Source organism: Sphingomonas abietis, from assembly GCF_027625475.1.
GTDB lineage: Bacteria > Pseudomonadota > Alphaproteobacteria > Sphingomonadales > Sphingomonadaceae > Solisphingomonas > Solisphingomonas abietis.
Map to the genome: position 1 here is coordinate 310,001 of NZ_CP115174.1, position 56,325 is coordinate 366,325.

Genomic DNA, 56,325 nt, shown 5'->3' on the forward strand with positions numbered 1-56,325 from the left:
CCGTAACTATAACGGTCCTAAGGTAGCGAAATTCCTTGTCGGGTAAGTTCCGACCTGCACGAATGGCGTAACGACTTCCCCACTGTCTCCAGCACATGCTCAGCGAAATTGAATTCTCCGTGAAGATGCGGAGTACCCGCGGTTAGACGGAAAGACCCCGTGCACCTTTACTGCAGCTTCAGAGTGGCATTAGGAAAGAACTGTGTAGCATAGGTGGGAGGCTTTGAAGCATCGGCGCCAGCCGGTGTGGAGCCATAGGTGAAATACCACCCTGTTGTTTTCTGATGTCTAACCTGCGCCCATGAAACTGGGCGAGGGACCCTCTGTGGCGGGTAGTTTGACTGGGGCGGTCGCCTCCTAAAGAGTAACGGAGGCGCGCGATGGTTGGCTCAGGCCGGTTGGAAACCGGCTGTTAGAGTGCAATGGCATAAGCCAGCCTGACTGCGAGACTGACAAGTCGAGCAGAGACGAAAGTCGGTCATAGTGATCCGGTGGTCCCTCGTGGAAGGGCCATCGCTCAACGGATAAAAGGTACGCCGGGGATAACAGGCTGATAACCCCCAAGAGCTCATATCGACGGGGTTGTTTGGCACCTCGATGTCGGCTCATCACATCCTGGGGCTGGAGCAGGTCCCAAGGGTTTGGCTGTTCGCCAATTAAAGTGGTACGTGAGCTGGGTTCAGAACGTCGCGAGACAGTTTGGTCCCTATCTGCCGTGGGCGTCGAAATTTGAGAGGAGTTGACCCTAGTACGAGAGGACCGGGTTGAACGTACCTCTGGTGGACCTGTCGTGGCGCCAGCCGCGCAGCAGGGTAGCTATGTACGGACGGGATAACCGCTGAAAGCATCTAAGCGGGAAGCCTCCCTCGAGATAAGATTTCATAGAGCCGTGAAAGACCATCACGTTGATAGATCGGATGTGGAAGTGGGGTAACCCATGGAGCTAACCGATACTAATTGCTCTATTCGCGCTTGAGAGTTCCACACCGCCAACCTCAAGGTTGAACGGAACAGGATATCCTCAGCATCGTAACCGTTACAAAACCAACATCGATTTCTACCCAATAGGTTACGCGGATCAGGTAGCTTGGTGGCCATAGCGTCTGTGACCCACCCGATCCCATCCCGAACTCGGCCGTGAAACCGGAGTGCGCCAATGGTACTATCGCTCAAGCGATGGAAGAGTAGGGCGCCGCCAGGCTTCCCCATCCGCGTAACTCACAAAAACCCATTCACATACCCTGCATATAAGCAGGACCATTTGGCGCGGGGTGGAGCAGCCCGGTAGCTCGTCAGGCTCATAACCTGAAGGTCACAGGTTCAAATCCTGTCCCCGCAACCACCGAAACCGACACTCCCGAGGCGAAAGCCCCGGGAGTGTTGTCGTTTTCAGACCGTTCGCGCCGCTCGACCCACTCGAGAATGGCGCCGAACTCGCCGTGCAGCGTCGCGTTGACGGCACCCCGCTTCGGTCCCGGTGTCAGCGTCACTTTCTCGATGAGGCTACGGATGGCGTCTGCCGCTTCGTCGCGTTCGGCCGGATGGTTCAGCGCTTCCGCCAGCCGCTCGACCTTCCGCCGGTAGATCTCGGCGATGTTGGGGTGGATGTCGGGTGTGTCGACCGGCGCTGCGTCCATTCTCGCGCGGATCGCATCCTCCTGCGCCTCGAGCGCGAGCAGCTTGTCGACCAGCGCACGCGAGCCGAGGCCCTGTTCTGCCATCGATACCAGGCCCTCGATAGCTTTGACGACCTGGGCGAGCTCGGCCTTGTTGGTCGCGCTGGCCGCCCGTCGCGCGTGATTGAGCCGGTTGGTCTCCTCGACATAGGCGCGTACCGCTTCCGCCGCGATCTCGGGCGCCATCAGTTTGTCGCGCAGGCCGTCGAGCACACGTGCTTCGATGACCTCGCGCGCGATGGTGCGGTTGTTGTCGCAGGAGCGCGTGTCGATGTGGTTGGAGCAGGCAAAGCGGCCCTGGCCACGTAGCGAGAAGGAGCCGCCGCAGCAGCCACACACCAGCAGGCCGGATAGCAGCGATCGCGGGCGATGCGTGCCGTTGAGACGGTTGGCAGCACGGGTCGCTTCGATGGTGGTCGAGTATTTGACGGCGATACTGTCCTGGCGTGCCTTGGCGGCTTGCCAAAGCGCGTCGTCGACGATGCGCAGTTCAGGGACCTCGGTCGTGACCCAGGCGGTTTGCGGATTGATCCGCGACACGCGTTTACCGGTACGCGGGTCCTTCACATAGCGCTGCCGATTCCAGACCAGCCGGCCGATGTAGAGTTCGTTGTTGAGGAAGCCGGTGCCGCGTGTCGCATGGCCGCGGATCGTCGTCCCCGTCCAGAGCTTGCCGCCAGGGCCAGGGATGCCATCCGCATTGAGACGCTGAGCGATGATGCGGGGGCTGAGCCCATTGGCGAAGTCGCGGAAGACGCGGCGGACGATGGTGGCTTCGATCTCGTTGATCGAGCGCTCGCCGCGCACCGGCTCGCCGTCGCTACCGAGGCGTTTGACTACGTCATAGCCATAGCAGAGCCCGCCGCCGGCCTTGCCCTTCTCGACGCGGCCGCGCAGCCCGCGGTGTGTCTTCTTGGCGAGATCTTTCAGGAACAGCGCGTTCATCGTCCCCTTGAGCCCGACGTGCAGTTCGCTGATCTCGCCCTCGGCGAGGGTGACGATCTGGACGCCGGCAAACTGGAGATGCTTATACAGGGTCGCGACATCAGCCTGGTCGCGGGAGACGCGATCGAGCGCTTCGGCGATCACCACATCAAACTTCCTGGCTTGCGCGTCCTGCAGAAGGCTCTGGATGCCGGGGCGGAGCGTCACGCTCGATCCTGAGACTGCCGCGTCCTTATACATGCCGACCACCTGCAAGTCATCTCGCGCCGCCTGCTCTCGACAGATCCGGAGCTGGTCCTCGATGGACGAGGCGCTCTGCTGGTCGGAAGAATAGCGGGCATACAAGGCAACGCGCGTCATGGCCTGTCTCCTCTTGTTCAATCAAATAGGCGATACCGAGCCCCAAATAGCGTAGGGTTCACGTATCCCCGGATCGTCGGTCGGAAAATCCTTCGTGTTACGTGTTACCAGGATCCGTCCCGCGACCTGAGCTGTCGCCCAGATTATCGCATCCGGAAGCTTGATGCGATGAGAGCGACGAAGCGAAACAGCGCGCTCGGCAATGTCATTGTCCAGCTCGACGACCGCAAACCCATCGAGAAAGCGACGAGTGGGCTCAACCAATTCGGCGCCGGCCCCGACCATCACCTCCATCCAGGTGACGATACTGATTGCCGGGTCGCCGTAGCGCGCGATCTCCTTCCGAGCCTGCGGGATCGCGTTCAGGTGGTCGATCAGGATATTAGTGTCGAACAGCGCCCCTACCATTCGCCACGCACCTGTTCCTGATATGCCAATCCGTCCAACTCGCGCTCACCCCACAAACCAAAGCCATCCTCGACCTGCTGGTGGCGATGGCGCGCGAGATAATCATCGATCGCCGCACGAATGAGGGAAGCGCGGGAGCGGCGTTTACGCCGCGCCAGGACATCGAGGGCTTCGACCTGGCTGTCACTCATATCGACAAGGGCGCGCATATTCCTCTCCGCATGATATGCGGTATGCATATCATGACGCCGCGTGCCTTGGAAGCGGATCGCAGCTCGCGATGCATTATCTGGACTGGCTATCATTATCGTTGGCCGCGATCCGTTCTTCGAACGCGTCGCGCGCCATCTGGCGTCCGAGCAGGCGGGCGATGCGCTTGAGCGCCGCATCGACCTTGGCCGACACAATGGGCGGCGCGAGGTTGTCGTTAGCAGCGGCCAGCGAAGCGGGGTAGGGCGCCTTATCTTTCTCCATGGCCATCCGCCTCGTGCTGATCGTCGGTGTCGTTGCTGGCCCGATAGGCAGGAGGATTAGCAATCCATCGATTGACAGCAGACTCGTGCCAGCCGGCACCATGAATGCTGATCTGCATGTTCGAAGGAAATGTGCCCTCTCGCATCTTGCGATAGATCGTCGTTCGCGACAGCCCGGTGCGAGCGATCACGGTGGTCATGCGGATGATGCGGTCTACCTGGCCCGACATGGCTATTCCTACCAAGAGCGAGTGAACAGCCCAATAGGATGGCGATGTCGAGCGAACGCGCAAGAGCGCCAAAAATGGCGCCATGCGCCAGAGTCGGCAGAAAGGTACTTGCTGACGGCTGGAGAGGGTCAAAACGTAGGCTATCGTAGGCAAAATAAATTTCTGCAGATTGCCTATGGCGCCATGAATGGCGCCATAGGGTTTGTGTCTTCAGAACGAATCGGTGATTGACGATTGCGCTACTCGCCAATCACGCGGGCCGGCGGTCAATGGTGGATAATGTTCGGTCCGCTTTTGGGAATTGAAAACCCGAAGCCGCCCATCCGCTTTTCGAGGTGAGTGTCCTCGCGAAGAGGCTCGACGCCAGCTTTCACCATTACTCTATAGCTCAGCTACGCCACCCACCTTATCCCAGTCGCAGTATGCGACGAGAAATGCTCGCGCTATTATGTCTGCCTTACACAGATCAATCACCGTGGGTCCGTGATGAAGCCACCTATGCAATTCTTTGGGATTGGTCCTACCGGGATGGCTCAAGCTACTTGATCTGAACTTATACAACGCTTTTGCCTCCTCCCTTGTGTCGTTTGATATCCCGATCACAGCCGCCACCATGTCAATTGACGGCAGCGTATTCTGCAAACCGATCATTCGCAGACTTGTTGATGCTTCTCGGACAGCCTTGGGTTTATTTGCACGGTTTGGAAGCTCGGCAAGAAACTCCTCGATGAATTTATTTTCGGCCTGCTTGATCTGATCCGCCTTGTAGGATTTCACCTTAATCATCACTCCCGTCACGATCGCTTCCATGCAGAGAGCATAATGCTGCAGGACCGATCGCTGGAGTGGCTTGGAGCCCGGCGTGTCTTGAAGCTGCCACGCGGTCAGTAGATGTAGATAGGCGTTGTCTGCAGTCTCATCGCTTTCGACGCGATCGTAGAGTGTCAGTGCCCGCGCTCTATCACCATCGCCAAGTGGTTCGGGATCGGAAAGAGATGTGATGCCGATCGTTTGCGACCACGCCGATTTTTCTTGATTTTCTCCGACGTGCCGGATTTTCCGAAACTCGGCGTGATAGCGCCCCCCCGGCACGGCGAGCGATAGGCTCGCCAGCAACCGGTTCGCTATCTCGCGCGCATGTTCGCCGGCTTCTTCCTCACCAACGTCGGGAACGTCTATTTGAAGTCGATACCGGCTCTGCACAACGTCTCGCGGAGGGTAGCGCACGACGTAGCTATCAGATGTCATTTTTGCGCTTGGCGCGGGCGTAGCTTCACCCTTGCTCCGGTTGAAATCATCTTCAGACATGGGTGCAATAAAAATGCCCTGTCTTAGCATTAGCTCCGCTGTTGGCAGCTTCGGACCAGCGATAGTCCACCAGGTCTGCCACTTCGGCTTCACGCTTTTCATTAATCCACGCAATCCTGTTGGGCATCCGCGAGCATAGCTCCCGGCTGTGGCTCAGGGCTAGCGTGTATGTCGCTTCCTTTCATGTCTGCAATCGAGATCAGCGCTGGATGACCGGAATGGCAAGGTCTGGGGCGGAAGCCGACCGGCAGCTCTGTCGCGCCGAATATGCATGGGCCGGGCATGCGGTGGCGATGGGCCTGTGTACCGCGCCTCCCTTATTGTCAAAGCGCTTGATGACGTTGAGCGCGGCAAAACAGCTCGCCTTCATGACGCAGTAGGAACGGCGCGTAGGCGCGCGTAGACCCCAGTTCTATGCGCCCAATCTGGGAAGCGCCTCATTATGTTTCCGAGCCGCCTGGATGCGAATGTCCGCCCCGCGGAATGCGACGGCAATACCCGGTGGATGAGTGTGAGGTGGGTGAGCTCTTTCCAGGGAGCTGCGCCTCTGATAAACTAGCTAAGCGCTGCGCAAAAGGCGGCGCCGGGACTGCTAATCCTGCCCAGAGAACCAACTCGGAAAACAAGTTTTCCGGGATGCCGTCGTGTATGTCCAAGCCCTTCGGGGCCAAAGGCGGCGGCGCATGTCTCTGGCATGTTAGCAGTTCCGGCGGCTCCCGCGCCCAGTGCGCGGGAGTTCGGGACCGTGCCGCATCTGCCTGACACTTCCGCTTCATCCGCCGATGCGGACCGGAGGTGCATATGGTTACGCACGCTTCCATGCCTACACGCCGGGCTCTGCTCGGCGCGCTCACTGCAACGCCTGTCGCCACCCTCGCAGTCACACCGATCCGATCACCGTGGCTCGATACCCTGGCGCCGCTCTACGAAGCTTACGATGACGTGCCGGTATCTCTCGTCCGCACGAGAGCGGGACGTCGCCTGAGCCTCGCTCGATATCGAACGGCCCGGGTGTTCTTCCCTCGCGACCCGTTCCCGACTTCGGGTGGCTGGCATGACTTCCTCTATTACGCCGGCATCACCGCCCAGCTCGGCCTCTCGGCTCATCTGCTTGACGTCGGTTTCCCCGACGCGTGGTGCGCGCGCCACATCGGCCTGCGCGTCGCGAAGTCGCTCGCCTATGCCAACGCGACGGGCTTTGGACACGATTGTCCTGACATGAGCCGACTGGCGTCGGTGCTCACCCCCTACTGGATATGGAACCGGCCCGTTCTACTCGGTGACCCGTCGCCTGACGATGGCGGCTTTGCGCACGAGCGGGTCGCCGCGTTGCTGCACGCCCTGCTCAATCATGTCGGCGCGGTTACCGGTCACCAGGACTGCTCCCGCCGACAAAGGAAGGAGCCGCGCGATGCCTGATGCAGCGAAACAACTGCGTCTGCCCGAAGCTCCTGAACCGCGACCGCTAGCAACGCTCGAAATCGTCTTCCGCGATCAGCGACGCGGACTCCACCGCTATTTCAGACGGAAGCTTGGTGACGACGGTGCAGCCGACCTCGTGCAGGATGCGTTTGCGCGGGCCATGGCTGCACCCCAATTTGCGTCGGTCGACAATCCAGCCGCCTATATCTGGCGCATCGCGCATAATCTGATGGCGGATCATGGCCGGCGAAGGAAGACGGGGCTGCTTGATTGCCTCAATCTCGACGATCAACCCGATCCCGTCGCGCCACCCGAACAGGCGTGGCGGATCGAAGCCGAGGAGTTGCTCGGGCACATTGTCAGCGGGCTGCCGAAACGAGCCCGTGAAGCGTTTCTCATGCGCTGCGGTCAGGGTCTGAGTTATCGTCAGATCAGCGAACGACTTGGCATCAGCGTGAAGGGCGTCGAATATCATTTAGCGCATGCCCGACGGCGGTGTCGTCGTGTTCTCGCTTTGCTGGAATCAGACACGCCACTCAAGCGCCTCGCGGATCGGCAAAAACGTTAACGCGGCTGCGGATCCGTAGCGAAGCATGGCGGCAATTCCGGACCTTCGTTCGATCGTGCCGGGCGACGATCGTTAGTCCCGGTCGCCCGGGAGAACGACGGACGCACCGCTGCCATGCCGCTCGCCTTCGCTTTCGAACGCACGCCTGCCGCGTCGCCGCCATAGCTGAAGCGCGACATCGCTATCGTCTCCGCGTAACCGCGCAGCGACATCGAGCAACGCTCCGTAGAGTATTGCGCGGTCGTCACCGGTGAGATCGAGCAGCCCCGCCTTCACGACGAGGCCGCCAAGCTCGATCAGGTGGCGCGTGCGATCACGTCGTCTCGCCATCCAGTCGCGCACGTCACTGCGTGCCTTGACCGCCTGAAGCCGGTTGCGCGCCGCCAACAGCTTCCGGGCTGCTGCCTGCACCCGGATCAGTTCCAGCCGCGGCGCCTGTTGACCGCCCTCGAAAGAAGGCGGTCCCGCGTCGCGCCCATGCCTCCCGCTTTGCGATCTCTTTCGTTTCGGTGACGGCGACGAGCGCACCGGCCAGTTCATCGGGACTGAGGGCGTCGGCTCCCGTCAGTATGACAAGCTCACCCAGCTGTTGAACCTTCCGCGCCTTGAGGCTGCGTGCCTTGTCTTTGAGCGCTTTCAGTTCTCTGTCGAAGTCTCGGGGTTTGCGCATCGAGCGTCTCCATTGAATGTCGAAGCATCTATGGTAGAAGAGCGGCGCAGCGGATGCAGCAGAGCTGTCGATACAATATGGTACGGCCTGGTCCCTTCGGAGAATTTTTCGAGAAGGGCGCGCTTATACGTCGTGCCGACGTCGCTTTGGAAGTGTAGATGGATGGTCGCTATGGCGATCTACCACTTCTCGGCGAAGATGATCTCGCGGGCCAATGGCTCCAGCGCCTTGGCGGCGGCCGCCTATCGCTCGGCCGCACGGCTGCACGACCAGCGGCTCGATCGCCATCACGACTTCTCGAACAAGGCTGGCGTCGTTCATTCCGAGGTAATGCTGCCGGACGGCGTGCCGGCGGAGTTGGCCGACCGCGAGAAGCTGTGGAATGCGATCGAGGCAGTCGAGGTTCGCAAGGACGCACAGCTCGCCCGAGAGATCGAGTTCGCCATTCCGCGCGAGCTCGATCAGGCGGAAGGCATCCGTCTCGCCCGCGAGTTCGCGCAGGCCGAGTTTGTTGACAAGGGGATGATCGCCGATCTCAATGTCCATTGGGATATCGGCGCCGACGGCCTGGCGAAGCCGCACGCCCATGTGATGCTGACTACGCGATCGGTAGACGAGGACGGGTTCGGCCCCAAGGTCCGCGACTGGAATGCGACCGCGCTGCTCGAGCAATGGCGCGAGCGCTGGGCCGGACACGTCAATGCGCGCCTTGCCGAACTCGATATCGACGCGCGCGTCGATCATCGCTCGCTCGAAGCACAAGGAATCGACCTCGAGCCGCAGCACAAGATCGGGCCCGCGGCGTCGCGGATGGCCGGGCAGGGGCTGGAATCCGAGCGCCTCGCCGAGCATGTCGAGATCGCGCGGAGCAATGGCGAGAAGATCATCGCCAATCCCGGTATCGCGCTCGATGCGATCACGAGGCAACAGGCGACCTTCACCACTCGCGATCTGGCGATGTTCGTGCATCGCCACAGCGAGGGAAAGGAGCAGTACGACCGGCTGATCGCGGCGGTGCGCGCGTCGCCAGATCTCGTCGGGCTCGGCAACGACGGGCGCGGCGAAGAGCGTTTCACCAGCAGGGATATGATCGAGACCGAGCAGCGTCTGGAGCGTGCGACGACGGCGATGGCAGAGCGGTCGCGGCACGGCGTCGGCGAGTTGGAGCGAAGCGCCGCGCTGGCCCGTGCCGCACAGCGCGGCATGATCCTGTCGGCCGAGCAGCGCGATGCTTTCGAACATGTCACCGAGGCCAAAGGTCTCGGTGTCGTGATCGGCTATGCCGGCACCGGCAAGTCGGCGATGCTGGGTGTTGCCCGCGACGCCTGGGAGACAGCCGGCTACCGTGTCACCGGCCTCGCGCTGTCGGGCATCGCCGCCGAGAATCTGGAGAGTGGATCCGGCATCGCATCGCGCACGGTCGCGAGCATGGAGCATCAGTGGGGGCAGGGCAGGGAGTTGCTCACGCGCCAGGACGTGCTCGTCGTCGACGAGGCGGGTATGATCGGCTCGCGCCAGATGGAGCGCATCGTCCGCGAAGCCGAGAAGCGCGGCGCCAAGCTGGTGCTGGTCGGGGATCCTGAACAGCTCCAGGCGATCGAAGCGGGGGCCGCGTTCCGCTCCGTCGCAGAAAGGCATGGCGGCGTTGAGATCATGGAAGTCCGCCGGCAGCGCGAGGACTGGCAGCGTGATGCCACGCGCCATCTTGCCACCGGTCGGACGGCGCAAGCGATCCAAGCCTATGACGAGGCTGGTCACGTCCATGCTGCCGAGACGCGCGAGGCGGCACGCGCCGCGCTGATCGATCGTTGGGATGCAGCCCGCAAGGCCGAGCCGGAGCAAAGCCGGATGATCCTGACCCACACCCGCGACGAGGTCGCCGAGCTCAACACGCTCGCCCGCGACCGTCTGCGCCAGGGACATGAGCTGGGCATCGAATATCGGCACGCGACCGAGCGCGGTGATCGCCTTTTCGCCAGCGGCGACCGGATCATGTTCTTGGCGAACGAGCGCAGCCTCGGCGTGAAGAACGGATCGCTCGGTACGATCGAGAGCGTCAGCCCGACCCGCATGGCGGTGCTGATGGACGACGGACGTTCGGTCGCCTTCGACGTCAAGGACTATGCCGATATCGATCACGGATACGCCGCCACCATCCACAAGTCCCAGGGCGTCACCGTCGATCGCACGCACGTGCTGGCAACACCGGGCCTCGACCGGCACGCGACCTACGTCGCGTTGTCACGGCATCGCGACAGCGTCGAGCTTCACTATGGCCGCGACGACTTTGCCAACGAGCAGAGGCTCGTCCGCACGCTGTCGCGCGAGCGAGCCAAGGACATGGTCTCCGACCACCAGATGCCGGCACCGACGCCCGATCAGCCATGCAATCCCGTTGCGGGCATCAAGCCGCGCGATCGGACGCCCGTGCCTACGCCGGAGACAAGCGCTCCTCGCCACCCGTTCGCCGGTCTGCAGATACGGCCGGAGATGTTGGACCCGAAGCCGGAGCGCGCACGCCCGCGGGGCATCTTCGATGGCATCAGGATCGATCCCAGGATCGTCGAGGACCGGTCCCCGCTCGACCGCGCCGTGGAGCGCTATGCGCAGGCGCGCCAGGAAAGCGTGCGACATATGGCCCGCGGGTCGGTCGAACCGGAACCGCAGAAGAAGGTGAGGATGGCGGCAGCCAGGCTGCTGAAGGAGATCCAGCCCGACGCCGCCCGCGATCTCGAAGCGGCGCTTGCGGCGCAGCCTGCTCTCGCCGCGGAGGCAGCAGCCGGCCGCACGGCGGCGGCGCTGCGCGCCATGCAGGCGGAGACGGAGCTGCGAACCAATCCCGAGCTCCGGGCCGATCGCTTCGTCCAGACATGGCAGCAGCTTCGTGCCAGGCGGGAGAAGCTCGGAGGGTGGCAGCATGCCGAGGAGAGGGATGCCACCGACCGGCGGCTCAGCGGCATGGCCAAAGCCGTCGAAAAGGATCCGGCGATGGGAAGCGCTCTCGTCAAGCGCGCCGGACAATTGGGCCTCGGCCGCCAGTGGTCGCCCGAATGGTCGGCGCACAGCATCGACGGCGGGATGGGCCGCGAACTGTCCGAGCAAATCCGCGCTCGCACGGTCGGTGTGGCGCTTGCCGGAATGCTTGGGCGGGAACGAGGGATCGGTTTGTGAGGCGAGCTGGAATGACCGACATTGTGAAGGATATCGTACGTCTGCCGACGCCCGATATCCTTCACACTCTCGGTCGTTTAGTCCGTCCGCCCGTTATCCTGAAACCGGTCATTGACGCGCAGCGCAGCGATCCATCATGTGAGCGGATGAAAGTCTGCCTTCCGATGCTGGCCTTGCTCGTATGCTCGGGATGCTCGGATGCCTGCCAGAACACGGTCTCATCGAGGAGCCTTGCACCCGATGGTGCGTTGGCGGCCGTCTTATTTCAGCGAGACTGCGGTGCGACTACCGGTTTTTCGACGCAAATTTCGATATTGCGGCCTGACGACCAACCAACAGGCAGTGGCAACACGTTCATCGCCGATGACGATCATGGTGCCGCCCGCGTCGGAAGCTGGGAAGGATCGTGGGCGGAAGCAAAGTGGCTAGCCCCCGGTCATTTGCTCATTCGCTACGCCGCCAAATCGAGGCTCTTCAAGCGGAACGACAGCGTTTCCGGCGTAAAGATCACCTATCAAATGGTCCGCAGTTAACGCCCAGCCGCGGACGTCGCGTGAAGCCCTCTCCCGCTTTCGCGGGAGAGGGTTGGGTGAGGGTCTTCTTCTGTTAAACTGAGGCGATGGGGCCGGTTCGTCGTCAGATCAGCGGTCATGCCGCGCGTCTCAGACGCGATGCGACCGATTGCGAACAGCGTCTCTGGCGGGTGCTGCGCAATCGCGGATTGTCCGGCATGAAGTTCCGCCGACAGGCGACACTTGGCCACTATATCGTTGATTTTCTTTGCATAGAAGCAAGGCTCGTTGTCGAATTGGATGGTGGTCAACACCGTCCGGAAGCCGATGCGCGACGGACGCGATGGATCGAAGCCGAGGGCTATCGGGTGCTGCGTTTCTGGAATGGGGATGTCGTCGAAAATCTCGACGGCGTGGTCGATGCCATCCTGAACGACATCGAGAAGAAGAAGACCCTCACCCAACCCTCTCCCGCAAAGGCGGGAGAGGGCTCAAGCCAATGACCGCTGTCCACCAATCCTTGCCCTTCCCGAGTCGGAAACCCAATCTCCGTCAATGGAGGTGCGCCTACATTATACCGCGCTGAATGTTGCTGATCATAGGCCCCCGAACGCCAAACATCGCGCCTATCTCATCGGCGGAGATTAATCGACGTCGACCTCAAGGGCCTCGTCTACAATGAGGTTCATATGTGACGACCAGACGAGATAAGGTCGTGCCCGATCAAGGGTCTAAGGGGAGCCGCCGGACGTCGGCAAGACGACGCTCGCCATTCATGGTTGACGCCGATTCGATTTTCATGGCTACATCCCGTTAGGGATCGCAGAATCCCCACAGACGTCCCCGCCAAGGAGCATGAAGCTTTTATCGGCCGGAGTATGTCTGTGAGTATCGCGATCATTGCCAGCATCATCGGAGCGACCCTTCGCCCTCTATGGCCGCACCTTGCCGACATCATTCGGGCGGTGAAGGGCAAGTGAGGCGCATGAGACATCCGCCCTGAACGTCATGGATCGTCTGAGCGACGGTTCAACTCACGCCGCTTGATGCTTGATGTCCCATTCGGAAACCGCACGAATGATCGCGGGAAGGCGAATGATGACAATCGATACCCAACCCCCTGAAGCGGCCAACGCTGATATGATACTGGCGTGCGCCATTGACGAACCCTTTCGGTGTTCCACACCTTTCGGTGTCGCACGTCGGGCGCACCGCCGTTGAGCCCCGGATGTAAGAGATCGGGCGCGCTTTCAAGTCAGACGGGCATCATAGCTTCCGGCAACGAGACATAGGTTACTGCCGGACGGTTCCGGTTTTGAAACGCTTGACCCCACACGGATGTTGGCCTTTTGTTCACGATAGGAGCGGCACGTAGGAAACGGACAATGAAGCACGATTTTGAACTGCGAGAGGCGGCGCAGCGGATCTATTGCAACCGTAATCTGGAACCCGATTCGAGCTTTGAGCGGGCAGAGAGAAAGCGCGACCCGGACTATCTCGGGGCGATCGACGCCGCGCTGGAGATGCGTCGGGCGTTCTGGGATTTTGATATCAAGTCGCGCCAGCTTCCCCTGCTTTAGGTGGGCAACCGCAACTTCCGTCTGATCTTCGATTTCGCACGGGGCAGGGCAATGACCCGGATCGATTGCCAAGGCTGTAAGCGCAGCGTGACGATCTCAGGCTTGGATGCCGCAAAGCTCTTTGGGCCGGTCGCTGTGAAAGATGCGGAACAGCGGTGCCGATGTAGCGTCTGTAAACACAGGGGAGCACGCATCTTCCCGGTGCCGGAGTGACCACCATGGATGATCCAAAGCCGATCGCTGAGATGACGGATGATGAGATCAGGCGTGAGTTTCAGACAATCGATCTCGATCCGTCCGTGCCCGACGAGCGAGGGGATACACTATGTCAAGCGATGACTGACCGTAAGATCGACATGTAAACATAGATCATAGGTTGCGACGAACCGAGTGGAACGCCTGTCTCACGTCATCGCCGCTGATGCCTCGCTGCGGATCGCAAGGTATGCTGGTGCTCTTGACGGTACGTAGGCACCAAGAGACAAGCGAATACTGATAAGTGCCTAGGGGCTTCCGATGCCAAAGATGACACCGCGATTTGGTATCGCGACCGTAGCGGCGTTGATCGTCACATGGACCGCACCCGCGAACTCCGAAACAGCCGTTCCGCTGGCCGCAGACCCCCTTACGGCCATAATACATACTGCCGATGTTGAGCGTTTTGCGAAGGTCTTCGCCGCGAGTAACGGGCGGCCGACCGCAGATCAGCTACAAAAGGGATACTTAGATCCTGGTTCATATGGCGTTCGTGTCTTTACGCCGGACCGCATCATCGACGCCCGTCACCTGGCGGCTACAATCGCCTTGGATCCGTCCAAGTACCAACGGGCTATAAGCGAGTGCCTTCCACGCCTTGGTCAGGCTGAAGCGGATTTGGTTGTGTAACGCGAGGTCTGGAAATTCGATCGGGTCGTAATCGGTAAGCTGGTGCCGGGGCATGCCCCGGCACCGGCTGCCCATCTTCTACATTCCATGGAGTTGCGAAACACCCGTGGAGAGAGCGAATGGACAGCAGGCATGATAAGGCGATCGAGGCGGTTCTGGAACAGCTGATCGAACACGGCCCCGAGGGCATCGCGACCGTGTTCGCACGCACCTTCGAGATGGCGATGCGGATCGAGCGCGAGCGCTTCCTCGGTGCAGGGCACTACGAACGCACGACCGACCGACGGGGCTATGCCAACGGCTACAAGTCGAAGCGGATCGATACCCCGGCGGGCACAGTAGAGGTGGCAGTTCCCAAGACCGCCGGCCACGGCGCTGAGCCCTTCTTTCCTCAATCGCTGGAGCGCGGCTGCCGCTCGGTGCGCGCAGTCATGCTGGCGGTGGCCGAGATGTACGTGAAGGGCGTCTCTACCCGTCAGGCCGAGGCGGTGCTGCGCGAGTTCGGGATCGAAGGTCTTTCCTCCTCGCAGGTCAGTCGCGCCGCGGCCCTGCTCGACGACGAACTGGAAGCGTGGCGCACTCGTCCGCTCGGCGAGATCCGCTACCTGATCCTTGACGCCCGGTACGAGAAGACGCGCGCAGGCGGCGTCGTTCGCGACGCAGCCGTCCTCTCGGCGATCGGCATCGGCCCAGACGAGCGGCGCCGGGTGCTCGGCGTCAGCGTCGCGCTGTCGGAAGCCGAGGTCCACTGGCGTGCCTTCCTCGACGGCTTGGTCGCGCGCGGCATGCGCGGCGTTGAATTCATTGTCTCCGACGATCACGCCGGCCTGCGCGCCGCTCGCCGAGCCGTACTCGGCGCCGCCACCTGGCAGCGATGCCAGTTTCACCTGGCCGCCAACGCCATCCATCACGCACCCAATACCGCCATCCGCGGGCGCATCGGAACCGAGCTGCGCGGCGTCTGGAACGCCAACTCGCTTCCAAAGGCCCAGGCCGCGCTCGACGAGCTCGTCGCCAACTACCGCGACACCGCGCCCGCCTTGGCCACATGGCTGGAAAACAGCGTTCCCGAGGGGCTCGCCGTCTTCAACCTGCCAGAGCATCACCGTCGGCGCCTGCGCACATCCAACCCCATCGAGCGCGCTGTGCAGCAGGAACTCAAACGCCGGACCGTCAAGGTTCGCGTCTTCCCCAACGACCAGGCACTCCTACGCCTCGTCTCTGCCGTTCTCGTCGAGATCGACGAAACATGGGCCTCCGACAATAAGGGCTACATCAAGTGGGAATGCCGAGATGCGTGATCACGCACCCGTCAATTTCCAGACGTCAGGTTGCGCAATCGCGGATTTACATGCGATCTATTTGGCACTCCACGGATTGCTCCCTGACGAACCGCTTCCGCAAATCTATGTTGTTATGGGTGCCGGCAATTCCGGCGGCACGGCGGGGCCGGGCGCTCAAGTTCTGGGCTTGGAAGTGCTCTGCTCGGTAGACCCGGACGCCGCAGGTTTCGAGCGCTCGCTCCGCCGTTTTTTCGGCCATGAAACCGTCCACACCTTTCAGCACGATCCGAAAAATGCAGACCGGTCGCCGCTTCTGGCGGAAGCCCTCACTGAGGGCTCGGCCGATTTCATTGCAGCGTTGGTGACAGGCCAGACACCAGAGCCTGCTCGTGCCGCCTGGGCCCAACCTCGCGAGGCTGAACTTTGGAGGATGTTCCGTGCGGATATCTTGGTCGCCGGCCCCGATGCAGCTAAGCGCTCGCCGTCGGCCGCAAGCGCCGCTACTCACAGATGGGTAGAGAACTACGGTTCAGCGCCGCCCGGTTGGCCATATGAGGTTGGCTACTGGATCGGGATGCGCGTGTGGCAGAGCTACTATGACGCAGCTGTCGATAAACATGCTGCTATACGGGACATGCTGACGTGGGACGATCCTGAACTCGTGCTCAAGAAAAGCCGTTACGCGGGCGGCAGCCCAGCCCCTTAGGATGTTGCGCAAGGGTTCGCTTTTGCACCGACGGCCGACCGGCTCTCAGATCAAAGGCTTGGTTGATGCAAAAGCCGTTGTGCAATGTCGGCTTCCCAAGGGGCGTCCCCGAAACCTGCCTGTCTCGAATCCACCAATGTCGGTCGTAGACCGGCTCCGCGGGCGTTCCTAATCGGAGACGGTCAGCTTTTCTCTTCATTGAGGGTTCGGAGATGCTCCGCGCGCAGAAAAACGCTTGGCGGGATTGGAAACCTCAGCGAACACCCATTGCGCAAAAAGCGTGCGTAGGTCCCTGCTGCTGGCGGTCTCCATCGCGCGCTCGAGATCGATGCTGGTTACCGTGCCGCCGGCGTGCGTGCGCGTGTAGCGGCGCAGGCCTGCCCAGAAGGCCTGTTCGCCTAGAGTGCGGCGCAGCTCGTCCATGAACAGCGCGCCCTTGCTGTATTGTACGGCGCGGCGAAGGCCGAGGCTGGGATATTGCCCATCCCAGATCAGCGGCTTGTCGAACCCTTTTGCCCGAGCCTTATCTAACCGCGCCCGGGCGACATCGAGTTCGGCGTCATAGGCTGCTCGGCCGTAGCGATGCTCTTTCCAGGCGGCGGTCATGAAGGTCGTGATGCCCTCGTTGAGCCAGAAATCGCGCAGCGTCGCGCAGGTGACGAGATTGCCCCACCATTGGTGAGTGAGTTCATGTATGATCGCCCAGTCGTCCGCGGGACCGCCGGGCGTTGTGGGGAGCGCGTCCTTGCCGAGCACCGAATAGGTCGCGGCTTCCTGTGCTTCGTCGCCCTTGACGAGCAACTGGGTGTAGCGGGTGACGGGGAGCGCTACGCCCGTCTTGGCCTCAAGGAAACGGACCATCTCGCCCGTTTCGGCGAAACGCCGCTGCAGTTCGGCTGCATCAGCCACGTCGCTGAGGGCGGATAGCCGGGCCGATCCGGCGTGATCTTCTGCATGCGCGAAATGGCCCACCGCGAAGCCATAGAGATAGGACGAATAGGGGCGGGGGGCTCGCCAGTCCTGGATCTCGCTTCCATCGGGGCCTGCGCGTCGGGATATCCGTTTGCCAACCGACAGCGCATCCATCCCGGCGTTAATGCGCAACGCGAGGGCGAAGACGGCCTTGTCGCCGAACGCATTTTGGACGCAGACCATCCAGTCGCAGGCAAAATAGCTTGTGTAGAGCGCGGAGCCCGAACGGGCGAAACCGCGCGCTGGCTTGCCATGATAGCTGAGGTCCAATCGGACTTTGTGGCCAGCTCGGAGTGGCGCTGGAAGATCGAAGCTCAAACCATCGCCTTGTGCCGTCACGGTGACGGAATTGCCGTTCAGACGAGCGGCGTCGATGCTCAACGCGTTGGCAGAAAAGCGAAGCTGGCGCACACCGTCTCGGGTCGCGCGCAGCGTGATGATCTCACGCCCGGCAACAGTCGCGTTCTGGATGTCCGGCGTGAGCGCGAGGCGGTAGCGGGTTACATCAAAGCCGTCGCCGGGTGCGATCCCGGCCCATGCGGGGACTGCCGCCAGAACCGCGGCGAGTCCGGTCGCAATCAGGAATGAGCGCATGAAGGCTCCTCTCGGGTTCGGCCGATCTGCGGCCGGCCGCCGGCGCGGCGGATGCCGGCTTCTCGTCCGCCATCCGCCACTCTGTCCAGCCTGTCGGACCAGCCCGACACCGTTACCCGTTATCGATCCGCCGCCATCATGCCGATGCCGTGCAGCCATTGCTCCACGAGCTGCGGCCAGTGCCCGATCGGCAGCGTCGGCTTGCGAAGTCCGAAGGCGTGACCGCCCTGCGCGTACAGATGCATCTCAGTGGGCACGCCTGCCTTCTGCAGCGCGACGTAATAGGCGAGCGATTGCTCGACGCCATCGACATGATCGTCCTCGGCTTGCAGCAGGAAAGTCGGCGGAGTGTCGTGCGTCACATGGATGTCAGGGCGCAGCCCAAGGTCCGTCTCGTTGCGGGTGGTCCGGTCCTCATCCTCGTGAACCCACAGGTGGCCGGGATAGACGGCGATTGCGAAATCCGGGCGGCAGCTGATGCGGTCGGCGGCATCCACGGGGCGATAGGTTCGACGCGTGAAATGGGTGCTGACCGCGGCGACCAAATGCCCGCCTGCCGAGAAACCGATGACGCCGATCCGATGCGGATCGACGTGGTAGCGGGCCGCACGCTCGCGGACGAGGCCGATCGTTCGCTGGGCATCCTGCAATGCGGTCTGCACCCTCGGATAATAGCGATGCCCGTCGACCAGCGTCGGCCCCGAATTGGGCACGCGATATTTGAGCAGCACGCAGGTGGTGCCGGCCGAAGTGAGCCAGGAACAGATCTCGGTGCCTTCCAGATCCATGGCGAGCACCTGATAGCCGCCCCCGGGAAAGACGATGACTGCCGCGCCGCTATCATGCCCCCTGGGCTTATAGACCGTCATGGTCGGCCGGCTGACATGCGCGACCTTGGCCCACCATGTTTCCCCCGGCACGGGGCCGAGCGTCTCCTGTCGGGGATGCGAGAGGGCGTCAGGGGCGGCACCGGGCCAGATCGGTTCCTGCACGGCTCCATCGGACGGTTGCCAGGTTGAGGGATGAGGGACGGGGCTAGGCATGGCATGTACCGGGCCCGCCAAGCCAGCGCATGCTATGGTCGTCATGCAGATCAGCCGCATGATAATCGAGGCGATACGGCTTACCCGCGGGATCGGCGGCCGACGGGGCGGGGCCGCGCGCCCTGAGCCGACGATCTCGTCGGGCTGTGGTCGAAGATGCCGGAGAAGCGCGCCCATCATGATTTCGCCGCTTTCGACGCGTGCGCGAGAGCATGCTCGAAGGCCGCTTGAGACGTGGCAACCAACCGGCGCAGCGCGTCGGGATCCAGGAAAGCATCGGCATCGCCCGCCTCGTGGCGCACCTCTCGTTCGAGCACACCCGCCATCTCGGGATGGCTGGTCAGCAGGATGTCGGGGTGCATCCGGGCCAGTTTCGCAAAGGTCGTGCGATAATCGCGAACCACGGCAGGGTAAGCGTGATTGCCGACTAGGATATTCCCCGCGACGGTGATGCTGCCCAGGAACAGGATCTGGTGCGGCACGCCATGCTCCCGGATCGTCATGCTCCAGCTCGTGCACCCCGGCGTATGCCCGGGCGTGAGATGCGCGGTCAGCGCGACGTTGCCCCAATGGATCGTCTGTCCGTCTGCGACGACGCCAACGACCCTGACCGGGCCGAACCGTCGCACCCCATAATCGGTGTCGCCGCGCGGCGTGCCATGCTCGAGCGCCCAGCGGTCCCCGGCGCTGGCCAGCAGGCGCGCACCGCTATCCCGCTGGATCCGGGCAAACGCGCCGACATGGTCGTCATGGGCATGGTCGCTGATGAGCAGCCGGACCGAATGGAGCGGCACGCCGAGGCTTTCGATATTCCGTTCGATCAGCGGCGCATTGCTGGCGAGCGTTCCGTCCAGCAGGATCGCGCCGCTGCGTGTTCGGATGAGATAGGCGGCGAGCCCCTTGGTGCCGACATAATAGACGGGACCCGCGATATGGAAGGGCTTGACCGGGCTCCACCATTCGGGTGGATCGGTCGCACGCGCAGGCGATGGAGCAATCGCTGCCGCCGCAGCGAGAGTCGCCACTATTCCCATATGAAACTTATGGTGGATCCTCATGCCGATCGCCTCCAGAATCGCTACGCAAGGCAAGTTGACGGCCAAATCGATGCGGCGCAAAAGATCAAAATTGGGCTGAAGCATGAGAAAAACTGGGGATAGATGGCGCGTGCTCCTCTGCCTTTGAATGCGCTACGCGCCTTTGAGGCGGCGGCGCGCCATTTGTCCTTCACCCGGGCAGCGGATGAGCTGTGCGTGACGCAGGCCGCGGTCAGCCACCAGATCAAGGCGCTCGAAGTTCGGCTTGGTTTCGCGCTGTTCCGCCGGTCCAACCGCGGCCTGAAGCTGACCGACGAAGGGGTCGGGCTTGCTCCCACGCTGTTCGAGGCGTTCGGCGCCATCGATCATCTCTTTGAGCGCTTCGAATCCGGCGGGGTCCAGGAGGTGCTAACTGTTAGCGCGGTGGGGACCTTCGTGGTGGGAGCGCTGCTCGAGCGGTTGCCGGCATTCCGCCGGGCTCATCCCGGGATCGACCTGCGGTTGCTGACGAACAACAACAAGGTCGACCTGATCGGCGAAGGATTGGATTGCGCGATCCGGTTCGGCGACGGTGCGTGGCATGGGATGGAAGCGGAGATGATCTGCACCGCCCCGCTCACCCCTTTATGCGCGCCGGCACTCGCCCGCATGCTACGCGATCCGGGCGATCTGGTGCGGGCGCCGCTGCTGCGCTCCTACCGGCCGCAGGATTGGCCCGCCTGGTTTCGAGCTGCCGGGCTGGAGCAGTGGGCAGTGCGTGGTCCGCTGTTCGATTCCTCGCTCATCATGGTCCAGGCCGCGATGCTGGGGGAGGGCGTCGCGCTCGCGCCGCATGGGCTGTTCCGGCGTGAGATCCAAGGCGGCCAGATTGTCCGGCCATTCTCGATCGAGGCCGACGTCGATGGCTATTGGCTAACGCGTCTGAAGTCGCGCCCTCAGAGCAGCGCGATGCGGGTGTTCGGCCAGTGGCTTGCGGAGGAGTTCGCCGGCGGGCTGGTCGGCCAAACGGATGTCGCCCATCCCGGCTGAGCGGTGCGTGCCCCATCTGCGATAAGCACGGCTTGACATTCTTCGTGATGCACTGTGCTATATCACCAACTCAGTTGGAGATGCTGGTGCCCGGTGCGATGCTTGCCTTGGCGATGGGAGCCGCGATCGCCGAACGGCGGCTTGAAGTCGACGCGTTCCATGCGATCGAGATCAGGACACGGGCGACGGCGGAGATCCGCCAGGCACCTGTGTCCAGCGTGGTAGTTTCAGGAGACCCGCGTCTGGTGCAATGCGTCGGCGCCCGGATAATGAATGGCCGGCTCGTGATCGGCTTGCCGGGGCCAGGGTTCGGCGACCGGTCGTCGACACCAGCGGGCGGCTATATCGTCGTCACGGGACGCCGCGCATGTCCTCGCGTGGGCGATGTGCAGCGTCTGCGCATCCAGATAGCGGCCCCGCTGGTGGACGATGTCGTCATTCGGGAACACGACATCGTGAAGGTCTCGCCGATGGTCGTGCCGGCGTTCGCGGCGCGCATCACCGGGCTCGGAGAAGTCGCGATCGACGGTCTGCGCGCAAGCAGCACGAGCCTGTCCGTACCTGGCATGGGGCGGATCGTCGTCTCCGGCACGTTGGGGCAACTCAAGATCGCCATTTCCGGCGAGGGAAGCGTAGACGCCCGTGGCGCCGAGGCACGCGCGCTGGAACTGTCGATCGGCGGGCGTGGCGATGTTGTAGCGATCGTCAACGGCCCCGCCATCGGCAGCGTGGCCGGGCGCGGCACGGTCGCCATAGGGGGCCGTCCGACCTGCGCCATTCGCAAACTCGGGACGGGACGGATCACCTGCCCGGCAGCCATGTGAAAAGGAGACGGCGTATGAAGACATGCCTAGCTATGGTGGCGCTGGCTCTGGGCGTGCCGGCCTGGGCGACAGCGCCCAAGCCTGCGTTGATGATCGTCGGCATGCCGCATCTGGCCAATCCCGGACGCGATATCGCCAACACCAAGGTGGAGAATATCCTCACGCCGCAGCGCCAGCGCGAAATCGAGCAGCTTGTCGATCGGCTTGCCACCTTTCGCCCGACACATGTCGCGGTGGAATGGCCGGCTGGAGAGCAGGCGAAACTCGATCAGCGCTATGACGACTATCGCGCTGGCCGGCGTACCCTCGATAGCAACGAGACGGACCAGATCGGTCTGCGCCTCGCCGCCAAGCTGGGTTTGCCGCGAGTCGATGCGGTCGATTGGAACGACGACGCACCCGGGAAAGACGCGGATTATGACTTTCCGGCTTGGCTAAAGGCACATGGTCGGGGCGAGGAGTGGACGACCTATCAAGCAACGGCGCAACGGCAAGCCGACGCGGAAGGGGCTTTTCAACGCTGCCATCCGCTCGCGGACTGGGTGCGCAAGTTCAACGACAAGGCGGGATTGGACGAGATGGCTCGCCCCTATTTCGAGATTGCGACTTTTGGGGACGATGCGAACAATCCCGGCGCTGCCTGGGTAGGGGCATGGTATGCGCGGAACCTGCGCATCTATGACCATCTTCTGCGCATCGGCGGTGCACCGGGGCAGCGCACGGTCGCGATCTTCGGAGCAGGGCATGGGCCGATGCTGCGAAGCGATGCCGTCGAGTCCGGCCGTTTTACTCTTGCCGATGTTGTCAGCTACCTTCCGCCTCTGAGCGAAGCGGCCTGCTGAGGAAAATCCCCCGATCGCCCATGATTCAGCCCTTCAGCAACGCGCCATTCCCGGTCATAAACGTGCGTCGCGGCCGGTCCTAATTACCGCCAGTCCGCTTCGCGCGGGTTGGAGTATCGTCCGCCGCGACGGAATGGCCGCGCCTGGTGGTTTTCTTCCCGTCGGCTCTTGGCAAACAAGACGGCTATAGCTGCCAGACCGCTTTATCCGTCTACGTTGGTATTAGTCGTGGAGATGCTGACTCCAATGCTAGGAGCACTCGCACAGCCGCCTGTCCGTCGCGTGCACTAATCCCCTTCAAGAGCTCGCTGCGAAGTGCGTCGAGCGCCCGTTCCAATTTTATGGCAAGCTCATGGCCTGCTGCAGTCAGATGCAGCGTTTTGGCGCGCGCATCATTTGCATCAGCTCGTCGAAGCAGCAAACCGTCATTCTCAAGCTGCAATACCGACCGTGCAATGGCCGCCGGATCGATCGCAGCTTCTTCGGCCACGTCCCGTTGTCGTACACCGTCGCCCAACCGTGCAATCACAAGCAGCGGGGCGGCGGCAGAGAGCGATAGGCCCAATCGCGAGAGCGCCACGCCCGCCGCTTGCTGCCATGCCCGGCCCGCCGGCAGCACCATCCACGTGAGGGCCAGCGCCCAATTATCTGTGCCTTTGATCGACATGCTATTGTTGACTCGTCATCTAATACCTACCTGCGGCCGTGCTTGGAACGGGCGAATTGCCACGACCCGATCCCCGGAAGAAGGAGAATGATACGGTGAGCAGACTCGACGGCAAGGTGGCCATCATTACCGGTGCGGCGCAAGGAATGGGCGCATCGCATGCGAGACGCTTCGTTGCGGAAGGCGCGAAGGTCGTGCTGACAGATATCAATGCCGACGGCGGTAACGCGCTCGCTAAGGAACTGGGCGAAAGCGCGCTGTTCATTCGTCACGATGTCACTAGTTTCGATGGCTGGACCGATGTCGTCGCGCAGGCGGAAGCAAAGTTCGGGCCGGTCACGATCTTGGTCAACAACGCCGGTGTGCTGGGGCCGATCGCCAAGACCGCCGATATCTCCGAAGCCGATTACTTGAAGGTCTGCGCGATCAACCAGACCGCAGTGTTCCTGGGCATGAAGGCGGTGATCCCCTCGATGCTGAAGGCGAAGATCGGCTCGATTGTTAACATTTCGTCCATTGCCGGCATGGCCGCGAATTACGGTTTCCCCAGCGTGGCCTATGTTGGCAGCAAGTTCGCGGTGCGCGGTATGAGCAAGGCCACGGCCATCGAATACGGCCCCAACAATATTCGCACCAACTCCGTCCACCCCGGCTTCATCAACACCCCGATGATGGTCGAAGGCACGGATGAGAACGGCGGCGAGGCCCTCAAGCAGATTCCCCTCGGCCGCCTTGCAGAGGCTAGCGAGGTCACGAACCTCGTGTTGTTCTTGGCATCAGACGAGGCCTCCTACATTACCGGCACCGAGCATCTGGTCGATGCTGGGATGCTCGCACAATAAGCTGCAAAAGCTGTCCGCCGCGAAACACCAGCCTGGCCGGGCTTCGCGGCGGAATGTTCCATCAATACCGCCGACCCCAGCTACATGGCGGAGCGGCACGTTCAGACGCGAACGTCGTAATCTGGGGTCTGGTGGACAACGGTTTGGCAGGTTCCGGCAGGCAGACGGCGATAGATGCCGTCCCGAAAGGATGGTTGATCGGGAAAGGCGACGGAAGGTGGTCCTACCTTGTCGTAAGCGGTTTCGCCTTGGCTAGGTTCGCGACCAGCTCGGCGCGGGTCTGATGTTCGTGAGCATGCCATGCCGGTTGACCGGGGCCGCTACGCCAGGACGCGCTTAGCGGGCTGTTGTCGGCCGTATCGAAGCCGAACTGGTCATATAGCCGCGTCACCAGCTCGACCGCCTCGGGATAGTCGCTCGACACCGATAATGCGTGCCTGTCCGGCGTACCGGACGGCTTCGCAGAGAGGAACAGGCGCGGCGCCTGTATATGCGTGAACGCCTTTGCGACCTTCGAAGTGGGGAGCTGTTCCTGCCGCAGCTCGTGCTCGGTCTTTTCACCGGCATCGATCACGGCGTAACGTCCGTCGCGCCAAGGCATGTAGTTGTTGGTGTCGAGCACGATCTTCCCCGCCAGTTGCTCGACGGGCATGTCGCTGACGAGCTTTAGGGGGACCGCCACCACGACGAAATCCCCCGCCTCGGCTGCTTCGGCAGGGCGCGCGGCGCGGGCCAATGGCCCGAGTTCCGCGACCAGCCCGGCCAAGGTCTCCGGGCCGCGCGAGTTGGCGATGACCACCCGGTAGCCGTTCGCGACGGCGGCGCGCGCGCGATCTGACCGCCGACCTCGCCCGCGCCGATGATGCCGATGGTGGTCATTGCCGTCCGCTCCACAAAGTCAGGCGCCGAACGCGCCATCGATGGTGTGCATCGCGCCGGTGACGAAGCCCGCCTCGGGGCCGGCGAGCCACGCCACCATGCCGGCGACCTCCTCGGGCCGGCCATGACGCTTGATCGCCATGAAGCCGTGCAGCAAATCCTTCATCGGGCCGTTGGCAGGGTTCGCGTCGGTGTCGATGGGTCCAGGCTGGACGACGTTGACCGTAATCCCGCGCTGACCGAAGTCGCGGGCGAGGCCGCGCGCGAGGCCCTGAAGCGCCGACTTGCTGAGCGCGTAGGACGCCATGCCTGGCACGGGCATCCGATCGCCGTTGACCGAGCCGATGACAATAATGCGGCCGCCCTCGGGCATTTGGCGGGCTGCCTCGACGGCAGCATGATAGGGCGCGTGGACGTTGATCCGAAACAGCCGGTCAACCGCGTCTGGGTCCTGCTCCAGCGCGTCGCCGAACAGCGCGACGCCGGCGTTGACCACCAGCACGTCGAGCGGGCCACTATCCCTCACGCGGGCGATTACCGCGTCGCGGTCCGCGCTGTCCGTCTCGACGGCGCTGCTGCCCATCTCGGCTGCCAGCGCCTCGGCCGCGTCGCGCGAGCCGGAATAGGTGAAGGTTACGGTTGCACCATCCGCCGCGAAGCGACGCACGATTGCCGCCCCGATCCCCCGGCTACCGCCAAGTACCAGAACGGACTTGCCATCGAACGCACCCATCGGACACTCCTTGATCCATAACTTACGACGCGCTACATAAATAGGAAGAGCGGCTCGTCAAGGTATTTGTAGTGGAATATACAGAAAAGCGCCGGGCGCGCGGCCGTCCCCGCCAATTCGACCCGGACGCGGCTGTCGCAACCGCCCAGCGCCTGTTCCACGCCCACGGCTACGATGCCGTCAGCGTTGCCGAATTGACCCAGGCAATCGGGATCAACCCGCCGAGCTTCTACACCGCATTCGGCAGCAAAGCCGGCCTCTACAGTCGCATCCTCGATCGCTATGCCGGCGAGGGCGCGATCCCGTTGCACGGTCTGCTCGACCCCGATCGCCCAGTTGCCGACTGTCTCGCGGCGGTGCTGGAGGAGGCGGCCCGGCGCTATGCGGCCGATCCGGGAGCGGCGGGCTGCCTCGTGATCGAGGGCGCGCGCTGCACCGATGCTGAAGCAAAGGACGCTGCCGGCGTCTTCCTTGCGGCTGCGGAAGGAGCGATCCGGGCCTTCGTCGCCGCTCGTCATCCCGACCAGGCCGAACGTCTGACCGACTACATGAGCACGGTCATGGCCGGCCTATCCGCCAGCGCCCGTAACGGACACGATCTTGATCGCCTGCTTGGAACGGCCCGGCTCGCCGGGTTCGCTCTTGCACCGGTGATTGCGCCTGATCGAGCAAGCTCGGGCACCCTCCCGTAAACGAACCTACAACGGGACAGCCGGACAAGACAGGGATCGCGCGGCGTGTCGCGATCTGCTGAAGGGCCGCAATTGGGCGCTTCCTTCCGCTCCGGCCTTCTCGCCAACGATGCTTGGGTGACAACGCGAACGGCTTCTCAAAACTCGTCACTGCACGGGAAACGGGAAGCGATCGGCGCCGATCGCGAACGACCGCAGTTGGTGGCGAGCGGTCAGGCGGCTATTGATCTCCGCGAGGGAATAGCGGACGTTCAGATGATGCTCCTCGCTGTCGCGACCACCGCCAGGACATTCTTGCTGCCTCATTGGTCGCGCTGGCATCATTTATGGGGGCCACCCCCACCAGCCATGCCGTCCCAATGGACCTGTGTTCGATCGAGCATGTTTCTTGTGAGGGCGCTTCATCGATGCGGGATCGAGGCAAGGCTACAAAGCGGTCAGCCTCCGAAGAAAGCACCGGGCATTGCGGGCGAGGATTGCGGGCTGTTCACCGCCGAGGGATGGGTGGGTCATGCTTGGGTCGAGGCGAATGGGTTCGTGGTCGACATAACCGCTGACCAGTTCGGACATGCGCCTGTAGTGGTGCTACCTGCCGCCGACACCACATACCGGCCAGCCCGAGATGAAGCGTACACGCTCACTGCAACCAAGAACGGCATGGCGGCGATTGACGAAATTTGGCCGTCGTGGTGCAGCTACGTCGATCAACGATGTCCGCTTATGGGCGGCGAGCCAGGGCTGCCCTAGGGCCGACCTTGGGCGGCAACGGTCGGGCCGCTCTCTCGCCCAGGAGCAGTCGGTCGGCTATCAGGCCAAATCTCGCGTATCAGGCGGGCGGCAACGGGGAAGAATGGTGGTTTTGAGACCGACAGCTTCTGGCGAGCATTCGTTGATTTCAGCCGTTCGTCACCCGATCTTACGCATACTGTTGATTGAACACGATTTTTTGAAATGATCGCCCCAAGAAAAATATCCGGCACCTCCATTCTTAAAAAGGCCGAACCAACTCTCGTATGGCCACCGGACGACATATTCTGACAACTGAGGATCCATATCCGAACCAAGCTGATCCTTGCTCGGCATCCCCTTGCGACTGAGAATGGCATGAGCGTGAAGAGCCGGGACGTCGGAGGTAATTTTATACGGCAACGGCCCTTCAATCTTAAGTTCTACGGAAAGATCGCTGCCTCCGTCGCAATCTGCTTTGCCTTTCCAATCCCCGACTAGAGTCGGTTTCTCTTAGATGGAAGCGTATCCGGAGTTTCGGATGTAGGCGGCGCACTCGTCTGGCGGGAAACGATCGAGTAGCGAGCCGATGCGGCGCCAGGTGTCCTCGGTGGAGCGCTCCGCGGCTCGCCTGAGCATGAGTTTCAGCTTGGCGAAGACCTGTTCGATGGGGTTCAGGTCGGGCGAGTAAGGCGGCAGGAAGAGCAGCTTTGCGCCGGCTGTTCGTATCGCTTTGCGGACCCTGGGCCCTTTGTGGCTGCCCAGATTGTCCATGATAACAACGTCGCCCGGCGCGAGCGTCGGCACCAGGAACTGCTCGACCCAAGCTGTGAAGCTCTGGCCATTGATCGGCCCGTCAAGCACGCAGGGGGCGTCGATCCGGTCGGCGCGAAGCGCGGCCACGAACGTCAGCGTCGACCATTTACCAAAAGGTGCCCGGCCGATGAGCTTGCGCCCGCGTTCGCTCCAGCCTCTGATCGGCGTCATGTTCGTCTTGGCCCAGGTCTCGTCGATGAAGACGAGACGCGCTGGATCAAGCCGGCCCTGATATTTCCGCCACTGCGCTCGCCTTCGCGCGATCGCTGGCCGCTCTTGCTCGACGGCGAACAGAGTTTTTTTTGAACGTCTTTCCGGCCGACGGGACCAGGCGCCATACCGACACCGTGCTCGTAACGACGCCATGGTCAGCCAGATCGGCCACGAGCATAGCCATCGTCATGTCGGGTGACGCATCCAGCAGGGCCAGAACCAGCTCCCGATGCGGCTCGAGCAGCACCTTGCGATGGCCGCCCATCTTGCCTGCTGCGGCCGTCCCCGTCGCTCGTAGACGCTGCGACCATTTTACCGCACTCGAGACGCTCACGTCGAAGGTTTGAGCGACCTCCCGGCAGGACCGTCCCGACACCACTGCTGCGGCAACCCGGTAACGAAGATCATTGGAATAGGGTCTCGCCATCGCTCCCTCCTCAACCCAACAACGAGGTTGAATCAGACCAAGAGCAAAAAGGGAATCCCCGTCGATTCCATCAATCAGAAAACGACTCTAGCGCCCCCGGACTGGAGTTGTCGGCCGTTGAGACTGGCTTTACACCGTGCAAAAGGCTAGCCAAAAGTGCAGATAAGAGAAGCATCTGGAGCCTCACCAGTAATTCGATCATCGCTTCAAATCGTAGCATCCTAGAGCAACGCTGCAATCAGCCGGGCGGAAGATACCGGCCAAGCCGAGTTTGCAGCAGCCTCACAAGCGCCGGGTTCATAAATTCGGGTAGTGCCCCGGGACGTGGTGTAGGAAGCGCGCCCGGATAGGGTAGCCATCGCCGATCTTCGGTAGGGTTCGGATGCGAACTCGAACTTGGAGAAGACGACGATGACCGATGCCAAGATGGCCCTGCTGGAGCTGGTTGAGCAAGACGCAGATACTGATCTGGTGCGCGAGATGCTGGCGTTTGCCGCAGAGCGCATGATGGATATGGAGATCGAAGCCAAGACGGGCGCGGCGGCAGGGTGCCGCTCGGCTGATCGCCTGAACCACCGCAACGGCTATCGTGACGGCAACTGGGACACGCGTGCCGGGCGGATCGAGCTGGCGATCCCCAAGCTGAGGAAGGGCAGCTATTTCCCGAGCTTCCTGGAGCCGCGCCGAACGGCGGAGAAGGCGTTGGTGGCGGTAATCCAGGAGGCCTACATCCAGGGGATCTCGACGCGATCGGTCGACGATCTGGTGAAGGCGATGGGCGGCACTGGCGTCTCGAAGAGCCAGGTGAGCCGGCTGATCACCGAGATCGACGAGCGGGTGAACGCCTTCCTCAACCGCCCGATCGAAGGCGAGTGGCCGTACCTATGGATCGACGGTGCGCCGTGCGGCGCGGGAGGTGGCATGATGTAACGATCACCTCTCAAGCTTGCTGATTTCCGACCGGCGGCTGGAATGCCGCCTTGTTCGCAGGAGTAGCGAACGAAAGGGGGCCGAGAAGCTCGACCGGGCGTCGCCGGTGGAGTGGGATAAGCAGATCGGCCTGAATTGTACCGGATGCGGGCCATTGACCGCAGGCCGGGCTACCGCAGTGCCTATGGCGAGACAACGAAGTGAGCGTGTGAAGCCTCGGAGGGAACACATATCGCTTTCATCACGCGCAATGGCGTGAAGGCACCGAGAACGATCAGGCGCGAGAGGCTCGTCGATCCTCCTGCGTGGGCGTGAGAAACACGTTCGAGATGGGGAAACTCCCGCAGCCCATCTCCCGCATTGTACGGGGCAGAGCTCACCGCCTACGGGCATGAAGGTTGGAAATCGGAACACGGGAACTTGGATCGTCTGCCGGGCACGGAGCCCGGCTCGCCGCGACGGCAGGAGACGGACGACACCAAGGGCGGAGCTTTCGTAGTAGTCCGAGCGCGGGAAAGCCGCGCACATGGCGAAGGGAAGCAGGAAGACGATAGGTTTGCGAGGCGGAGGAGAGATCTGTGGACATGGATCACCAAGCCGATTCGGCATGGGTACTCGGCGTTCAACGCAAGCTTTATCAGTGGAGCAAGGCAAATCCCGAAGACCAATGGCGGGACATGTGGGGTTGGTTAACTGACCTCCGCACCCTCCGTCATGCCTGGCAGCGGGTCGCCACCAATAAGGGCGGCCGTACTGCCGGGGTCGACGGGATGACTGTGGGGCGCATCCGGAATAGGAGTGAGGACCGCTTTCTGGCCGAGCTGCAAGTCGAATTGCGCACTGGCGCGGGACTGTCAGGAATTCCGTGCGCGAGGCCGTTACCGTCATCAGATGACGAACCGTTCGCCGAAGATCACGGCGAACTGGGTCTTTGCCTCGGCCCACTCCCGCGGCGGCCTTTTCCACTCTTGGGCCGCTGTGTTGAGCACGAGGTATAGCAGTTTCATCGCAGCATCGTCACCGGGGAAGTGACCTCTGGTTCGGACCGCGCGGCGTAGCTTTGAGTTGAGCGCCTCAATCGCGTTCGTCGTATAGATGATCCGGCGTACGCCTTCGGGAAACGCGAAGAATGGGATCACCTGGGCCCAATGTCGGCGCCAGCCTTGGGCGATCGCCGGATACTGTTTCCCCCAATGGCCCTGCTCGAACACCTCCAGGGCGGCCAAGCCAGCTTCGGGGGTCTCGGCGCGATAAACGGCGCGAAGCGCTTGCGCGATCGGCTTGCGGTCCTTCCACGACGCAAAGCTCATCGAGTTGCGGAGCAGGTGGACGATGCAGGTCTGAACGATCGTCTCGGGGAACGCGGCGTTGATCGCTTCTGGGAAGCCCTTCAGGCCGTCGACGACAGCAATCAGGATGTCGGCAACGCCGCGGTTTTTGAGTTCGTTCATCACGCGCAGCCAGAATTTGGCGCCCTCGGTCTGCTCGATCCAGATGCCAAGAATTTCTTTCGTGCCGTCGGGAAGGATGCCGAGCGCAATGTACACCGCCTTGTTTCGCACGAACCCTTCGTCCCGGATCGCGTCGAAAAAGACCAGCGGATAACAAGCGTCGAGCGGCCGCCCCTGCCATTCCGCGACGGTTTCCAGCACGGCGTCGGTGATGGTCGATATGAGGTCCGGCGAGACATCGATCCCGTAGAGCTCCTCGAGATGCCCACGGATTTCGCGCACCGTCATGCCGCGTGCGTACATCGAGATGATCTTGCTATCGAAATCGGGAAACCGCCGCTGATACTTCGCGATGAGCTTCGGATCGAACGTCCCTGCCCGGTCACGAGGGATGTCCAACGTTAGCTTCGAAGTGCCTGTCAGCACCGTCTTCTTCGATGAGCCGTTCCGCCGATTGATGGCGCCTGCGGCGCCTTCAGTCTCCAAATGATCATCCAGCTCTGCTGACAACATGCGCTCGGAGAGCGCCTTCTTCAGTTCGTCCAGTAAGCCGTCCTTGGCGAACAGCTCCTGTGGGTCACGACCAGCCAGAAGCTGATCCAGCACGTCTTTCTCGATTGCCATATCGATGGTCCTTTCCATTCCATCTTATGGCCTCGCGCACAAAATTCCCGACAGTCCCCACTGGCGCATATCGGCCAAGCCCGGCTCGATGCAAACTCATACCCAAAGCCGGTAAACCGGGGGAATTCCGACCCCTGGGCATCCCCACGATCAAGGACCGCGTCGTTCAAGGCGCGGCCAAGTTGATCTTGGAGCCGATATTCGAAGCTCAGTTCTGGCACGTCTCCTATGGGTTCCGGCCCGGCCGGAGCGCGCATGGAGCTTTGGAATATATGCGACGAGCGTCGTTGCCCCAGAAACGGGACAGCGACACGCGCCGAAGCCGGATGCCTTACCCTTGGGTGATCGAAGGGGACATCAAGGGCTGCTTCGACAACATCAATCACCATCTACTTCTCGACCGGATACGCAAACGCGTTGCCGATCGCCGGGTAGTGCGGTTGGTAGGACAGTTCTTGAAAGCTGGGGTTCTGGCGGAAGACCAGTTCTTTCGTACGGACGCCGGCACACCCCAAGGTGGGATAATCTCCCCAATGCTCGCCAACATCGCGCTCAGCACGATCGAGGAGAGATATGAGAGGTGGACGTTCCATCGCACGAAAACTCAGGCCCGTCGCAAGAGCGATGGGCTTAAGGCAGCGAAAAGCGCCCGGGACAGCGACCGAATTGCTGGCCGCTGCATCTTTCTCCCGGTGCGCTACGCCGATGATTTCGTAGTTTTGGTCTCGGGGACACAGGAAGACGCGCTCGCGGAGAAATCCGCGCTCGCCGATCACCTACACCGGACGACAGGACTCGAATTATCGCCGGAAAAGACGAGGGTCACGGCAATGACCGACGGATTCGAATTCCTCGGATTCCGCTTCGGTATGCACTGGGACAAACGCTATGGTTACGGCCCGCGCGTGGAAATCCCAGACGCAAAACCCGCCAACCTGCGTCGCAAAGTCAAGCAGCTGACCCGCCCAAATAGTATCAGCGGCAGCCTTGGCGAGAAGCTTCTGGAACTCAACCCCATCCTGCGCGGATGGGCGAATTACTATCGCTACTGTGTAGGGGCAGGCCACGTGTTTGTCGATCTCGACTGGTATGTTGGCCTCCGCCTTTATTGCTGGCTGCGAAGGAAACGCCCAAAAGCGATGGCCAGCGAACTCTGGCGTTCAAAACTCCATAGTCTGCTACGGCCCACGAGGCGCGTGTGGCGGGACGCTCTTGTCGAACAACATCTCCTCGGCTGGACTCCCGTGTGCCGCTATCGTCTCAGTTGGATGAGACAGCCTGATTTCGCCATGTCTTCTGGAGAGCCGGACTTCCTATCCTTTTGCAAACGAGAAGTATCGTAGGAACTGCTCTCGCGGCGTGTGCCGAGAGCTGAGATTGGGGCTGCTGCGCTTCGCTATTTGGGTTTACTGCGCTCCGCATCCCCAATCTCAGATCTTACGGGCGAGCGGCGGCATGCCGCCGAGCAGATGGCAGATCTGTCAGTATTGTAATTAATGCATCGACTTACGCAATGCTGGCGGAAGGGGCTTGCCCGGACGCCGAGCGCAACACCGTGTTGGGATCGAACGTGGTTTGTCGCTCGAGCATAGTGCAGGCAACGCGTAGCAAACGATCAGCAACCCCCCGAAGGGCACGGCTGTAGTTATGGCCATTAGCGCGCAGCGCCTCGTATCGGGCTCGGCTGCGTGGGTCGAGCCTCACTGCTATTCTTGACCAATAATAGATGGCGTTTCGCAAGCGGACCAAGACCGCGCGTCGCATGAGCACTTGGCGGCTTTTACCAGAACGCTTGGTGACCGGTGCCACCCCTGACAGACAGCGCAGAGCGTGATAATCTCTGCGGCGCAGGGCGTCTGAAGCTTCTGCGAGCAGCGTGGCGAGGACGATCTTTCCGACGCCTGGCAGGGACCGCAAGATTGTCACGTCACGCTGCTCCACCTGTTGCCCCTCGGCCGTCTCCTCCTTCGACAAGAAGTGTTCCAGCCGCGCTTCGAGCTGGGCATTGGCCTGTTTGATTTGCCGACGGATCGGCTCGATCTGGCCGATCAGGATTTTAATATGGGCAACAGCAGACTCGACGGCACCGGGCGCCATCGGAATAGCCGGCGCACGGAGTGCCTGGATTATGTCCGCCGCTGAGACCCGGCGGATCCGATGATTTTTAAGCAGCCGCGCGATCGTACTTTCACGCAAGCGCGCTGCTTTTCCCGGAATCGGCGCCAGCTGCCACAAGGCCAGCAGCCACGGTTCTATCGTCCCGTCACTCAATTCTAGAAGCTGTGGAAAATAGCGCCACAGTTGGTTCTGGATCCGGTTGGCGAGACGGAGCTGGTCCTGTCCTAGCTCCTCGGCGATCCGCGACCATTCGCGCAGTTCAACGACAAGTGGATCGACCGCTCGCAGAGCGCGAAAGCTGCGCCGATCGGTTCTGAGCGAGTCGGCTAAAACGAGCGCATCGCGGCTATCATCCTTGGATCCGGAAGGCGAAAAGCGGTCTCGGAATCGATCGAGCTGCTTGGGATTGATGGAGTAAAGCTGGAATCCCCGCTCCATCAGACTTTCAACGACCGGACCGTGCGGCACTTCAATAGCAATGTGAACGGCATCGGGAGAAGCTCCCGTTTTTTGAAGGATCCACGCCGCGAGCTCGGCAAGCCCTTCACCGCCATGGGCGAAGCCACGGTCGCCGAGTGATCGACCACACCGATCGCTAACACGCACCTGGTGAAGTTGAGATCCCCAATCGACACCGGCAAACCATATTTCCTCGGGTTCCTCGGCGTCTGAATCTAATCTTTTTCTCATGGATTATACTCCGATTTGTCTATCCTTCGATAATCGAGTCCACCGCGATCCTGACCTGTTCCTGTACTGGTGGTCGAAGGCACTGACTTCCTATTGGGCGTCATCACGGCCGCCTGCCGGGACACATGTCCGGCTCAGGTGCTCATGGCACGTGGATGCAAATGGTTGCTCCCGGCAGGCTGACCCGTAGTCGCCTTATACTCCAAGGCGACCCGGGCTGAAATGGCGGGTACAGGATGCGTAACGAAAGACGCACGTCCGGTTCGGCGAGAGGCGATGCGAGACCTGCCGTCGCAAGGCGGCAAGGCGCGCATCGCCTACTCCACCCACCTACCTGAAGGAGCGCGAGGGCGGCCGGATCGTCTCGACCGCGGTGATAGTGGCGGTGGGCGCCAACACGCTCGGCAGGCGCGAAGTACTTGGCGTCGCAAGCGGTCCGTCCGAGGCCGAAACCTTCTGGAAGGGCTTCCTGCGTTCGCTCGCCGATCGTGGCCTGCGCGGCGTGAAGCTCGTCATCTCCGACGATCACAAAGGCTTGCGCAGCGCGGCCGGCAAGGTGTTCAATGCGACCCAACAACGGTGCCGCGTGCAGTGGATGCGCAATGCGCTGGCGCATGTCGGCCCCAAGCAGCGTCCCGCCGTTGTCGCCATGCTCAAGACCATCTTCGCCCAGGAGAGCGCCAATGCGGCTCACGAGCAGTGGCGTTACGTCGCCGACGCGTTACGCGAGCGATACGAGAAGCTCGCCATCATGATGGATGGCTCGCGCGAAGAGGTGCTCGCCTACATGGGGTTCCCGAAGGAGCATTGGGCGCAGATTTCGTCGACCAATCCACTCGAGCGCGTCAACAACGAGATCAAGCGCCGGGCCGATGTCATCGGTATCTTCCCCAACACCGCCGCAGTCATCCGCCTCGTCGGCGCGCTCATGCTCGAGCAAAATGACGAGTGGTCGGTATCGCGCCGCCATATGACGCTGGAAACGATCGGCGCGTTGAGCGATAACCCACGCATCAGCCTGCCAGCGCTGGCAGCCTGATCATCCTTGGCCCTGCCGAGGATCGGTGTTCCTACACCACGCCATGGGGCACTACCCGTGATTTCGAAACGGACGGCGCCACAATGGCATCGACCCGATCGGACGGTCGCGTCTTCCGGCAAAGTTTAGGCTCCTCAATCGGTGGGTCTCATCGATGGCTTGAGTGCCGCAACGAAGGGGATGATCGCAGCTGCCGTCAATCCGGCCGACACGATGCCGATCGCCTGGCTGCTATGGTCGGCGATGGCGCCGTAGAGGATCGGAGCAAGACCGCCCGATCCGATGACGCTGGTGTAGAAGATCGCAAAGGCCCGGCTCGTATCGCCGCCCGGTGCCAGCTCGGGAACGGTACCGTAAAGCACCGACGACGTCCCATTCAGCACGATGCCTAGCACGGGCAGCACCAGCAGCGTCGGCGCGAGCGGCGTGAAAAGGGTGAGAATGATGAGCAGCGTGGTTGCGGCCTCGGTCGCCATGACGCTTCCGATCACGCCCAGACGCTCGCTCAGCCAGTTGCAACTCGCCTTTCCGAAGGCGCCGCCGATAAACAGAAGGGCAAGCGCGACGCCGACCGTGGCGGAACTACCGCCACGACCGTGAATAAGGAACGGCAGGAACAGCAGATAGCCCATGCGGGTTGCGGTATCGAGGCCCCCGATCAGGGTGAGGAGCCCGAAGCCCCGTTGCACAGAACGTGCCCGAGCCGGCGCCTCCTCAGCATTACCATGAGCGGCGACGGACGGCGCCAGTCCGATCAGGACGCCGGTGACGGCCAAACCCAGCAGCGCCATGAGGCCGAGGACCGGCCGCCACGCAAGGAGGGGCAGCAGCAAGGCAGCCAGCGCCGGCAGCGTCGCTTTGCCAAGATCGCCGGAGAAATTGTAGATGCCGAGCGGGCGGCGCGATGCCACGCCATAGGTCTCGGTCACCAGCATCGAACCGCGTGGGTGCTGGATGCTCGATCCGATCCCGGCCACGAACAGGCCGATGCAGAGGCCCGCAAAGTCGAGCGGCAGCGCCATGACGGCAAAACCGGCGGCAGCGATCAGCGTCGCAAGCACCAGCGCAGTGCGGGGTGCGACCCCTTGCAGGAGCCGATCGGCGGGGAGCTGAAGGCCGCCCATCGTGCCGTAATAGAGCGCCCGGACCACGGCGAGCCCGGCATAAGAGAGGCGAAACTGGCTCTGCCAGATCGGCAGGAACGCGTAGAGTCCATCAGTATAGCCATCATGAAGCGCATGGACGATACACGCCGCCAGCAGATTGCGGGGCTTGGCCGAACCCGACTCATGCCGGTCGGCCGCGATAGTGATTGATGTTCGCGCAACGGCCACGATGTCCTCCGGCCGCGACCATAGACATACGAGATTTCTGAAAAAAGCGGGTGGTTGCTCACGATACCCGTCAGCTTTACTCAACGGTCATGCGCCGACTGCCGCCCCTCAATGCGTTACGCGTCTTCGAGGTCGCCGCCCGTACAGGCAGCTACGCAGCGGCCGCGGCCGAACTCGGCCTGACCCACGGTGCGGTCAGCCGCCATGTCGCCACACTCGAAGTTTGGCTCGGGCAGCCGCTCTTCCGTCGCGACGGGCGGCGCATGGTCGCAACTCCGATCGCGGCGATGTTCGCCGACGAGGTCGGCCATGCCTTCGACCGTGTGGCCCGGGCGGCAGACGCCTGCAGCAGGCCGACGACACGGCGCATCCTTCGGGTCAGCGCGCCGACCAGCTTCGCGATGCGATGGCTGATCCCCAGGCTTGATCGCTTCCATGCCGACCATCCGCATGTGGAGGTCGTGGTCGGTACGGTCTCGACCTTGCTTGAGGATCTGCGGGGTGGCTTCGATATCGCAATTCGGCGCGGCAACGCGACCGAGGCGGCGTGGCCGGGTCACCGCGCGGTCCGGGTGATCGAGGACATCGACACGCTGATCGCGAGCCCCGCGCTGCTCGAACGGCGTCCGATCAGAACACCAGCTGACATCGAAGGTCATGTGCTGCTCGCGAGCGAGACGCGGGCGGGTGACTGGACCGACTGGCTCGACACGGCCGGCCTGCCGCACCTAGTCGGCCTTCCCCGCCAGACATTCGATCATTTCTTCGTGACCCGTCAGGCAGTCGAGGACGGGCTGGGTATCGGCATCGGCCCCTTGCCGATGCTCGCGATCGACATCGCGGCCGGCAAGCTCACGACCCCGCTTCCCGAGATCCAGGTGCGACGGACGGGCTATGTCGCGGTCGTTCCGGATCACGCGGGCCGGATGCCAGTTATTGGTGTCTTCATCGACTGGCTTGCAGATGAGGGCCAGCGCGGAAGTCCGGCAGCTCCGGCCGGACAGAAGGTTCTAAAGCCTGACCCGCGAGACCGAATGACGTAATCTGATCGACACTCACTACCAGCGGCCGGGCGTCATGACCCATAACCGGCCGCTTAAGACACGCCATCCGCTTCCCGACATCGGACGTTTGTTCATCCGAAGCTAGCAGGGTCTTCATCGAGTGTGGCGACGCCCATCAATGGATGCTTTACGAAGGTCCAATCGTCGATCCCGACGATCATGAGCCGAGATGGTGCTATTCGATAATCGGGGTGCGACAGCACCCGGGGCGCTTTGTCCGGGGGCGGACGTCATTTGTCCCGGTTCGGACGCAGACGGCGCCAGACGCGGACCTCGGGTAGAGGTTTCAGCGGTATCACAGGCCCTTGCGGCGCCGGCATATATCCTGCTCTGCCTGCGCGATGCTGCCGGACGAACCTCGGAATATTCCACCAGCGCTCGGCGATACGTTAATCGAGGACGAAAGGGTGTTTCGATGCCAAGATTGTCGCTGATCCCGCTCCTCCTTGCGATCTCAGTCTCTCTGCCCGCGGCCGCGCGGGCCGTATCGATCCCTCCGCAGTTCGACAGCGTCGGCACGGATCGTAAAGCCATCGAGGCGCTGCTTGCTACCTACACGAATGCCGTGTCCACGAAGGACGAGGCGCTTTTCGAGACGCTGCTGCTCAACGCGAGCATCCCCTTCTCCGGCGTCGGGTCTAGCGGCGTGGCGAGCAGAGACCCCGGCGTGACAAATCAATACCAGGCGTTCCGCGAGGGGGTGTTCGGCGGCAGCCCGTTCACCCAACGTTTTCAGGATATCCACATCCAGCAGGACGGTCCGCTCGCGAGCGTGTCGCTGGTCTTCGTCAATACCTCGCTGCAGGGATCGAGCTGGGGTTGAAAGACGATGCAGCTGCTCAAGGTTGCCGGGCAGTGGAAGATTGCAAGCGAGTTCTATACCGGACATGCCGGCTGAAGGCGCACGTCGGCCGATGATGTCCGCTGCCGTCGATACGAACTGGAAGAGGTAAACTGTGAGTCTATTGGTGCGCGTGCTTTCGGCCGCAGTGGTATTGGTCGCTGCGGCGCCGGTCATCGCCCAGGTCGGCGTCGGTCCCCGTCCATCGAGCTCTCCATCGGTCGTGCCGATCTCAAAAGATCAGCCCTTTGCGGGCGCGATCACGCTTGCGGTCGATGCCGCCGATACGGCGCGCGGAATCGTATCGGTGAACGAGACGATCCCGGTCCAGGCCGCAGGCGATCTGGTCCTTCTCTACCCGCAATGGGAGACCGCGAGCCATGCGCCGACGGTCCCGCTCGCATCGCTGACGGGGCTCGAAATCAGCATCGATGGTCGCCGGGTCGAATGGCGGCGCGATCCGGTCGACGTCTATGCGTTCCATGTCACGGTACCTGCCGGCGCCCGGTCGGTGACGCTCGGCTTCAAGATCATCGCGGATCGCGACACGCTCCACCACGACCGCATCGACCTGCAATGGCAACGGATGCTGCTTTATCCCGCCGGCTGGTTCACGCGCGATTTGCCCGTCTCCGCAAGCCTGCACGTCCCTGCCGGGATGACAGCGTTCACCGCGCTCGATCGCATCGGTCCGGACGCCGCCGATCTGCATTTCGCGACCACACCGCTCGATCGGCTGGTCGACGCGCCAGTCTATGCGGCATCGATCTCGCGGCAGATCGAGCTGGTGTCGGGCGGTCCGCAACCGGTTCGCCTGGATCTCATTGCCGGGGACAGCACGAAGCTCGCGATGGGCGAGAGCGAGACCGCCAGATTACGCGCTCTGATCGCGCAGACGGGCCGCGTCTTCGGACCGGCTCCGTTCCGCCATTATGATGCGATCGTCGTGCTCGACGACAAGGTGGGTGCCGGCGGCATCGAGCATCTCGAGGAAGGCGAGAACGATCTTCCCGCCGACTATCTGCTGCAACCGGGCAAGCAGCTTAACAACCAGGACCTGATCGCGCACGAGCTGGTGCACGCCTGGAACGGCCGTTTCCGCCAGCCCGCGGACTTGTGGACTCCGACCTTCAACGATCCAGTCGGCGGCAGCCTGCTCTGGGTCTATGAAGGGCAGACCGAATATTGGGGACGCGTGCTGGCGGCGCGCTCGGGCATGCGGTCGCGCCAGGAGACGCTGGACAAGCTAGCGCTCGATGCCGCCACCGTCGCCAATCGCCCCGGCCGCGCGTGGAAGTCCCTCACCGACAGCACCAACGACGCGATCTACATGGCCGGCCACCATGTCGGCTGGCGCGACTGGCAACGCCGAGAGGACTATTATCCCGAAGGCGTGCTGCTCTGGCTCGACGTCGATGCCCGGCTGCGCGAGCTCAGCGGCAACCAGCGGAGCCTCGACGATTTCGCGAAGCGCTTCTTTCACGCCGCCCGGCCCGACGGGGTCGTCTCGACCTACACGTTCGACGACGTCTGCCGCACGCTCGACACGATCGCGCATGACGACTGGCATGCCCTCCTGACGCGCCACCTCGACACCCACGACGACTCCGAGGCGACCGCCGGTCTTGCTCGCGCGGGATGGCGTCTTGTCTACACGGCGGTGCCGAGCGACACCTTCCTGCAGAACGAAGCCGAAGCGGGCGGGCTCGATCTCGACTATTCGATCGGTGCCATCGTCGACGACGAGGGCGTCGTAGACAGTGTCGCCTGGGACAGTCCCGCGTTCCGCGCGGGCCTGTCACCGGGAACGCGCATCCTGACGGTGGATGGCACGCCCTATTCCCGCGAGGCTCTGCGCCTCGCCACGGCGCGATCGACGGCGATGATCCGGCTGGAGATATCGACGGATGGCGAACGGCGTTCGCTCGGGATCAACTATGCAGGCGGTCTTCGCTACCCGCATCTGGAACGGATCGCGGGATCACCCGACCGCCTCAGCGCATTGCTGATGAGCCGATGACGGTTCCGCCGGATCATGCCAGCGACGCGATCGGCGCCGGTGGGATGACGACCTAGCCGCACATTCTCCGATCGCAGCTCGGAAGACCCAAAAACCGACATCCGAGGCGCTTAACCGTCTTCCCAGCTTCCGACATTCATTCATCGGTTTGCGATCACTCTCAAGACTCGCTGGAATGGCGAAAAGTGGGACATGTACGGAACCCGCTGCGCGGGAGGGGCGTGTGCGGCAAGGTTAAAGCGATACGGCGGATGTTGCGTCGGTTGAGCAGACTCAACAGGAGGCAGAACATCGAAGCTCCTTAGCAAGAGGAGCCATGCGATGACCGTTCCACAATTACCCGATCAAGTAAGCCCGCTTCGTCGACGGCTGATCGAAGATATGCAGATGCGTCATTTGTCGCCTGAAACGCAGCGCAACTATTTGCGTGATGTTGCGCGGTTTGCGGCGTTCCTTGGGCATTCCCCCGACAGAGCGACGCCTGAAGATGTGCGTCGCTTTCAAGTCGAACAGAACGACGCCGGGGTTCCGGTGCCAAGCATGAATAGTGTCGTGTCGGCGCTTCGCTTTTTCTTCACGCATACGCTCGACCGGCCGGACCTCGCGCGCAAGGCCGTTCATGTCGCGCATCATCGAAAGATCCCGATTGTACTGAGCATGGAGGAGATCGCGCAGGTGCTTCGCGCAACACGCTCTCCAAAGCATTATGCCGCGCTTTCGGTCGCCTATGGCGCAGGGCTTCGGGTTTCCGAGGTTTCTGCCCTCAAGGTGAGTGACATCGACAGCAAACGGATGCTGATCCGCGTCGAATGCGGAAAAGGCGGACGCAGTCGCAACGCCATGCTGCCCGCGGGCTTACTCGACCTTCTGCGGGAATGGTGGAAGATCGGGAGGCGTGAGGGTGTCATGCCCGCCGACGGTTGGCTTTTCCCGGGTCAGCATCCACTGCGACCTCTCAGCGCTCGACAACTGCACCGCATCGTCGTGGAGGCAGCCCGAGCAGCTGACATCGGAAAACGCGTTGGCATGCACACCCTCCGACACAGTTTTGCGACCCACTTGTTGGAGGATGGCGTCGACGTCCGCGTCATCCAGGTGCTGCTTGGCCACGTGAAATTAGGCCGTGTGGACGGATTCACCCGAGCAGAAAGTTCCCTATTCCCAAGCTGAATCTGTTCTGATTCATAGGATTCCGACTGGATGGAAGGTCGGGATCGATGTCGACAAGCATGACGGAGAAGGACTGGGACCACACGCTGCTGGTGTTTCGTGCCTGTCTGCCGCGACGCGGGCGCAAGGCTGCGGATGACCGGTTGTTCCTGGAGGCGATGCACTTCTTCACGGTGGAGAATGTGCGCTGGCGTGCATTGCCGGAGCGCTTCGGCCACTGGAATACGGTCTGGAAACGTTTCGATCGGCTAAGCAAGGCCGGGGTTTTCGAAGCCTTCTTCGACACGCTCGCGGCAATGAGCCCGTCGGCCCACCTCATCCAGATGTTCGATTCCACGATCGTTCGCGCTCACGTCTCGGCAGCAGGCGCAAAGGGGGGCAGTAAGGCGAGGCGCTCGGACGCTCGCGTGGTGGATTCACAACCAAAATCCACGCAAAAGCGGACAATTCCGGCGATATAATCGCATTCGACCTCACCGGTGGCCAGGCCTCGGACTCGACGCATTTCCAGACCCTTCTAGACATCGGACCTGACATCACCCCGCGTGCTGCCCTCGGGGATAAGGGATATTCCTATCGCGCGGCGATCCGTATGAGACAGTAGCGGCGATCAGGATAAGACTCTGCGGGCGTGACGGGAGCGAGATTGTCGCGGCGCGACAGGCAATGCAAGCCGCGTTTGGTGTTGATCGCCGCTCCGCGACAAATGGTGTCTCAAGTTGATTGTCGCTGGAGAGCAGCACGGCGTCGGTAGCTCTCGACGTTCATCTCGAAGATGGTGGAGTGGTGCACAAGGCGGTCGACCGCGGCGAGCGTCATGGCGGGATCCGGGAAGACCCGAGACCAGTCGCCGAACGGCTGGTTGGCGGTGATGAGGGTTGATCGGCGTTCGTATCGAGCGCTGATCAGTTCGAAGAGGACTGAGGTTCGCGGCCGGTGTGCTCCATTCAAAGCTGTCCGGCGGCGACGAGGGTGCCTATTGGTTCGGCCGCTCGCGCGCCCGGGGCAAGCTCTCGAAAGAAGTGGCCGTCTCGGAGATTGGCTGCCCGCGATGCTGACGCAGCAGTTTCCTGCGGACTGATCTCAGCCGAAACCGGCGGCTTGGGCGTAGATAGCCAGCTTAAGCGCCGGATCGTCGTTCGCCTGGAACGTCGCGAAGTCGAAGCGCAGCTCGCCCCGTACCGGATGGTGCAGGGTTTTCGTGCCCGACACCGGCGCGCCGATGTCATGGGAGGTCCACCAGACGCCGAACTCGGGACATCGCGCGCCTAGCGTTTCGACCAGAGTGGCGAACGCTGGATCACCGGCCCACAGATCGTGGGCGACGCGAAACAGCGACACCATGCGCCGTGCCTCCTGCGCCCAGCTTGCGCCGAACAGCCGGCGGCCGGCGGGGTCGGCCAGCACGTAGAGCAGGATGTTGCGATCCTCGGCCGGTATCCGCTCGAAGTCGGTAAAAAGCTCGGCCGCGGCATCGTTCCAGGCGAGAATATCCCACCGCTGGCCGGTCACATAGGCAGGCTGGGGGAGGCTGGCGACGACGTGGATGATGGTTTCGGGCACGACTTCGATCGCGAAAGGTTTGCGCCCCGCGCTTTCGGCCAGCGCGAGTAGATGCGTTTGTTCGATCTTGTCGAGCCTGAGCGCCTCGCCTAGCGCTGCGATCGTCGCCGCGGAAGGTGAGACCGCGCGGCCCTGCTCGAGCTTGACGTACCACTCCACGCTGATGCCCGCCAGTTGCGCGACCTCCTCGCGCCGCAGCCCCGGCGTCCGCCGCCGGCGCTGGGACAGCAGCCCGATATCCTCTGGACGCAGCCTGGCGCGACGCGATCGCAGGAACTCGCCGAGCTGGCGGTTGCCGTCCATTCAGGATCTCCGAAGGTAGGATCGATTTATCCTGGTATCATACCGGCTCTTGTTCCCTGACGCCAGTGCGCCAGATTGAGCCGAGACAGGAGAATAACCAGTGAAAGCAGCAGTGCTTAAGGCGTTCGGAATGCCCCTTCTCGTCGAGGATGTGGCGGAGCCGACGCTCGGAACCGGCGAGGTTATCGTCGACGTGGTGGCTGCGCCTGTGCTGTCCTACGCGGACGAGGTGTTTAGCGGCGCGCGTAACTACCCGCTCGATCTGCCGGTGATCCCGGGGTGCGGTGCGATCGGACGAGTCCGTGCGCTCGGTCCCGATGCGACCAGGCTGAAGGTTGGCGATTGGGTGTTCTGCGATCCCACCGTACGATCGCGCGACGACGCGCTGATGCCCGACATCACGCTCCAAGGATGGAGCGCGCGCGGTGACGGAGGGTTGAAGCTCCAGCATCATTTCCGGGATGGCCCCTTCGCCGAACGGATTCGGGTGCCGACCGAAAACGCTATTCCGATCGGGAACATCGATGCCGCACAAGCGCCGCATTGGTGCGCAATCGGCATCCTCCTTATCCCCTATGGCGGGCTGCTGGCATTGGACCTCAAGGCCGGCGAGACGCTGCTGGTCAGCGGCGCGACGGGCAATTTCGGCAGCGCCACCATCGCCACCGCCCTGGCGATGGGTGCACGTTGCGTGATCGCCCCCGGACGCAACGAAGCGGTGCTCGCCGATCTCAGGCGGCGCTTCGGCGAGCGGCTCGTGCCTGTGCGGCTCACCGGCGATCCGGCCATGGATGGCGAGACGATGAAGCGCGCGGCGCCGGGGCCGATCGACGCCGTAATCGACTTCCTCCCGCCCTCGGTCGGCGCGGATGTCGCGCGCACCGCGATCATGACCGTGCGCCCATATGGACGCGTCGTACTGATGGGCGGCGTCGGCATGCTCGGCGGCGGGGACCTTGGCCTTCCGTACCCCTGGATCATGCGCAACCTGGTCACGATCCGCGGACAATGGATGTACGATCGCACGGCGGTTCCGAAGATGGTTGGGCTCGTCCGCTCCGGCCTGCTCGACCTGCGGCACTTTGCGACGACCGAGTTCGCGGTCGACCGGGTGAACGAGGCCGTGGAGCAAGCCGCAGCCGATGCGGGGCCGTTCCGCCTGACCGTCGTCCGCCCATAACGAGCCGCTCCTCCACCAACTCGCCCAACAGAATGAAAGCCCATGACGATGACGAATTCCACGAGCTGCGCTGCTCCGGCATGGCACTGGATCAGGACCGGCGTTCGCGCCGGCCCGACCGTGCTTCTGATCCACGCCGTCGGGTTGGACCTCACCTTCTGGGACAAGCAGATCGAGGCGCTGCGCGACGCGTACGATGTCATCGCCGTTGACCTGCCAGGTCATGGTCGGTCATCGGCGCCGCCGAGCGACTGGAGCTTCGAGCAGGCGGCCGCAACATTGGTCAGTCTGATGGAAGAGTTGGCGGTGGATGCCGCGCACATCGTCGGCCTGTCGATCGGCGGCATGATCGCGCAACAGATCGCGGCCGACCATCCTGCCCGCGTGAAGTCGCTGACGCTGCTAGCGACTGCCGCGACCTTCCCGGACGAGGCTCGCGCCGGCATGGTAGAGCACGCGACCTTTGCCGAAGCGAACGGCATGGAAGCCGTCCTACCGTTTCTCGACTATTGGCTGGCCGCTGAAACGATCCAAGGCCACCCGGACGTCGTCGACCGCGTCTCCACCAGCCTGTTGCGGATGGAACCGGCCGTCTACGCTTCGATCTGGCGCATGATCGCGGGCTTCGACGTGCTTGAGCGATTGGGTACGGTGCGCTGCCCGACCCTCGTCCTCGTCGGCGACCGCGATCTCAATACCCCGACGGCCTATGCCCAGATGCTCGCCGCTGCCGTCGAGCAGGGCAGCAGCACAGTCCTGCCCGGCGGCTCGCACCTCCTCCCGCTCGACGTAGGACGAGACGTTACAACAAAACTAGAAAGCTTCCTCGCTCGAACGGAGGCAAGCTGTCCGTAGGGCCCATCCTCGGCTCCATAACGAACGCGCAGTGATCGACATGTGCGTCGGCCATAGCCGCTCCTATAAGATCACGCGCCCACAGCCACTCACCTGCCTAAGACGGTAATGCTTTTCCCCACAAGATCATCGTGCCGAAGCGGGATAGATGGCGATCGAGCTAAAAGCGCGGGTGTCATGCGCGGGAACGGCTGTGATCTGAGGATAGCGCGCCGTCATGGCACGGATGCGCGCGATGTCGGTTTGTATCTCGGTGCGGTTTTCACCGATCAGGAACCGCATCATCCATGGCTTCTCCGCTGGCCGCTTCAGCCCTTCCAACTGCCAGACCAGATCGCCGATGAAGGCGTAGCGCTTGCCCGAAGGCAGGTTGACGAAGACGACGATCGAGTCCGGCGTGTGGCCTGGTGCCGGCACGATCACAATCGAGCCGTCGCCGTACACGTCATGGCTGCTGGGGAACCCCAGATAGGCACCGCCCTCGAACCGATAGGGCCGGTAGATGACGCCGTGGAAGCTGTTAAGCACCTCGGTGCCCTCGCTATGCGATCCGATGAACGACTGGCCTGCGGCGGTCACCAGCACGGGTATGCCATGAAAATCATCCACGCCGCTTATATGATCCCAATGAGCATGGGTCGGGATGATGGCGGCGATCGTGTCGGTATGCGCCTTCGCCAGTTGGTCGATGATCGGCATACCGGCCCGATGCGGCGACTGCTGGAGAGAGGGAAGCAGCTTCAATTGCCGATCGACGTTGCGTCCAAACCCGGTGTCGATGAGCAGGTCGCCCTTGGGATGGCGCACGAGGATGCCGGTTGCGGCAAAGGCGCGTGTCTCACGCCAGGAGCCGCCCCGATACGCCATCGCCGCAGGGGTCTCATACGTGCCGGTCGGCATAGCGCTGATCGACATGGCAGCAGGCGGCGTCGCCGGGGGCAGTGCACCGACATCGACATCCGGGACGTCGAGCCGAACCGGCGCGAACGTCCAGGCGAACCAGACCAGTGCGACCAGCAGCAGTATGGCAAGTCCGATGAACGTGCTGCGGATCGGCCGACGACGCATCCGTGCCGTGAGCGAACTTCCACCTTCGATAGCATGAGCCATGGATATGCCCCTTGTATACCGATAACCTTCTCTATCATCGTAGCGATAATGACGATTATAGTTAGGAGTCAATGAGGCGTGAAGGACTGGTCCCCCGATCATCCCCGAGCGAAGGTGATGGCGCGCAAGCGCGCCGCGATCGTGGCGGCGGCCGAGCAGGCGTTCGTGCGGGACGGCTATGCCGGCAGTGGGATGGAGGGCATCGCTCGGGAAGCCGGCGTCTCGATCATGACGTTGTACCGCCATGCTCGCACCAAGGACGATCTGTTCGCGGCCGTGATCGAAAGCGCCTGCCATCCGAGCGATAGCGAAGAGGCGGCCAGGATCGAGAGCGCCATGAAGAGGCCGCTCGGGGACATCCTTTTCTTCGTCGGCGTGATGTTCCAGGAGCGTATCCACGGTCCTAAGACTACCAGCCTGCTCCGTGTTGTCATGACCGAGATGCGGCGTTTTCCGCATCTCGGCGAGTTGGCCTATCGGGGCCTGATCGACGCGCATGTGGAAAGACTGGACCTGTTTCTGTCGGCGCGAGCCGAGACATCGGACATCACGATCGACCGGCGGCGCGCCCTGGGACATTCCTTCTTCAACCAACTGATCGGTCTCGACGCTTATCGCGTTTTGCTAGGACTTAACGTTCCTTCTTCACAAGCCATGCGGGAGCGCGCCGAACTGGCCTCCCGGACTTTCATTTCGAACATGGAGAAGCGTTCCGCTTGAGGGGCCGAAAGGTGACGGCGCCTCGGTCGGCAAGGGGTTGCCCGAAAGATTCAAGCGGTGGATGGCGTGCGGTGACGGCGTGGCGACGCGCCCGTCATCCGTTGATTACGGCGCCAAAAGCGCTTTCGGGCTCGTAGCCGACCGACGCCACAACCTCGGTCAGCGGCATGGCCGACGGCAGTAGGCATCAGGACCATTCTCCAAGGGGTGAGGTAGGCTAGCCGGCATTGTTGACGAGCACGTCGATCGCACCGAACCGCTCGGCAGTCTCGGCGGCGACCGAGTTCGCGGCTTCGGCGTCGGTGATATCGAGCGCGAGGGTGTGCAGGCGATCGTGCTCGCCCCCGTAGGCATCGCGCACCGCGTCGGCAACGCTTCGAGCAAGCAGAGCCGTATGAAGGCTTGCCAAGCATCGGCGCCGGCTCTCGAAAGTCGATCGATTCCTAGAATGCCCGTGCCGTCTCGCTTGCCGTTCCTTTCTGGGAAAGTCGGATTGGTGGTAGCGCGAGATGGTGAGATTTCGGAACTGACTAACCTCGCGGGGCAACTTCGTTGCGGAGCGTGCGGAAGGCGAAGGGGTGTTTTCACTCCACATGGTCGTAGTAGGCGCGAAAGGCATTCATGCCCTCTATAACGGCGTCGGCCGACAGGCGCGGCAGGAGCCATTCGTATTGAGCGATGATAAGGATTATGCCTGGGTAGCGGATGTGCTGGCGGCACGTCCGAAAGCGGTATCGGCCGGAGACTGGCTGGTTGTCGATCTCCGGTCGCTGCGTAGTGGTCCTGCCAGCGACATGACCGCGCAGTGGCGCGAACTGATCCGGCGGTATGACATTGCCGTGCTGGCACCGGAGCTGACGCCATCTAGCCTGATCGGTCTTCCCTGAACGCTGCATCCCAGCGACGCGAATTTGGAAACGGACCAATGCTCCCACTATTCATGAGTATCGCCTTGGCGCAGGCCACCATTCAGGCATCGCCTGCCGCACAGTTGGATCCCCAGGAGGATATCGTCGTAACCGCGCGTCGCTTGAGCAGGGTGCGGTGGTCGTACGAAGCGAAGAATGGCGTCCTTACCAGATGCACGATCAAGCGATCGAGCGGATCGGCCGTCATAGACAAGATGGTCTGCGACGCCTCAAGCCAGTGTGCGGCCGAGCATCCCAACCAAGGAAGTTGGCGGCTTGCCCCCTGCATCAAGGACCGCGTCAAGGAGCAGTTTGCCGCCTATCGGGCGCAGAAGGAGGCGTCATAGCGGAACCGGCTCAACGGGACGCCATCACCGCGCTTCATTATCCCAACAGCAGACTTGATGATTCGCAATAAACAATCGATTCCGAGAACGGCCGCGGTGTCTCGCTGTCATTCGTCTTCGGTAACGGGTCAGCCAGCAGACGATAGCCGGTCCAGTAGCTCAGAGAGCAGCAGGCGCTCTCCCGGTGTGAGAGCCTCGATTCTACCAAGCTGAACCTCTAAGGCGATGGCGAGCGACGCGATGCTACTGCGGTCCTGACCCTTGGGTATGTCGGCGAGGATCGCGGCCATGACAGCTTCTCGCGCCGACGCAGCGAGCTGCGGATCGAGCTCGACACTGGAGGTCGCAAGCAGTGTGGTGACCGTGCCAACACCGGCCGCGTGGATAAGTGCAACGGCCCTCTCCACAGGCACGCCGAGTCGGCCTGCTCGCGCGATCCGCTTTACCCGCTTTCGCAGGACCTCGATGCCCGCGAGGGCGGCTGGAGACGCTGGTCCCGGCACGCCGATCTCGTTAATGATCGCGAACACTGCCGGATTGGCAAGGCCGAACGCGACATAGTCGTCCCACGCGTCCCGCAGGTCCTGCACAGGATCGGAATGGGGCTCCGCCGACACCTTTTGAGCAACAAAGGCGGCTAAACCATGCTGCGCAACCGCGTTCAACAGGCCGCGCTTCTCGCCGAACAGGCGGTACAGCGTAGGGACTTGCATCGACGCAGCCGATGCCACCGCCCGTGTTGTGAGTGCAGCAACGCCCCCTTCAACGATCAGCTTGGCAGCCGCTTCGAGTACGCGGACACGCCCATTCTGAATTTCTGCCGCGCGTTCCGTCTCGCCATCCATGGCATGTGATACCATTGGTCTGGGCAAATTCGTATCGCTGATTTGTAAAAACCAATATCGATGATATCGGGCATCTCATTACACCGATAAGGAGTACGGTTATGATTGTTGTGACAGGTGCCAATGGTCAGCTCGGCCGGGCCGTCGTCGAAAGCCTGCTCGGCCGCGTGCCGCCCGCAAGCATCGTTGCCAGCGTGCGTAATCCAGAAAAGGCCGTTGCTCTCGCCCAGCACGGTATCGCGGTGCGTAGCGGTGATTTCGCCGACCCCGAGGGTTTGAGAGCTGCGTTCCGTGGAGCGGATCAGCTACTGATCGTCTCGGCAGATAAGCTCGGCGACGAGGCATTGCAGCTCCACCGCACCGCGATTGATATCGCTCGCGATACTGGAGCACGCCGCATCCTCTACACTAGTCACATGGGCGCACGCGTCGGCTCGCCCTTCCTCCCTGCCGACCAGCACGCCGGCACCGAGGCCGATCTAGCGGCAAGCGGGGTCGCTTTCACGGCGCTGCGCCACGGCTTCTACGCTGAGAGCTGCCTCCACATGATCAGCGATGGTTTGGCGAGCGGCGAATTGCGTACGCCGGAAGATGGACCGATCAGTTGGACGACGCGGGACGATCTGGCGGAAGCGGACGCCGCTATCCTCGCTAGCGATGGCGGGTGGGACGGTATCACGTCCCCGCTTACGGCAAGCGAGGCTGTCACCATGACACAGCTTGCCGCCATCGCGTCCGAAGTAACCGGACGGGAAGTGCGCCACACGACCGTGACCGACGAAGAGTGGCGCAATGCGAAGATCGCAGGTGGCATGCCCGCGATGTACGCCGACATGCTTTTGGGCACGTTCCAAGCCGCTCGTAGAGGCGACTTTGCTGCGACCCATCCCGCACTTGCAAAACTGCTGGGTCGCCCGCCTAGGAACATGCGCGACGTGTTGTCGCCAGCGAAGCCCTGTGAACCGGCTTGAGGAAGAGGCCCGGATCGGCAAGGCCGGGACCCTGGCCGGTCAGCTCTCCCGGCTCGAGGTGGTCGTGCTCGACGAGCTCGGCTGCCTGCCGTTCGCACGCTCGGGCGGCCAGCTGCTGTTCCACCTCGTGAGCAATCTCTACGAGCGCACATAGGTGATCATCACCACCAACCTGGCGTTCGACGAGTGGCCGAGCGTGTTCGGCGATCCCAAGATGACGACCGCCATGCTCGACCGGCTCACGCACCACTGCGACATCGTCGAGACCGGCAACGATAGCTGGCGCTTCAAGCACCGCAGCTGAGCCCCCTGGGGACACCCGGTGGAAGGACGCTTCGCGCTGGTTGCGCCCAGCATCGACCTGCCGCTGCTCGACGAGGGGTCCTCTATACACGCCGACAAGGGGTCCCGGTTGGATGCCTATTTACAAAGACTGCGCTGATGGTTGCGCTGGCGCGCGAGGGCTAGGTCGTGGTGGCGACCGGCGGCGATAATCCAGCGCGGCAAGCCGCACGATCGGATGTGCGCTGCGATTCAGGTGGCGGGCAGCGAGCCAGAGCAGCGCCGTCCCCGCGGCGGCCGACCATGCTGTCGCCACCCAGGGCACGGGAGGATGCGTCAGCGCCTCCGCCCCCCACAACAGGCAGAAGGACGCGCCGCCGGTCAGCACGAAGCCCGGCCAATCGAACCGCCGACGCTCGTCGCCATGCTTGTCCGGTACGAGCACCATCGTCAGCGCGATCGCGGCGAGGCCGAGCGGCAGGTTGATGTAGAAGATCCAACGCCAAGCCGCGCTCGACCATATGCGCAGGTTGATGGGCAAGCTGAAGCTGACGGTTAACGAGGAAAAGACCCGCATCTGCAAGGTGCCGGACGAGACGTTCGACTTTCTGGGATACCCGTTTGGTCGGATATACTCTGCGCGAACGGGAAGGGCCAACATTGGCTACCGACCATCAAAGAAGAGTATCAAACGGGCTGTGGAGAACATCCACATGCTCACCGACCGACGGACAACATGGCAGGATGCCACAGTGCTGGTGGCAAAGATCAACCGGGCGCTGCGTGGATGGGCCAACTACTTCTCGGTAGGGACCACGAGCAAGGCGTATCGGGCGATCGACAGCTACACAGTGGTGCGGCTGCGTCGGTGGCTCCGGCGCAAGCATGGGAAAGCCGGCAAGAGGGCGGGAGCCTATCTACCTCAGCACCTCTACGAGCAGTACGGGCTCGTACGGCTTACCCAGCTTGGTCGGGGCGCGCCGTGGGCGAAGGCGTGATGCTTTGTCCGAGAGCCGGATGCAGGGAGATCCGCATGTCCGGTTCGATGAGCAGGGGGTGGAAACGGACCGTCTGGTAAGCCCCACAGGCAAGCCGCACGACACCGCGCCACCTCCTGACTCTACTCTACCATCCGAGGCAGGGCGTCATCGACCCTGCGCCAAAACGCCTCCTCAACTGGCGCGCTAACGACCGCTATCCTCGGCCGGCTTCCCGAAAGCCGTCAGCCTTCAATCGGCCAAGTAGAGCCATAGAGCATTGATCCACACGATTGCGATAGCACCGGTTTGGGTGTCAAATAACCGCGACTAGCGAGTGTCGGTTTCGGCCAAATCCTGTCCCCGCAACCAAAAACGCATAACCCCCGGCTCACCACAGCCGGGGGTTTCGTGCGTCCGGACCCCAAGTCGTGGCCGCGCAGGCCGGCATCGCCAACAGGGGGAGGTGCAATTGAACTTCACGATGCTTCCCGCCCCGCGCGCGCCTCGCCGCACGACCATCTTCGATCAAGATTCGGATAGCCTCTCGAGCCGTCGCGCGATCGGATGATGCGAGATGTGCCTCGAACTCGGCCGAGGCGCGGTCGCAGATCGCCTCCATGTCGCCCCGCGACCTGCAAGTCTCGCGCGCACCATCTTCTCGTCCTTCATCTTCCCGCAGCATGATTCGACAAAATCAGCGAGCCATAACTCCGTCGCGAAAGCGCAATGTTGTCTTCCTAGAGGGAGGATCATGCGATTGCGAACGGCCCTTTCGAGATGACATCGCTGCGTCCGATCGATCGGTGGTTCATCGATGAGATCCTGCCGCACGAGGCGCATTTCCTTCGGATCGCACAGCGCCTGACGCGGAGCCAGGACCAGGCCGTCGATCTCGTGCAGGAGGCCTATTGTCGCCTGTTCGACAGCAGCGGCTGGACGGCGTTGCAGGATCCGCGCGGCTATACCGTCCGGATGATCCGCAACCTCGCCATCTCGCAAATGCGGCGCGCCCGCATCGTCGAATTCGAACAATGGGTCGAAGTCGATGGCCTCGCCATTGCGGATGACGATCCCGATCCGTTTCGCATTGCTGCAGGACGGCAGGCGGTCGCGCGGGCGGATGCGGCGCTGGAGACGATGCCGGAGCGGTGCCGCACGGCCCTCGTCCAATGCCGCCTGGAGGAGCAATCGCCGCGGTCGGTGGCCACGGCGATGGGGCTCAGCCTGTCGACGCTGGAAAAACGCCTGGCGCGTGGGCTCAAGCTGCTCGCCGCCGCGCTTTACCCCTGCGACGGTGGCGACGCCCCAGCGGCACCATTGGCCGACACAGCCCCTAGCCAGACCGTTGCCGTCCCCGCATATGAAGACCGCCATGCATCCGGTTCGGCAGACAGATGAGAAAGCGCGCGACCTGATCGCGCAGGAGGCGGCGCTGTGGCACGCGCGGATCACCACCGGCACCGTCGACAGGGCCGCGTTCGAACGGTGGCGGGATCAGTCGCCCCTTCACGCCGTGGCGATGGCGCGTATCGTGTCGGCGTGGGAAACGCTTGCGGCGGTGCCGCTCGCCGAGAAGAGCCGTCACGCCGTCGGCCGTCGGCGATTCCTGCGGGTAGCGGGGGGCGCCACGGTCGCCGGCCTGGCGGCGGCATTCGTGGCGGATCGCGCCGCGGCGTGGCCGTCGGCCCAGACGGCGGTCGGCGAACGCCGGCTCGTCGTGCTCGGTGCCGGCGCGCGGGCCATGCTCAATACCGACAGCGCGCTCGCCTGGCATAGCGGCGAGGCGGGGTGGCGGATCAGGCTGGAGCGCGGCGAAGTCGCGCTGCAACTCGATGATGGCCGGCCTGTGCGGCTGGAGACGGCGGCCGCCGTCTCGATCCTGTCCGCGGGGCGTTTCGATGCCCGGCTCGACGGCGTCCGGCTCGAAGTGGCGGTGCTGCGTGGCCGGGCCGGCCTGCCCGCGACCATGGTCCGGACACCTCAAGTGACGGCCCATAGCGGACAGGCGCTGCTGATCACCCCGTCAGACCATCGGGCGGTCGCCGCTGCCGACCGCATCGATCGCGCGGTCGCGTGGCAGTCCGGCGAAATCCTGTTCCGCGACGAGCCGCTCGCCACCGCCATCGCCGACTATAATCGCTACCTGTCCCGCAAGATCGTGATCGCGGATCCCGCGATCGGCGCGATCCGCGTCGGTGGGCGCTTTACGACGACAGACCCGCAACCATTCCTGCACGGGCTGCGCGACGGGCTTGGAATCGCCGTCGATACCGACGCCAACGGTTTTTCGCTCCGCCGCGCATAATTTCTTGGGACGATGTGGCGGGTTGCCGCCGGCCAAGCGTCCTCCCTGACGAGGGGCACCGGCTGTGGCGCCCAACTGTTCGTGGGGATTTATCACATGCTGAACGGCACCCGCCGTCTGCCGCTGTCGGCAGCGCTGGCTCTTTCCGTTTCGACCTGCATCCTGGCGGCGCCGGCGATGGCGCAGACGATGCACCATTTCGATGTGCCGGCCCAATCGACCGCCGACGCGCTCAACGACGTATCGCGGCAGGCGGGCATCCAGATCTTCTTCCCGACCGCCAAGATCGCCGGCCGCACATCGGCCGCGCTCAAGGGCGCGATGGGCTATCGCCAGGCGATCGACCGGCTGCTGGCCGGCAGCGGCCTCAGCGTCGCGTCCGACGACGGCAAGATCGTCGTGCTCCGGCAATCGCCCGCACCGACGCCCGACAATGCGACCATCTCCGCCGCCCAGCCCGACGGCGGCAAGCAAAACGGTGAGATCGTCGTGACCGGCTCGCGGCTCGCCACGCGCCTCGGCGAACAGGGGCCGGCGCCGGTCACGACGATCGGCAGCGAGGAATATCGCCTGTCCGGCACGCAGAATGCCGAGGCGCTGCTCACCGACATGCCGCAGTTCATCGGCGCGCAGAACAGCGGCGCGACCGGCAACAACGTGCCCGGCGGCAATGCCCTGCTCAATCTGCGGGGGCTCGGCGCGCAGCGCAGCCTCGTGCTCGTCAACGGCCGCCGCTACACGATCACCGGGCCGAGCCAGGCGACCGACATCAATTCCATCCCCACCGCGCTGATCAAGCGGGTCGAGGTCGTCACCGGCGGCTCGTCGGCGGTCTACGGATCCGATGCGATCGCCGGCGTCGTCAACTTCGTGCTCAAGGACGATTTCCAGGGCTTCGAGATCGACGGCCAGAACAGCGTCGATCAGCACACCGGGACGCCGACCTCCACGATCGACGTGACCGCCGGCCGCAATTTCGCGGACGGCCGCGGCAACATCACCGCCTCGTTCGATTATCTCGATCGTCGGGGCATCACCGCGCGCGATCGCGGCGGCTGGGCGGCCGAGCGGGTCGCCGACGGCTGCGTGACCGCCGACAGCTTCAGCAAGAGCCGGCCGGGCACACCGCTCGCCGTCCCGAGCGGGTCCAGCTGCCTTGCGGCCGGCGGCCGGCCGGGCCTGGTGACGACCGGCAGCGGCAGCCTGCTCGACGGGCGCTTCGCCGGCATCCCGACGGTCGGCTCGTCGACCTCGACGCCGGGCCTCAATGCCGCGCTGACCGCGGCCGGGCTGGGATCGATCGGGTCGCGCGGCCTCACCTTCAACGATGCCGGGACGGTCGCGCGGCCGGCGCTGACGCCGCAGGACGATTTCAACCTGCTGCCCGATTCCTACCTGATCGTCCCGCAGAAGCGCGTGATGGGCAATATCTTCGCGCATTACGACCTCAGCGATCACGCCCAGCTCTACACCGAGCTGCATTACAGCCGGAACAAGGTCGACATCCAGCTGACCTCGAGCGACGCGTCCGGCAATTACCTGTTCAACGTCGACAATCCCTATCTCTCGCCCGCCTTGCAGGCGGTGCTCAAGCAACTCGATCTGGCCGAACCGGCGAGCAGCAGCTTCACCACCGGCGCCACCACCCAGACGACCACGCGGGGCGACGGCCTGGCGATCCTCAACATCGGCCGCCGGCTCGGCGAGGTCGGCCATCGGACCGCCGATTACGACACCAATGCGTATCGTGGGTTGTTCGGGGTCAAGGGTGACATCGGCGACCTGTCGTCGGGCTTCCTGCGCGACCTCAAATACGACGTCTATTACAGCTATGCCCGGACCAACGAGCATGATGTCGAGCAGGGCGCGATCTCGGTGAGCAAGCTGCAGGCCGCCCTGCTCTCGCAGAATGGCGCGGCGCCGATCGCCGACATCTTCGGCGCCAACCTGTCCGCCGCGGCGGTCAAGGCGATCTCGGTGACGCTGCACAACAGCACGCAGGCCAGCCAGCAGGTCGCCAACGCCAATCTCACCGGCGAGCTGTTCGCAATGCCGGCGGGCCCGGTCGATTTCAGCGTCGGCGTCGAATGGCGGCGCGAATGGGCGAATTACGCGCCCGACGCGCAATCCGCCTCGGGCGAC

54 protein-coding genes, 1 tRNA gene, 2 rRNA genes and 5 pseudogenes (2 of these 62 only partly in view) are annotated in these 56,325 nt (G+C 62.8%); 37 read left to right on the plus strand and 25 right to left on the minus strand.

The features are described 5' to 3' along the window. The 3 genes from PBT88_RS01545 to PBT88_RS01555 form a co-directional block, all read left to right on the plus strand. A 23S ribosomal RNA gene (locus tag PBT88_RS01545) occupies positions 1-977 on the plus strand; it begins 1,847 nt to the left of the window's first position. Between the two features lie 109 nt (positions 978-1,086). After that, positions 1,087-1,201, plus strand: a 5S ribosomal RNA gene (rrf, locus tag PBT88_RS01550). A gap of 64 nt (positions 1,202-1,265) precedes the next feature. Then, positions 1,266-1,342 (plus strand) — tRNA-Met (locus tag PBT88_RS01555). On the opposite strand, the gene PBT88_RS01560 is transcribed toward PBT88_RS01555, so the two are convergent. The 6 genes from PBT88_RS01560 to PBT88_RS01585 form a co-directional block, all read right to left on the minus strand. Beyond that, entirely contained in the window at positions 1,299-2,981 is a 1,683-nt protein-coding gene (locus PBT88_RS01560) for a recombinase family protein (protein ID WP_270079137.1), read from the minus strand. The two genes, PBT88_RS01555 and PBT88_RS01560, sit on opposite strands and share 44 nt — an antisense overlap. 21 nt (positions 2,982-3,002) lie before the next feature. Then, on the minus strand, positions 3,003-3,389 hold the full coding sequence (locus PBT88_RS01565; RefSeq protein ID WP_270077502.1) for a type II toxin-antitoxin system VapC family toxin: 387 nt from the start codon (positions 3,387-3,389) through the stop codon (positions 3,003-3,005). Further along, a complete protein-coding gene (locus tag PBT88_RS01570; RefSeq protein ID WP_270077503.1) occupies positions 3,383-3,598 on the minus strand; it encodes a ribbon-helix-helix protein, CopG family in 216 nt (71 codons plus the stop codon). Before PBT88_RS01570 ends, PBT88_RS01565 begins: the two co-directional genes overlap by 7 nt. 76 nt (positions 3,599-3,674) lie before the next feature. Continuing rightward, the gene (locus PBT88_RS01575; RefSeq protein ID WP_270077504.1) at positions 3,675-3,869 is read right to left on the minus strand and encodes a hypothetical protein; all 195 of its coding nucleotides are present in this window, start codon (positions 3,867-3,869) and stop codon (positions 3,675-3,677) included. After that, positions 3,850-4,092, minus strand: coding sequence for a helix-turn-helix transcriptional regulator (locus PBT88_RS01580; RefSeq protein WP_270077505.1), 243 nt, complete (start codon positions 4,090-4,092; stop codon positions 3,850-3,852). Before PBT88_RS01580 ends, PBT88_RS01575 begins: the two co-directional genes overlap by 20 nt. Positions 4,093-4,473: 381 nt before the next feature. Continuing rightward, positions 4,474-5,502, minus strand: coding sequence for a hypothetical protein (locus PBT88_RS01585; protein WP_270077506.1), 1,029 nt, complete (start codon positions 5,500-5,502; stop codon positions 4,474-4,476). A 699-nt stretch (positions 5,503-6,201) separates the two neighbouring features. On the opposite strand from PBT88_RS01585, the gene PBT88_RS01590 reads away from it, so the two are divergent. Continuing rightward, positions 6,202-6,819: a hypothetical protein gene (locus PBT88_RS01590; RefSeq protein ID WP_270077507.1), complete on the plus strand. Its 618-nt coding sequence runs from the start codon at positions 6,202-6,204 to the stop codon at positions 6,817-6,819. After that, positions 6,812-7,390: an RNA polymerase sigma factor gene (locus tag PBT88_RS01595; protein WP_270077508.1), complete on the plus strand. Its 579-nt coding sequence runs from the start codon at positions 6,812-6,814 to the stop codon at positions 7,388-7,390. Before PBT88_RS01590 ends, PBT88_RS01595 begins: the two co-directional genes overlap by 8 nt. Positions 7,391-7,462: 72 nt before the next feature. Here PBT88_RS01595 and PBT88_RS01600 read toward each other — a convergent pair whose 3' ends face one another. After that, entirely contained in the window at positions 7,463-7,720 is a 258-nt protein-coding gene (locus PBT88_RS01600; protein WP_270077509.1) for a conjugal transfer protein TraD, read from the minus strand. Positions 7,721-7,733: 13 nt separating this feature from the next. Then, the gene (locus PBT88_RS01605) at positions 7,734-8,060 is read right to left on the minus strand and encodes a conjugal transfer protein TraD (RefSeq protein ID WP_270077510.1); all 327 of its coding nucleotides are present in this window, start codon (positions 8,058-8,060) and stop codon (positions 7,734-7,736) included. Positions 8,061-8,231: 171 nt separating this feature from the next. Here PBT88_RS01605 and traA point away from each other — a divergent pair, with 171 nt between their 5' ends. The 6 genes from traA to PBT88_RS01635 all read left to right on the plus strand — a co-directional run bounded on the left by traA (position 8,232) and on the right by PBT88_RS01635 (position 16,197). Continuing rightward, positions 8,232-11,231 (plus strand): Ti-type conjugative transfer relaxase TraA, encoded by a 3,000-nt coding sequence (gene traA, locus PBT88_RS01610; protein WP_270079138.1) that lies wholly within the window; start codon positions 8,232-8,234, stop codon positions 11,229-11,231. Between the two features lie 11 nt (positions 11,232-11,242). Continuing rightward, complete coding sequence (locus PBT88_RS01615) at positions 11,243-11,764, plus strand: hypothetical protein (RefSeq protein ID WP_270077511.1); 522 nt, start codon at positions 11,243-11,245, stop codon at positions 11,762-11,764. Positions 11,765-11,850: 86 nt separating this feature from the next. After that, positions 11,851-12,246 (plus strand): endonuclease domain-containing protein, encoded by a 396-nt coding sequence (locus PBT88_RS01620; RefSeq protein WP_270077512.1) that lies wholly within the window; start codon positions 11,851-11,853, stop codon positions 12,244-12,246. 882 nt (positions 12,247-13,128) lie between these two features. After that, positions 13,129-13,323 carry a hypothetical protein gene (locus tag PBT88_RS01625; RefSeq protein ID WP_270077513.1) on the plus strand — a complete coding sequence of 65 codons (195 nt, stop codon included), beginning with the start codon at positions 13,129-13,131 and terminating at the stop codon, positions 13,321-13,323. Positions 13,324-14,327: 1,004 nt separating this feature from the next. Then, positions 14,328-15,509 carry an IS256 family transposase gene (locus PBT88_RS01630; protein ID WP_270077161.1) on the plus strand — a complete coding sequence of 394 codons (1,182 nt, stop codon included), beginning with the start codon at positions 14,328-14,330 and terminating at the stop codon, positions 15,507-15,509. Then, the gene (locus tag PBT88_RS01635) at positions 15,502-16,197 is read left to right on the plus strand and encodes a hypothetical protein (protein ID WP_270077514.1); all 696 of its coding nucleotides are present in this window, start codon (positions 15,502-15,504) and stop codon (positions 16,195-16,197) included. The genes PBT88_RS01630 and PBT88_RS01635 overlap by 8 nt, the downstream gene beginning before the upstream one ends. A 195-nt stretch (positions 16,198-16,392) precedes the next feature. Here PBT88_RS01635 and PBT88_RS01640 read toward each other — a convergent pair whose 3' ends face one another. From PBT88_RS01640 to bla, 3 genes are all read right to left on the minus strand, one after another. Continuing rightward, the gene (locus PBT88_RS01640; RefSeq protein WP_270077515.1) at positions 16,393-17,763 is read right to left on the minus strand and encodes a M1 family aminopeptidase; all 1,371 of its coding nucleotides are present in this window, start codon (positions 17,761-17,763) and stop codon (positions 16,393-16,395) included. 119 nt (positions 17,764-17,882) lie between these two features. Further along, the gene (locus tag PBT88_RS01645) at positions 17,883-18,755 is read right to left on the minus strand and encodes an alpha/beta hydrolase (RefSeq protein WP_270077516.1); all 873 of its coding nucleotides are present in this window, start codon (positions 18,753-18,755) and stop codon (positions 17,883-17,885) included. 227 nt (positions 18,756-18,982) lie between these two features. Beyond that, positions 18,983-19,864 carry a subclass B3 metallo-beta-lactamase gene (gene bla / locus PBT88_RS01650; protein ID WP_270077517.1) on the minus strand — a complete coding sequence of 294 codons (882 nt, stop codon included), beginning with the start codon at positions 19,862-19,864 and terminating at the stop codon, positions 18,983-18,985. A gap of 102 nt (positions 19,865-19,966) precedes the next feature. On the opposite strand from bla, the gene PBT88_RS01655 reads away from it, so the two are divergent. From PBT88_RS01655 to PBT88_RS01665, 3 genes are read left to right on the plus strand one after another with little or no spacing between them, the layout of a single operon-like run. Beyond that, positions 19,967-20,872 (plus strand): LysR family transcriptional regulator, encoded by a 906-nt coding sequence (locus tag PBT88_RS01655; protein ID WP_270077518.1) that lies wholly within the window; start codon positions 19,967-19,969, stop codon positions 20,870-20,872. Between the two features lie 32 nt (positions 20,873-20,904). Next, positions 20,905-21,696 carry a GIN domain-containing protein gene (locus PBT88_RS01660; protein WP_270077519.1) on the plus strand — a complete coding sequence of 264 codons (792 nt, stop codon included), beginning with the start codon at positions 20,905-20,907 and terminating at the stop codon, positions 21,694-21,696. A gap of 32 nt (positions 21,697-21,728) precedes the next feature. Further along, positions 21,729-22,538 (plus strand): DUF5694 domain-containing protein, encoded by an 810-nt coding sequence (locus tag PBT88_RS01665; protein ID WP_270077520.1) that lies wholly within the window; start codon positions 21,729-21,731, stop codon positions 22,536-22,538. 211 nt (positions 22,539-22,749) lie between these two features. On the opposite strand, the gene PBT88_RS01670 is transcribed toward PBT88_RS01665, so the two are convergent. Continuing rightward, positions 22,750-23,205 (minus strand): MarR family winged helix-turn-helix transcriptional regulator, encoded by a 456-nt coding sequence (locus tag PBT88_RS01670; RefSeq protein ID WP_270077521.1) that lies wholly within the window; start codon positions 23,203-23,205, stop codon positions 22,750-22,752. Positions 23,206-23,300: 95 nt separating this feature from the next. Between PBT88_RS01670 and PBT88_RS01675 the strand changes: the two genes are divergently transcribed. Continuing rightward, positions 23,301-24,047 (plus strand): SDR family NAD(P)-dependent oxidoreductase, encoded by a 747-nt coding sequence (locus PBT88_RS01675; protein WP_270077522.1) that lies wholly within the window; start codon positions 23,301-23,303, stop codon positions 24,045-24,047. Positions 24,048-24,270: 223 nt separating this feature from the next. Here PBT88_RS01675 and PBT88_RS01680 read toward each other — a convergent pair whose 3' ends face one another. Further along, positions 24,271-24,846, minus strand: coding sequence for an NADPH-dependent F420 reductase (locus PBT88_RS01680; protein ID WP_270077523.1), 576 nt, complete (start codon positions 24,844-24,846; stop codon positions 24,271-24,273). A gap of 99 nt (positions 24,847-24,945) precedes the next feature. Next, positions 24,946-25,659 carry an SDR family oxidoreductase gene (gene bdcA / locus PBT88_RS01685; protein ID WP_270077524.1) on the minus strand — a complete coding sequence of 238 codons (714 nt, stop codon included), beginning with the start codon at positions 25,657-25,659 and terminating at the stop codon, positions 24,946-24,948. 194 nt (positions 25,660-25,853) lie between these two features. On the opposite strand from bdcA, the gene PBT88_RS01690 reads away from it, so the two are divergent. Further along, entirely contained in the window at positions 25,854-26,351 is a 498-nt protein-coding gene (locus PBT88_RS01690) for a TetR/AcrR family transcriptional regulator (RefSeq protein ID WP_326521560.1), read from the plus strand. A gap of 147 nt (positions 26,352-26,498) precedes the next feature. Here PBT88_RS01690 and PBT88_RS01695 read toward each other — a convergent pair whose 3' ends face one another. Then, on the minus strand, positions 26,499-26,657 hold the full coding sequence (locus PBT88_RS01695) for a hypothetical protein (protein ID WP_270077526.1): 159 nt from the start codon (positions 26,655-26,657) through the stop codon (positions 26,499-26,501). A gap of 933 nt (positions 26,658-27,590) precedes the next feature. Beyond that, positions 27,591-28,533, minus strand: a protein-coding gene (locus PBT88_RS01700; protein WP_270077527.1) for an IS630 family transposase whose coding sequence is annotated in 2 segments (ribosomal slippage) — positions 27,591-28,196 and positions 28,198-28,533 — 942 coding nt in all. Because the reading frame shifts where the segments join, the coding sequence is not laid out codon by codon here. A gap of 411 nt (positions 28,534-28,944) precedes the next feature. On the opposite strand from PBT88_RS01700, the pseudogene PBT88_RS01705 reads away from it, so the two are divergent. Further along, positions 28,945-29,427, plus strand: a pseudogene (locus PBT88_RS01705) (transposase); the annotation flags it as partial. 923 nt (positions 29,428-30,350) lie between these two features. Here the strand turns inward: PBT88_RS01705 and PBT88_RS01710 are convergent. Further along, positions 30,351-31,538, minus strand: coding sequence for an IS256 family transposase (locus PBT88_RS01710; protein ID WP_270077528.1), 1,188 nt, complete (start codon positions 31,536-31,538; stop codon positions 30,351-30,353). A gap of 26 nt (positions 31,539-31,564) precedes the next feature. Between PBT88_RS01710 and PBT88_RS01715 the strand changes: the two genes are divergently transcribed. Continuing rightward, positions 31,565-32,881 carry a reverse transcriptase domain-containing protein gene (locus tag PBT88_RS01715; RefSeq protein ID WP_270077529.1) on the plus strand — a complete coding sequence of 439 codons (1,317 nt, stop codon included), beginning with the start codon at positions 31,565-31,567 and terminating at the stop codon, positions 32,879-32,881. A 163-nt stretch (positions 32,882-33,044) separates the two neighbouring features. Here PBT88_RS01715 and PBT88_RS01720 read toward each other — a convergent pair whose 3' ends face one another. Further along, entirely contained in the window at positions 33,045-34,346 is a 1,302-nt protein-coding gene (locus PBT88_RS01720) for an IS110 family RNA-guided transposase (RefSeq protein ID WP_270077530.1), read from the minus strand. Positions 34,347-34,674: 328 nt separating this feature from the next. On the opposite strand from PBT88_RS01720, the pseudogene PBT88_RS01725 reads away from it, so the two are divergent. Then, positions 34,675-35,385: pseudogene (locus PBT88_RS01725) on the plus strand (IS256 family transposase); the annotation flags it as partial. 134 nt (positions 35,386-35,519) lie between these two features. On the opposite strand, the gene PBT88_RS01730 reads toward PBT88_RS01725, so the two are convergent. Then, a complete protein-coding gene (locus PBT88_RS01730) occupies positions 35,520-36,803 on the minus strand; it encodes an MFS transporter (RefSeq protein WP_270077531.1) in 1,284 nt (427 codons plus the stop codon). Positions 36,804-36,808: 5 nt separating this feature from the next. Between PBT88_RS01730 and PBT88_RS21100 the strand changes: the two are divergent. The 7 genes and pseudogenes from PBT88_RS21100 to PBT88_RS21105 all read left to right on the plus strand — a co-directional run. Further along, a pseudogene (locus PBT88_RS21100) lies at positions 36,809-36,940 on the plus strand (LysR family transcriptional regulator); the annotation flags it as partial. 66 nt (positions 36,941-37,006) lie between these two features. After that, entirely contained in the window at positions 37,007-37,762 is a 756-nt protein-coding gene (locus PBT88_RS01740; RefSeq protein WP_270077533.1) for a LysR substrate-binding domain-containing protein, read from the plus strand. A 436-nt stretch (positions 37,763-38,198) separates the two neighbouring features. After that, the gene (locus PBT88_RS01745; RefSeq protein WP_270077534.1) at positions 38,199-38,606 is read left to right on the plus strand and encodes a hypothetical protein; all 408 of its coding nucleotides are present in this window, start codon (positions 38,199-38,201) and stop codon (positions 38,604-38,606) included. Positions 38,607-38,847: 241 nt separating this feature from the next. After that, complete coding sequence (locus tag PBT88_RS01750) at positions 38,848-40,644, plus strand: M61 family metallopeptidase (protein ID WP_270077535.1); 1,797 nt, start codon at positions 38,848-38,850, stop codon at positions 40,642-40,644. Between the two features lie 321 nt (positions 40,645-40,965). After that, positions 40,966-41,814 (plus strand): tyrosine-type recombinase/integrase, encoded by an 849-nt coding sequence (locus PBT88_RS01755; protein ID WP_270077536.1) that lies wholly within the window; start codon positions 40,966-40,968, stop codon positions 41,812-41,814. Between the two features lie 59 nt (positions 41,815-41,873). Further along, positions 41,874-42,275 (plus strand): transposase, encoded by a 402-nt coding sequence (locus PBT88_RS01760; protein WP_270077537.1) that lies wholly within the window; start codon positions 41,874-41,876, stop codon positions 42,273-42,275. Next, positions 42,275-42,418: a hypothetical protein gene (locus PBT88_RS21105; protein WP_407696546.1), complete on the plus strand. Its 144-nt coding sequence runs from the start codon at positions 42,275-42,277 to the stop codon at positions 42,416-42,418. Before PBT88_RS01760 ends, PBT88_RS21105 begins: the two co-directional genes overlap by 1 nt. Before the next feature lie 110 nt (positions 42,419-42,528). On the opposite strand, the pseudogene PBT88_RS01765 reads toward PBT88_RS21105, so the two are convergent. Beyond that, positions 42,529-42,741, minus strand: a pseudogene (locus tag PBT88_RS01765) (ATP-binding protein); the annotation flags it as partial. Positions 42,742-42,897: 156 nt separating this feature from the next. Continuing rightward, positions 42,898-43,680 (minus strand): helix-turn-helix domain-containing protein, encoded by a 783-nt coding sequence (locus PBT88_RS01770; RefSeq protein WP_270077538.1) that lies wholly within the window; start codon positions 43,678-43,680, stop codon positions 42,898-42,900. Between the two features lie 151 nt (positions 43,681-43,831). On the opposite strand from PBT88_RS01770, the gene PBT88_RS01775 reads away from it, so the two are divergent. Beyond that, positions 43,832-44,860, plus strand: a complete 1,029-nt coding sequence (locus PBT88_RS01775; RefSeq protein WP_270077539.1) for a medium chain dehydrogenase/reductase family protein — start codon at positions 43,832-43,834, stop codon at positions 44,858-44,860. A gap of 42 nt (positions 44,861-44,902) precedes the next feature. After that, on the plus strand, positions 44,903-45,715 hold the full coding sequence (locus tag PBT88_RS01780) for an alpha/beta fold hydrolase (protein ID WP_270077540.1): 813 nt from the start codon (positions 44,903-44,905) through the stop codon (positions 45,713-45,715). 126 nt (positions 45,716-45,841) lie between these two features. Here the strand turns inward: PBT88_RS01780 and PBT88_RS01785 are convergent, their stop codons facing one another. Next, on the minus strand, positions 45,842-46,897 hold the full coding sequence (locus tag PBT88_RS01785) for an MBL fold metallo-hydrolase (RefSeq protein WP_270077541.1): 1,056 nt from the start codon (positions 46,895-46,897) through the stop codon (positions 45,842-45,844). A gap of 45 nt (positions 46,898-46,942) precedes the next feature. Here PBT88_RS01785 and PBT88_RS01790 point away from each other — a divergent pair, with 45 nt between their 5' ends. Next, complete coding sequence (locus PBT88_RS01790; RefSeq protein WP_270077542.1) at positions 46,943-47,545, plus strand: TetR/AcrR family transcriptional regulator; 603 nt, start codon at positions 46,943-46,945, stop codon at positions 47,543-47,545. Between the two features lie 217 nt (positions 47,546-47,762). Here the strand turns inward: PBT88_RS01790 and PBT88_RS01795 are convergent, their stop codons facing one another. After that, positions 47,763-47,954: an SDR family NAD(P)-dependent oxidoreductase gene (locus PBT88_RS01795; RefSeq protein ID WP_270077543.1), complete on the minus strand. Its 192-nt coding sequence runs from the start codon at positions 47,952-47,954 to the stop codon at positions 47,763-47,765. Positions 47,955-48,216: 262 nt separating this feature from the next. On the opposite strand from PBT88_RS01795, the gene PBT88_RS01800 reads away from it, so the two are divergent. Together PBT88_RS01800 and PBT88_RS01805 are read left to right on the plus strand one after the other, a co-directional pair. Beyond that, positions 48,217-48,432 (plus strand): hypothetical protein, encoded by a 216-nt coding sequence (locus tag PBT88_RS01800; RefSeq protein ID WP_270077544.1) that lies wholly within the window; start codon positions 48,217-48,219, stop codon positions 48,430-48,432. Between the two features lie 53 nt (positions 48,433-48,485). Continuing rightward, positions 48,486-48,800, plus strand: a complete 315-nt coding sequence (locus tag PBT88_RS01805; protein WP_270077545.1) for a hypothetical protein — start codon at positions 48,486-48,488, stop codon at positions 48,798-48,800. 128 nt (positions 48,801-48,928) lie between these two features. Here the strand turns inward: PBT88_RS01805 and PBT88_RS01810 are convergent, their stop codons facing one another. Next, complete coding sequence (locus tag PBT88_RS01810; protein WP_270077546.1) at positions 48,929-49,645, minus strand: TetR/AcrR family transcriptional regulator; 717 nt, start codon at positions 49,643-49,645, stop codon at positions 48,929-48,931. A gap of 101 nt (positions 49,646-49,746) precedes the next feature. Between PBT88_RS01810 and PBT88_RS01815 the strand changes: the two genes are divergently transcribed. Then, entirely contained in the window at positions 49,747-50,616 is an 870-nt protein-coding gene (locus tag PBT88_RS01815) for an SDR family oxidoreductase (RefSeq protein ID WP_270077547.1), read from the plus strand. After that, positions 50,603-50,920, plus strand: a pseudogene (locus tag PBT88_RS01820) (ATP-binding protein); the annotation flags it as partial. The gene PBT88_RS01815 and the pseudogene PBT88_RS01820, both read left to right, overlap by 14 nt. A gap of 120 nt (positions 50,921-51,040) precedes the next feature. On the opposite strand, the gene PBT88_RS01825 reads toward PBT88_RS01820, so the two are convergent. Next, positions 51,041-51,439, minus strand: a complete 399-nt coding sequence (locus PBT88_RS01825) for a hypothetical protein (protein WP_270077548.1) — start codon at positions 51,437-51,439, stop codon at positions 51,041-51,043. Here PBT88_RS01825 and PBT88_RS01830 point away from each other — a divergent pair. The 4 genes from PBT88_RS01830 to PBT88_RS01845 all read left to right on the plus strand — a co-directional run. Beyond that, positions 51,432-51,896, plus strand: a complete 465-nt coding sequence (locus PBT88_RS01830) for a group II intron maturase-specific domain-containing protein (protein WP_270077549.1) — start codon at positions 51,432-51,434, stop codon at positions 51,894-51,896. The genes PBT88_RS01825 and PBT88_RS01830 overlap by 8 nt on opposite strands. Before the next feature lie 759 nt (positions 51,897-52,655). Continuing rightward, positions 52,656-53,276, plus strand: a complete 621-nt coding sequence (locus PBT88_RS01835) for an RNA polymerase sigma factor (protein WP_270077550.1) — start codon at positions 52,656-52,658, stop codon at positions 53,274-53,276. Further along, entirely contained in the window at positions 53,239-54,183 is a 945-nt protein-coding gene (locus tag PBT88_RS01840; RefSeq protein ID WP_270077551.1) for a FecR family protein, read from the plus strand. Before PBT88_RS01835 ends, PBT88_RS01840 begins: the two co-directional genes overlap by 38 nt. A gap of 96 nt (positions 54,184-54,279) precedes the next feature. After that, on the plus strand, positions 54,280-56,325 hold the 5' portion of the coding sequence (locus PBT88_RS01845) for a TonB-dependent receptor (protein ID WP_270077552.1). Its footprint extends 1,278 nt past the window's final position; only the first 2,046 of its 3,324 coding nucleotides appear in the window; the start codon lies at positions 54,280-54,282; its stop codon lies beyond the right edge, outside the window.

What these genes read in the sequence shown, in the direction of transcription:
- bla (WP_270077517.1), bottom strand. Translation starts at nt 19,864, where the DNA reads ATGAGGATCCACCATAAGTTTCATATGGGAATAGTGGCGACTCTCGCT.
- PBT88_RS01640 (WP_270077515.1), bottom strand. Translation starts at nt 17,763, where the DNA reads ATGCGCTCATTCCTGATTGCGACCGGACTCGCCGCGGTTCTGGCGGCA.
- PBT88_RS01575 (WP_270077504.1), bottom strand. Translation starts at nt 3,869, where the DNA reads ATGGCCATGGAGAAAGATAAGGCGCCCTACCCCGCTTCGCTGGCCGCT.
- PBT88_RS01655 (WP_270077518.1), top strand. Translation starts at nt 19,967, where the DNA reads ATGGCGCGTGCTCCTCTGCCTTTGAATGCGCTACGCGCCTTTGAGGCG.
- PBT88_RS01565 (WP_270077502.1), bottom strand. Translation starts at nt 3,389, where the DNA reads ATGGTAGGGGCGCTGTTCGACACTAATATCCTGATCGACCACCTGAAC.
- PBT88_RS01615 (WP_270077511.1), top strand. Translation starts at nt 11,243, where the DNA reads ATGACCGACATTGTGAAGGATATCGTACGTCTGCCGACGCCCGATATC.
- PBT88_RS01670 (WP_270077521.1), bottom strand. Translation starts at nt 23,205, where the DNA reads ATGTCGATCAAAGGCACAGATAATTGGGCGCTGGCCCTCACGTGGATG.
- PBT88_RS01665 (WP_270077520.1), top strand. Translation starts at nt 21,729, where the DNA reads ATGGTGGCGCTGGCTCTGGGCGTGCCGGCCTGGGCGACAGCGCCCAAG.
- PBT88_RS01830 (WP_270077549.1), top strand. Translation starts at nt 51,432, where the DNA reads ATGGGCAAGCTGAAGCTGACGGTTAACGAGGAAAAGACCCGCATCTGC.
- PBT88_RS01780 (WP_270077540.1), top strand. Translation starts at nt 44,903, where the DNA reads ATGACGATGACGAATTCCACGAGCTGCGCTGCTCCGGCATGGCACTGG.
- PBT88_RS01570 (WP_270077503.1), bottom strand. Translation starts at nt 3,598, where the DNA reads ATGCGCGCCCTTGTCGATATGAGTGACAGCCAGGTCGAAGCCCTCGAT.
- PBT88_RS01605 (WP_270077510.1), bottom strand. Translation starts at nt 8,060, where the DNA reads ATGCGCAAACCCCGAGACTTCGACAGAGAACTGAAAGCGCTCAAAGAC.
- PBT88_RS01805 (WP_270077545.1), top strand. Translation starts at nt 48,486, where the DNA reads ATGAGTATCGCCTTGGCGCAGGCCACCATTCAGGCATCGCCTGCCGCA.
- PBT88_RS01595 (WP_270077508.1), top strand. Translation starts at nt 6,812, where the DNA reads ATGCCTGATGCAGCGAAACAACTGCGTCTGCCCGAAGCTCCTGAACCG.
- PBT88_RS01770 (WP_270077538.1), bottom strand. Translation starts at nt 43,680, where the DNA reads ATGGACGGCAACCGCCAGCTCGGCGAGTTCCTGCGATCGCGTCGCGCC.
- PBT88_RS01620 (WP_270077512.1), top strand. Translation starts at nt 11,851, where the DNA reads ATGGGGCCGGTTCGTCGTCAGATCAGCGGTCATGCCGCGCGTCTCAGA.
- PBT88_RS01710 (WP_270077528.1), bottom strand. Translation starts at nt 31,538, where the DNA reads ATGGCAATCGAGAAAGACGTGCTGGATCAGCTTCTGGCTGGTCGTGAC.
- PBT88_RS01635 (WP_270077514.1), top strand. Translation starts at nt 15,502, where the DNA reads ATGCGTGATCACGCACCCGTCAATTTCCAGACGTCAGGTTGCGCAATC.
- PBT88_RS01840 (WP_270077551.1), top strand. Translation starts at nt 53,239, where the DNA reads ATGAAGACCGCCATGCATCCGGTTCGGCAGACAGATGAGAAAGCGCGC.
- PBT88_RS01560 (WP_270079137.1), bottom strand. Translation starts at nt 2,981, where the DNA reads ATGACGCGCGTTGCCTTGTATGCCCGCTATTCTTCCGACCAGCAGAGC.
- PBT88_RS01590 (WP_270077507.1), top strand. Translation starts at nt 6,202, where the DNA reads ATGGTTACGCACGCTTCCATGCCTACACGCCGGGCTCTGCTCGGCGCG.
- PBT88_RS01740 (WP_270077533.1), top strand. Translation starts at nt 37,007, where the DNA reads ATGTTCGCCGACGAGGTCGGCCATGCCTTCGACCGTGTGGCCCGGGCG.
- PBT88_RS01715 (WP_270077529.1), top strand. Translation starts at nt 31,565, where the DNA reads ATGGCCTCGCGCACAAAATTCCCGACAGTCCCCACTGGCGCATATCGG.
- PBT88_RS01790 (WP_270077542.1), top strand. Translation starts at nt 46,943, where the DNA reads ATGGCGCGCAAGCGCGCCGCGATCGTGGCGGCGGCCGAGCAGGCGTTC.
- PBT88_RS01695 (WP_270077526.1), bottom strand. Translation starts at nt 26,657, where the DNA reads ATGAGGCAGCAAGAATGTCCTGGCGGTGGTCGCGACAGCGAGGAGCAT.
- PBT88_RS01630 (WP_270077161.1), top strand. Translation starts at nt 14,328, where the DNA reads ATGGACAGCAGGCATGATAAGGCGATCGAGGCGGTTCTGGAACAGCTG.
- PBT88_RS01585 (WP_270077506.1), bottom strand. Translation starts at nt 5,502, where the DNA reads ATGAAAAGCGTGAAGCCGAAGTGGCAGACCTGGTGGACTATCGCTGGT.
- traA (WP_270079138.1), top strand. Translation starts at nt 8,232, where the DNA reads ATGGCGATCTACCACTTCTCGGCGAAGATGATCTCGCGGGCCAATGGC.
- PBT88_RS01755 (WP_270077536.1), top strand. Translation starts at nt 40,966, where the DNA reads ATGACCGTTCCACAATTACCCGATCAAGTAAGCCCGCTTCGTCGACGG.
- PBT88_RS01815 (WP_270077547.1), top strand. Translation starts at nt 49,747, where the DNA reads ATGATTGTTGTGACAGGTGCCAATGGTCAGCTCGGCCGGGCCGTCGTC.
- PBT88_RS01720 (WP_270077530.1), bottom strand. Translation starts at nt 34,346, where the DNA reads ATGAGAAAAAGATTAGATTCAGACGCCGAGGAACCCGAGGAAATATGG.
- PBT88_RS01835 (WP_270077550.1), top strand. Translation starts at nt 52,656, where the DNA reads ATGACATCGCTGCGTCCGATCGATCGGTGGTTCATCGATGAGATCCTG.
- PBT88_RS01810 (WP_270077546.1), bottom strand. Translation starts at nt 49,645, where the DNA reads ATGGATGGCGAGACGGAACGCGCGGCAGAAATTCAGAATGGGCGTGTC.
- PBT88_RS01625 (WP_270077513.1), top strand. Translation starts at nt 13,129, where the DNA reads ATGAAGCACGATTTTGAACTGCGAGAGGCGGCGCAGCGGATCTATTGC.
- PBT88_RS01600 (WP_270077509.1), bottom strand. Translation starts at nt 7,720, where the DNA reads ATGGCGAGACGACGTGATCGCACGCGCCACCTGATCGAGCTTGGCGGC.
- PBT88_RS01580 (WP_270077505.1), bottom strand. Translation starts at nt 4,092, where the DNA reads ATGTCGGGCCAGGTAGACCGCATCATCCGCATGACCACCGTGATCGCT.
- bdcA (WP_270077524.1), bottom strand. Translation starts at nt 25,659, where the DNA reads ATGGGTGCGTTCGATGGCAAGTCCGTTCTGGTACTTGGCGGTAGCCGG.
- PBT88_RS01745 (WP_270077534.1), top strand. Translation starts at nt 38,199, where the DNA reads ATGCCAAGATTGTCGCTGATCCCGCTCCTCCTTGCGATCTCAGTCTCT.
- PBT88_RS01760 (WP_270077537.1), top strand. Translation starts at nt 41,874, where the DNA reads ATGACGGAGAAGGACTGGGACCACACGCTGCTGGTGTTTCGTGCCTGT.